This window comes from Mycobacterium farcinogenes, from assembly GCF_019739075.1.
Classification (GTDB): domain Bacteria; phylum Actinomycetota; class Actinomycetes; order Mycobacteriales; family Mycobacteriaceae; genus Mycobacterium; species Mycobacterium senegalense.
This window is the reverse complement of sequence record NZ_CP081673.1, coordinates 1,831,220-1,886,895: the sequence shown is the minus strand read 5'-3', so window position 1 is coordinate 1,886,895 and position 55,676 is coordinate 1,831,220. Positions and strand designations below refer to the sequence as shown.

Annotated in this window: 58 protein-coding genes and 1 pseudogene (2 of these 59 running past the window's edge); 25 read left to right on the top strand and 34 right to left on the bottom strand. The window is 65.7% G+C overall.

Features of this window, described 5'->3' with window-relative positions; translation table 11 throughout:
• The 5 genes from K6L26_RS08935 to K6L26_RS08915 form a co-directional block, all read right to left on the bottom strand.
• Positions 1-633, bottom strand: the 5' end (the start) of a protein-coding gene (locus K6L26_RS08935; RefSeq protein ID WP_019344896.1) for a glycine hydroxymethyltransferase. Its footprint begins 831 nt before the window's first position; 633 of the gene's 1,464 nt are visible here — the first part of the coding sequence; the start codon lies at positions 631-633; the stop codon falls past the left edge of the window.
• A gap of 10 nt (positions 634-643) precedes the next feature.
• Positions 644-1,141 carry a hypothetical protein gene (locus tag K6L26_RS08930; RefSeq protein WP_019344895.1) on the bottom strand — a complete coding sequence of 166 codons (498 nt, stop codon included), beginning with the start codon at positions 1,139-1,141 and terminating at the stop codon, positions 644-646.
• Positions 1,142-1,184: 43 nt separating this feature from the next.
• Complete coding sequence (locus tag K6L26_RS08925) at positions 1,185-1,502, bottom strand: hypothetical protein (RefSeq protein ID WP_221852973.1); 318 nt, start codon at positions 1,500-1,502, stop codon at positions 1,185-1,187.
• Between the two features lie 272 nt (positions 1,503-1,774).
• Positions 1,775-2,206: a hypothetical protein gene (locus K6L26_RS08920; protein ID WP_019344893.1), complete on the bottom strand. Its 432-nt coding sequence runs from the start codon at positions 2,204-2,206 to the stop codon at positions 1,775-1,777.
• Between the two features lie 236 nt (positions 2,207-2,442).
• Positions 2,443-3,669 (bottom strand): hypothetical protein, encoded by a 1,227-nt coding sequence (locus tag K6L26_RS08915; RefSeq protein ID WP_064894171.1) that lies wholly within the window; start codon positions 3,667-3,669, stop codon positions 2,443-2,445.
• Positions 3,670-3,699: 30 nt separating this feature from the next.
• Here K6L26_RS08915 and coaA point away from each other — a divergent pair, with 30 nt between their 5' ends.
• Positions 3,700-4,638, top strand: coding sequence for a type I pantothenate kinase (coaA, locus tag K6L26_RS08910; RefSeq protein ID WP_036394600.1), 939 nt, complete (start codon positions 3,700-3,702; stop codon positions 4,636-4,638).
• Here coaA and K6L26_RS08905 read toward each other — a convergent pair.
• The 6 genes from K6L26_RS08905 to K6L26_RS08880 all read right to left on the bottom strand — a co-directional run bounded on the left by K6L26_RS08905 (position 4,635) and on the right by K6L26_RS08880 (position 10,081).
• The gene (locus K6L26_RS08905; RefSeq protein ID WP_221852972.1) at positions 4,635-6,092 is read right to left on the bottom strand and encodes an FAD-dependent oxidoreductase; all 1,458 of its coding nucleotides are present in this window, start codon (positions 6,090-6,092) and stop codon (positions 4,635-4,637) included. The two genes, coaA and K6L26_RS08905, sit on opposite strands and share 4 nt — an antisense overlap.
• Before the next feature lie 98 nt (positions 6,093-6,190).
• Positions 6,191-6,760, bottom strand: coding sequence for a hypothetical protein (locus tag K6L26_RS08900; RefSeq protein WP_221852971.1), 570 nt, complete (start codon positions 6,758-6,760; stop codon positions 6,191-6,193).
• A 65-nt stretch (positions 6,761-6,825) separates the two neighbouring features.
• Complete coding sequence (locus K6L26_RS08895) at positions 6,826-7,233, bottom strand: hypothetical protein (RefSeq protein WP_019344888.1); 408 nt, start codon at positions 7,231-7,233, stop codon at positions 6,826-6,828.
• Positions 7,234-7,353: 120 nt separating this feature from the next.
• A complete protein-coding gene (locus K6L26_RS08890; RefSeq protein WP_221853358.1) occupies positions 7,354-7,779 on the bottom strand; it encodes a hypothetical protein in 426 nt (141 codons plus the stop codon).
• A 125-nt stretch (positions 7,780-7,904) separates the two neighbouring features.
• Positions 7,905-9,266, bottom strand: a complete 1,362-nt coding sequence (locus tag K6L26_RS08885; protein ID WP_221852970.1) for a hypothetical protein — start codon at positions 9,264-9,266, stop codon at positions 7,905-7,907.
• 20 nt (positions 9,267-9,286) lie between these two features.
• Positions 9,287-10,081 (bottom strand): (2Z,6E)-farnesyl diphosphate synthase, encoded by a 795-nt coding sequence (locus K6L26_RS08880; RefSeq protein ID WP_019344884.1) that lies wholly within the window; start codon positions 10,079-10,081, stop codon positions 9,287-9,289.
• Between the two features lie 56 nt (positions 10,082-10,137).
• Here K6L26_RS08880 and trhA point away from each other — a divergent pair, with 56 nt between their 5' ends.
• Positions 10,138-10,881 (top strand): PAQR family membrane homeostasis protein TrhA, encoded by a 744-nt coding sequence (gene trhA / locus K6L26_RS08875; RefSeq protein ID WP_064894175.1) that lies wholly within the window; start codon positions 10,138-10,140, stop codon positions 10,879-10,881.
• A gap of 10 nt (positions 10,882-10,891) precedes the next feature.
• Here the strand turns inward: trhA and K6L26_RS08870 are convergent, their stop codons facing one another.
• From K6L26_RS08870 to mca, 5 genes are all read right to left on the bottom strand, one after another.
• Positions 10,892-11,947 (bottom strand): ESX-1 system-associated protein, encoded by a 1,056-nt coding sequence (locus K6L26_RS08870; RefSeq protein WP_221852969.1) that lies wholly within the window; start codon positions 11,945-11,947, stop codon positions 10,892-10,894.
• Between the two features lie 168 nt (positions 11,948-12,115).
• Positions 12,116-12,490: a nuclear transport factor 2 family protein gene (locus tag K6L26_RS08865; protein WP_036394587.1), complete on the bottom strand. Its 375-nt coding sequence runs from the start codon at positions 12,488-12,490 to the stop codon at positions 12,116-12,118.
• A 10-nt stretch (positions 12,491-12,500) separates the two neighbouring features.
• Positions 12,501-14,537: a thioredoxin domain-containing protein gene (locus tag K6L26_RS08860; RefSeq protein WP_221852968.1), complete on the bottom strand. Its 2,037-nt coding sequence runs from the start codon at positions 14,535-14,537 to the stop codon at positions 12,501-12,503.
• On the bottom strand, positions 14,500-14,796 hold the full coding sequence (locus tag K6L26_RS08855) for a hypothetical protein (protein ID WP_019344879.1): 297 nt from the start codon (positions 14,794-14,796) through the stop codon (positions 14,500-14,502). The genes K6L26_RS08860 and K6L26_RS08855 overlap by 38 nt, the downstream gene beginning before the upstream one ends.
• Positions 14,793-15,659, bottom strand: a complete 867-nt coding sequence (mca, locus tag K6L26_RS08850; protein WP_036394583.1) for a mycothiol conjugate amidase Mca — start codon at positions 15,657-15,659, stop codon at positions 14,793-14,795. Before mca ends, K6L26_RS08855 begins: the two co-directional genes overlap by 4 nt.
• Positions 15,660-15,770: 111 nt before the next feature.
• Here mca and K6L26_RS08845 point away from each other — a divergent pair, with 111 nt between their 5' ends.
• From K6L26_RS08845 to K6L26_RS08835, 3 genes are all read left to right on the top strand, one after another.
• The gene (locus K6L26_RS08845) at positions 15,771-16,193 is read left to right on the top strand and encodes a DUF4307 domain-containing protein (RefSeq protein WP_019346395.1); all 423 of its coding nucleotides are present in this window, start codon (positions 15,771-15,773) and stop codon (positions 16,191-16,193) included.
• 234 nt (positions 16,194-16,427) lie between these two features.
• Positions 16,428-16,922 carry a transcription elongation factor GreA gene (gene greA, locus K6L26_RS08840; RefSeq protein ID WP_019346394.1) on the top strand — a complete coding sequence of 165 codons (495 nt, stop codon included), beginning with the start codon at positions 16,428-16,430 and terminating at the stop codon, positions 16,920-16,922.
• Between the two features lie 36 nt (positions 16,923-16,958).
• Entirely contained in the window at positions 16,959-17,630 is a 672-nt protein-coding gene (locus tag K6L26_RS08835; RefSeq protein WP_221852967.1) for a GOLPH3/VPS74 family protein, read from the top strand.
• A gap of 73 nt (positions 17,631-17,703) precedes the next feature.
• Here K6L26_RS08835 and K6L26_RS08830 read toward each other — a convergent pair whose 3' ends face one another.
• The 5 genes from K6L26_RS08830 to K6L26_RS08810 form a co-directional block, all read right to left on the bottom strand.
• The gene (locus tag K6L26_RS08830) at positions 17,704-18,861 is read right to left on the bottom strand and encodes a cystathionine gamma-synthase (RefSeq protein ID WP_221852966.1); all 1,158 of its coding nucleotides are present in this window, start codon (positions 18,859-18,861) and stop codon (positions 17,704-17,706) included.
• 12 nt (positions 18,862-18,873) lie between these two features.
• Positions 18,874-19,617, bottom strand: a complete 744-nt coding sequence (locus K6L26_RS08825; RefSeq protein WP_245008708.1) for an RDD family protein — start codon at positions 19,615-19,617, stop codon at positions 18,874-18,876.
• A gap of 80 nt (positions 19,618-19,697) precedes the next feature.
• Complete coding sequence (locus K6L26_RS08820) at positions 19,698-20,783, bottom strand: DUF2189 domain-containing protein (protein ID WP_221852965.1); 1,086 nt, start codon at positions 20,781-20,783, stop codon at positions 19,698-19,700.
• Positions 20,784-21,050: 267 nt separating this feature from the next.
• Positions 21,051-22,445 carry a cystathionine beta-synthase gene (locus K6L26_RS08815; RefSeq protein WP_019348543.1) on the bottom strand — a complete coding sequence of 465 codons (1,395 nt, stop codon included), beginning with the start codon at positions 22,443-22,445 and terminating at the stop codon, positions 21,051-21,053.
• Positions 22,446-22,474: 29 nt separating this feature from the next.
• The gene (locus K6L26_RS08810) at positions 22,475-23,512 is read right to left on the bottom strand and encodes an alpha/beta hydrolase (protein ID WP_064894831.1); all 1,038 of its coding nucleotides are present in this window, start codon (positions 23,510-23,512) and stop codon (positions 22,475-22,477) included.
• Between the two features lie 192 nt (positions 23,513-23,704).
• On the opposite strand from K6L26_RS08810, the gene K6L26_RS08805 reads away from it, so the two are divergent.
• Both K6L26_RS08805 and K6L26_RS08800 read left to right on the top strand, forming a co-directional pair.
• On the top strand, positions 23,705-24,652 hold the full coding sequence (locus K6L26_RS08805; protein ID WP_019348545.1) for an SGNH/GDSL hydrolase family protein: 948 nt from the start codon (positions 23,705-23,707) through the stop codon (positions 24,650-24,652).
• Positions 24,653-24,696: 44 nt separating this feature from the next.
• Positions 24,697-25,914, top strand: coding sequence for an acetyl-CoA C-acetyltransferase (locus K6L26_RS08800; RefSeq protein ID WP_221852964.1), 1,218 nt, complete (start codon positions 24,697-24,699; stop codon positions 25,912-25,914).
• Positions 25,915-25,988: 74 nt separating this feature from the next.
• Here the strand turns inward: K6L26_RS08800 and K6L26_RS08795 are convergent.
• Together K6L26_RS08795 and K6L26_RS08790 are read right to left on the bottom strand one after the other, a co-directional pair.
• Positions 25,989-26,845: pseudogene (locus tag K6L26_RS08795) on the bottom strand (hypothetical protein).
• Positions 26,846-27,094: 249 nt separating this feature from the next.
• Positions 27,095-27,931, bottom strand: a complete 837-nt coding sequence (locus tag K6L26_RS08790; RefSeq protein ID WP_019348548.1) for a Bax inhibitor-1/YccA family protein — start codon at positions 27,929-27,931, stop codon at positions 27,095-27,097.
• A 174-nt stretch (positions 27,932-28,105) separates the two neighbouring features.
• Here K6L26_RS08790 and K6L26_RS08785 point away from each other — a divergent pair, with 174 nt between their 5' ends.
• The 3 genes from K6L26_RS08785 to K6L26_RS08775 are packed head-to-tail and all read left to right on the top strand — an operon-like array spanning position 28,106 to position 31,635.
• Positions 28,106-29,155, top strand: a complete 1,050-nt coding sequence (locus K6L26_RS08785) for an enoyl-CoA hydratase/isomerase family protein (protein ID WP_019348549.1) — start codon at positions 28,106-28,108, stop codon at positions 29,153-29,155.
• On the top strand, positions 29,152-29,928 hold the full coding sequence (locus tag K6L26_RS08780) for an enoyl-CoA hydratase (RefSeq protein WP_036394559.1): 777 nt from the start codon (positions 29,152-29,154) through the stop codon (positions 29,926-29,928). The genes K6L26_RS08785 and K6L26_RS08780 overlap by 4 nt, the downstream gene beginning before the upstream one ends.
• Positions 29,929-29,937: 9 nt before the next feature.
• Entirely contained in the window at positions 29,938-31,635 is a 1,698-nt protein-coding gene (locus K6L26_RS08775) for an alpha/beta hydrolase (RefSeq protein ID WP_076210869.1), read from the top strand.
• Between the two features lie 9 nt (positions 31,636-31,644).
• On the opposite strand, the gene K6L26_RS08770 is transcribed toward K6L26_RS08775, so the two are convergent.
• Together K6L26_RS08770 and K6L26_RS08765 are read right to left on the bottom strand one after the other, a co-directional pair.
• Positions 31,645-32,013 carry a rhodanese-like domain-containing protein gene (locus tag K6L26_RS08770; protein ID WP_019347219.1) on the bottom strand — a complete coding sequence of 123 codons (369 nt, stop codon included), beginning with the start codon at positions 32,011-32,013 and terminating at the stop codon, positions 31,645-31,647.
• A 2-nt stretch (positions 32,014-32,015) separates the two neighbouring features.
• Positions 32,016-32,540, bottom strand: coding sequence for a cysteine dioxygenase (locus K6L26_RS08765; protein ID WP_065062505.1), 525 nt, complete (start codon positions 32,538-32,540; stop codon positions 32,016-32,018).
• A 740-nt stretch (positions 32,541-33,280) separates the two neighbouring features.
• On the opposite strand from K6L26_RS08765, the gene K6L26_RS31665 reads away from it, so the two are divergent.
• Positions 33,281-33,919, top strand: a complete 639-nt coding sequence (locus K6L26_RS31665; RefSeq protein WP_245008707.1) for a hypothetical protein — start codon at positions 33,281-33,283, stop codon at positions 33,917-33,919.
• Between the two features lie 151 nt (positions 33,920-34,070).
• Here K6L26_RS31665 and K6L26_RS08755 read toward each other — a convergent pair whose 3' ends face one another.
• Together K6L26_RS08755 and K6L26_RS08750 are read right to left on the bottom strand one after the other, a co-directional pair.
• Positions 34,071-34,277, bottom strand: coding sequence for a hypothetical protein (locus tag K6L26_RS08755; protein ID WP_221852963.1), 207 nt, complete (start codon positions 34,275-34,277; stop codon positions 34,071-34,073).
• Between the two features lie 183 nt (positions 34,278-34,460).
• Positions 34,461-35,564: a hypothetical protein gene (locus tag K6L26_RS08750; protein ID WP_221852962.1), complete on the bottom strand. Its 1,104-nt coding sequence runs from the start codon at positions 35,562-35,564 to the stop codon at positions 34,461-34,463.
• A gap of 145 nt (positions 35,565-35,709) precedes the next feature.
• Here K6L26_RS08750 and K6L26_RS08745 point away from each other — a divergent pair, with 145 nt between their 5' ends.
• The 4 genes from K6L26_RS08745 (at position 35,710) to K6L26_RS08730 (ending at position 39,851) form a co-directional block, all read left to right on the top strand.
• Positions 35,710-35,949 carry a hypothetical protein gene (locus K6L26_RS08745; protein ID WP_221852961.1) on the top strand — a complete coding sequence of 80 codons (240 nt, stop codon included), beginning with the start codon at positions 35,710-35,712 and terminating at the stop codon, positions 35,947-35,949.
• Positions 35,946-36,728: a hypothetical protein gene (locus K6L26_RS08740; protein WP_221852960.1), complete on the top strand. Its 783-nt coding sequence runs from the start codon at positions 35,946-35,948 to the stop codon at positions 36,726-36,728. The genes K6L26_RS08745 and K6L26_RS08740 overlap by 4 nt, the downstream gene beginning before the upstream one ends.
• A gap of 77 nt (positions 36,729-36,805) precedes the next feature.
• Complete coding sequence (locus K6L26_RS08735; RefSeq protein WP_221852959.1) at positions 36,806-37,030, top strand: hypothetical protein; 225 nt, start codon at positions 36,806-36,808, stop codon at positions 37,028-37,030.
• Positions 37,031-37,532: 502 nt separating this feature from the next.
• Positions 37,533-39,851, top strand: a complete 2,319-nt coding sequence (locus K6L26_RS08730; RefSeq protein WP_221852958.1) for an AAA family ATPase — start codon at positions 37,533-37,535, stop codon at positions 39,849-39,851.
• A 148-nt stretch (positions 39,852-39,999) separates the two neighbouring features.
• Here the strand turns inward: K6L26_RS08730 and K6L26_RS08725 are convergent, their stop codons facing one another.
• A complete protein-coding gene (locus K6L26_RS08725) occupies positions 40,000-40,563 on the bottom strand; it encodes a hypothetical protein (protein WP_221852957.1) in 564 nt (187 codons plus the stop codon).
• A gap of 139 nt (positions 40,564-40,702) precedes the next feature.
• Here K6L26_RS08725 and K6L26_RS08720 point away from each other — a divergent pair, with 139 nt between their 5' ends.
• The 5 genes from K6L26_RS08720 (at position 40,703) to K6L26_RS08700 (ending at position 44,033) form a co-directional block, all read left to right on the top strand.
• Positions 40,703-41,317 (top strand): hypothetical protein, encoded by a 615-nt coding sequence (locus tag K6L26_RS08720; protein WP_221852956.1) that lies wholly within the window; start codon positions 40,703-40,705, stop codon positions 41,315-41,317.
• A gap of 131 nt (positions 41,318-41,448) precedes the next feature.
• Entirely contained in the window at positions 41,449-41,646 is a 198-nt protein-coding gene (locus K6L26_RS08715; protein ID WP_221852955.1) for a hypothetical protein, read from the top strand.
• 132 nt (positions 41,647-41,778) lie between these two features.
• A complete protein-coding gene (locus K6L26_RS08710; RefSeq protein WP_221852954.1) occupies positions 41,779-42,447 on the top strand; it encodes a recombinase family protein in 669 nt (222 codons plus the stop codon).
• Positions 42,444-42,719 (top strand): hypothetical protein, encoded by a 276-nt coding sequence (locus K6L26_RS08705; protein ID WP_221853500.1) that lies wholly within the window; start codon positions 42,444-42,446, stop codon positions 42,717-42,719. The genes K6L26_RS08710 and K6L26_RS08705 overlap by 4 nt, the downstream gene beginning before the upstream one ends.
• Positions 42,720-42,725: 6 nt before the next feature.
• Positions 42,726-44,033 carry a tyrosine-type recombinase/integrase gene (locus tag K6L26_RS08700; protein ID WP_221852953.1) on the top strand — a complete coding sequence of 436 codons (1,308 nt, stop codon included), beginning with the start codon at positions 42,726-42,728 and terminating at the stop codon, positions 44,031-44,033.
• Positions 44,034-44,042: 9 nt separating this feature from the next.
• Here the strand turns inward: K6L26_RS08700 and K6L26_RS08695 are convergent, their stop codons facing one another.
• Both K6L26_RS08695 and K6L26_RS08690 read right to left on the bottom strand, forming a co-directional pair.
• The gene (locus K6L26_RS08695; RefSeq protein WP_221852952.1) at positions 44,043-45,002 is read right to left on the bottom strand and encodes a hypothetical protein; all 960 of its coding nucleotides are present in this window, start codon (positions 45,000-45,002) and stop codon (positions 44,043-44,045) included.
• A gap of 96 nt (positions 45,003-45,098) precedes the next feature.
• Positions 45,099-45,470, bottom strand: a complete 372-nt coding sequence (locus K6L26_RS08690) for a hypothetical protein (protein ID WP_221852951.1) — start codon at positions 45,468-45,470, stop codon at positions 45,099-45,101.
• 185 nt (positions 45,471-45,655) lie between these two features.
• Here K6L26_RS08690 and lpqV point away from each other — a divergent pair, with 185 nt between their 5' ends.
• Positions 45,656-46,114 (top strand): lipoprotein LpqV, encoded by a 459-nt coding sequence (gene lpqV / locus K6L26_RS08685; RefSeq protein WP_019348687.1) that lies wholly within the window; start codon positions 45,656-45,658, stop codon positions 46,112-46,114.
• Here lpqV and K6L26_RS08680 read toward each other — a convergent pair.
• A complete protein-coding gene (locus tag K6L26_RS08680; RefSeq protein WP_080989689.1) occupies positions 46,111-47,820 on the bottom strand; it encodes a SulP family inorganic anion transporter in 1,710 nt (569 codons plus the stop codon). The genes lpqV and K6L26_RS08680 overlap by 4 nt on opposite strands.
• 30 nt (positions 47,821-47,850) lie before the next feature.
• Between K6L26_RS08680 and K6L26_RS08675 the strand changes: the two genes are divergently transcribed.
• Positions 47,851-49,428: a SulP family inorganic anion transporter gene (locus K6L26_RS08675; RefSeq protein ID WP_234788519.1), complete on the top strand. Its 1,578-nt coding sequence runs from the start codon at positions 47,851-47,853 to the stop codon at positions 49,426-49,428.
• Between the two features lie 14 nt (positions 49,429-49,442).
• Complete coding sequence (locus K6L26_RS08670) at positions 49,443-50,462, top strand: patatin-like phospholipase family protein (RefSeq protein ID WP_064894817.1); 1,020 nt, start codon at positions 49,443-49,445, stop codon at positions 50,460-50,462.
• Between the two features lie 15 nt (positions 50,463-50,477).
• On the opposite strand, the gene K6L26_RS08665 is transcribed toward K6L26_RS08670, so the two are convergent.
• Positions 50,478-51,335 (bottom strand): patatin-like phospholipase family protein, encoded by an 858-nt coding sequence (locus K6L26_RS08665; protein WP_221852950.1) that lies wholly within the window; start codon positions 51,333-51,335, stop codon positions 50,478-50,480.
• Between the two features lie 20 nt (positions 51,336-51,355).
• The gene (locus K6L26_RS08660) at positions 51,356-52,210 is read right to left on the bottom strand and encodes a class II glutamine amidotransferase (protein ID WP_221852949.1); all 855 of its coding nucleotides are present in this window, start codon (positions 52,208-52,210) and stop codon (positions 51,356-51,358) included.
• Positions 52,211-52,274: 64 nt separating this feature from the next.
• Here K6L26_RS08660 and K6L26_RS08655 point away from each other — a divergent pair, with 64 nt between their 5' ends.
• On the top strand, positions 52,275-53,318 hold the full coding sequence (locus K6L26_RS08655; protein ID WP_076210875.1) for a zinc-binding dehydrogenase: 1,044 nt from the start codon (positions 52,275-52,277) through the stop codon (positions 53,316-53,318).
• Positions 53,319-53,321: 3 nt separating this feature from the next.
• Here K6L26_RS08655 and K6L26_RS08650 read toward each other — a convergent pair whose 3' ends face one another.
• Complete coding sequence (locus K6L26_RS08650) at positions 53,322-54,377, bottom strand: NAD(P)H-dependent amine dehydrogenase family protein (RefSeq protein WP_064894809.1); 1,056 nt, start codon at positions 54,375-54,377, stop codon at positions 53,322-53,324.
• A gap of 131 nt (positions 54,378-54,508) precedes the next feature.
• Here K6L26_RS08650 and K6L26_RS08645 point away from each other — a divergent pair, with 131 nt between their 5' ends.
• Positions 54,509-55,676, top strand: the 5' portion of a protein-coding gene (locus K6L26_RS08645) for a lipid-transfer protein (RefSeq protein ID WP_019343066.1). It continues 23 nt past the right edge of the window; the window shows 1,168 of its 1,191 coding nt (coding positions 1-1,168); the start codon lies at positions 54,509-54,511; the stop codon falls past the right edge of the window.

Genomic DNA, 55,676 nt, shown 5'->3' with positions numbered 1-55,676 from the left:
GTAGTCCAAAAAGCCCGTCTCGGGATTGGTGCCGTAGCTGCGCTGGTGGAACATCTTGCCGGAGATGTTGGGCCGGAAGCCGTGGGTCAGGTGACCGCCGGCGTCCAGGGACATACCGAGCAGTCGCTGGTTGCCGAGCTTGTTGCGTAGGGTCTCCCAATCGGCCTCGGATAGGTCGTTGACGTGCTTGGCGCCGAAGTTGGCCAGCTCGGGCGCCTCCACCTTGGTGGCCAGGATGGCCCAGAAGGCAACGAGATTGGCGTCGATACCCGAGTGCGGCTGCACGTAGGCGTAGGGCGCGCCGAACAGTTCGCGCGCATGCTCGGCAGCCAGGGCCTCGACGGTGTCGACGTTCTGGCAGCCCGCGTAGAAGCGGTGCCCGACGGTGCCCTCGGCGTACTTGTCGGAGAACCAGGTGCCCATGGTGAGCAGCACGGCGGGCGAGGCGTAATTCTCGCTGGCGATCAGCTTGAGTGAATCACGTTGATCGGCAAGCTCTTTGCGGGTGGCTGCCGCGACCCGGGGCTCGACGGATTCGATGACCTGCAATGCGGCCTGATAGGCGGCGCTTGAGGTCTCGGCGTAATCAGCGCCGGAAGCCGCGGGCAAAGTGGATGACGAGTCTGCTGCCATGGCTTTTAGCCTAGTCGGGCCTGTTCTGGTCAATGACCGGACCCGGCCCTGGATAGCCCGGCGCGTGCGGTGGCGGCGTGGTGGCCAGGCTGCGGGACAGCCGTGACTGCAGCACGAACCATGCGACCGGTCCGGCGATGATCGAGCAAGTCCACAGCACACTGTTGGCCGTTTCGGCACCGGGCGCCCGGCCGAGCACCTTCATCAGCACCGAATAGGTGGGACCGGAGTCGCCGCCGTCAACGCAGGTCAGCCCGAACAGGAACATCGCCGACCACAGCACGACGTGCGCCCGGGCCGCTCCGGAGGTGAGCTCCCGATCAGGCAGCCGGTGCATCTGTCTGGTCGTGATCACCAGGCAGATGACGAGCAGGGGCGAGACGAGCACAACGAACACCGTCATCCAGCCGAGCGGCACGAATAGCCCCCGCCCGATCGCCATCCACAGCAGCAACCCAATGTTGATTGGGGTGGCCAGGTCCGGGATGGCTTGCCGAAGCTCAGACACCCTGCGAGCCTAAGCCCGCCGTGTCGAGGCAATCAGCGCCGAATCAGTCGTCCGGGTGGCTCCAAGCGCCGCCGCCCTTGCCGTTGGCATAGCCGCCGCCGGGCCACCCCTTGCTCCAATCGTGACCGGCCCAGGCACCGCCGGGCCAGCCCTTGCTCCAGTCCCAGCCCGCCCAGTCACCACCGGGCCACGGGCTGACCAGACTCGGCGGATCGACCTCTTCGCCGTTCAAAATGACGACGGGATCGGCAGTGGCCACCCCCGCGGGGCCGACGAGTGCGGCCAGCCCGAGCGAGCCCGCCGCAATGACAACGCCGGCCATCAACTTGGTTCGGTTCGATTTCGTCCCTGTTGTAGCCATGTCGGCTCCTTGCTGGGCATCCGATTCCACCACCGTGATGTTCAGCCAACACTTTACGCTCCAGCAAAGGCGCTGATCAAGCATGCCGAGCCGGGCAGCCCTTGGATCCGCAGCGCCGATCAAGGTCAGTAGTTGCACTATCAACTGCTATTTTCGCGAATTAGTTGGCGAGCCAGACATGCGCCCAACTGGTAGCCGCGATGAATTCCAGCGCCCGCAGCAAACAAAAACGGGCGGACCATCGGGTCCGCCCGTTTTCTCGTGCGCTCAGATCAGTCGCGGTGCGCCCACGCGCCGCCGGCCTTGCCGTGGATGGCGGCACCGCCGCCCTTGCCGTTGGCGAATCCGCCGCCGGGGTATCCCTTGCTCCAGTCGTGGCCGGCCCACGCGCCGCCGGGCCACGGGCTGACCAGCGGCGGGATCTCGACACCAGAGCCAGCGGAGGTGGCAGCATCGACGATGCCCGAGACGGCGGACGAGATCGGATCGCTACCGACCTTGGAGAACGGCGCCTTGCTGCCGCCGGCCTTGTTGCCACCGGCGGTATTGGCACCGGCCGTGTTGGCGCCGGCCTTGCTGCCCCCGGGACTGGCCGGTGCCACCGGATCACTCCCGACTTTGCTGACGGGCTCAGCGTTAGCCACGGCAGAGCCGAGGACCCCGACGACCGCCATGGCGCCCGCAGCCGCGAAAGCGGCAGCCATGCGCTTGACCTTGTTCAGACTTTCCCTTGATACCGCCATGGTCATTTCCTTTGCTCGACCCGGTACGGACACCGAGGCTTACGCAATAATGTTACTGACTGGTAGCTAATTGCCTCAAGCGCTTGAGACCGAGGTCATAGTGGCAGGTAAAGCAGAAGTGAACGCCGCGTGGCAAGTGCGTTACCCGCCGGGGAAGCACCGCCAAAGCCGGGGCAAGTGATTTGCTGGCGAACGCTTCAGCGCAACGTCGACGGGATCAGCGGCTCATCGAGCAGCCGGCCGAACCGCTGGGTCAGCGTCACACCCTCGGGCCGCTCGTCCAACCAGGCCCGCAGCAACCGGTATCCCTCGACGTAGGTGCTGGTGTAGGCCCGCCACAGCGGCGAGGACAGAAAGCGCAGGGTCTGGCGGGCCCGATCGTCGGCGACCAGCAACCAGCGTTTGAGGAAGTCCACGACCTCGTCGACGTCGCGATGCTCGTCGTGCAGCATCAGCGCCGCGTCCTGACGCACGTCGGCCAACCCGGCCATCGCCTCGGAGATCGCTTCGGCCCGCTCCCCGTCGAACCGCAGCCCCAGATCGGCGTAGATGTCGGCGGCCCAGGTGCCCCAACCCGGCCCGATGATGGCGTGGAGCGCCAGGTCGGCCAGGCCCTCGGCCATCAGGCACTGCGGGGTGTTGACCAGGAAGATCGTCTGCTCCAATTCGCCGTCGCGGGCCACCAGACCGGCCTCCTTCCGGCAATGCTCGGTGTGATGGCCGGGGTAGGACTCGTGGGCCACCAGCCGGGGCAGATTGGCCATCTGTTGCTTGAGGTCGGCGTTGACCGCGACGGTGGACTTGTAGTCACCCAGGTAGTAGTTGAACCCGGACCACGGCTTGTCGGTGACCACCTCGTAGGTGATGGTCTCGGTCTCCGGCAGCGGATAGGCCGCGCGCACCTTGTCGCGCAGTGCCGACGAGAACGCGTGGATGCACTCCTCAAGCCGGGCCGGCGGGATCTCGTCCGCGCTGCGGTGTGCCTGGATTCGCTCGGCCAGTGAGCCGGTGCCGCCGAGCGCCTCGTCGAGCTTGGCGTGTGCCTGACGGTATTTTTCGGGGTCGCCCTTGCCGATCCGCACGTCGAAATAGGCCTGCACCTCGTCGACGAAGCCGACCTGCTCACCGGCGAACTTGCGGCCCGCGCAATTGAGCGCGCGCAGGTGCGCGGCGATGTATTCGGCGCGGTCGCGGTCGAGGTCATCGGGAATCTGGGTGAGCAACCGGTCAGCCTGCCGGGCCAGCTCGGCCGGGTCCGGCGCGGGCTCGTTGTCGACCGTGCGACGCAGTTGTGGGTCGCCGGTGAAGGAGTCGACGTAGCCGTCCTCGACGCGGTCGAAGCGCAGGCCGAGTAGCAGATACTCGCGGACGAAGGTGTCCGAACCAGCCCCTGAGCCCGCCCGTATGTCCATCCCGTTAGTCATGCCCACAACCGTAAGTGCAAGACTGGCCGAATGCCGCGGCCGAGCGAGCCGAGCCCCTATGTGGAGTTCGACCGAAGTCAATGGCGTGCACTGCGCATGTCGACACCGCTGAAACTCACCGAGGACGAGCTGCTGCGCCTGCGGGGTATGGGCGAAAAACTCGACATCCTCGAAGTCGAAGAGGTCTATCTGCCGCTGGCCCGGTTGATCCACCTTCAGGTGGCCGCGCGGCAGCGGCTGTTCGCCGCGACGGCCGAGTTCCTCGGTGAGCCGCAGCAGAATCCGGACCGGCCGGTGCCGTTCGTCATCGGCGTCGCGGGCAGCGTGGCGGTCGGTAAGTCCACCACCGCCCGTGTGCTGCAGGCGCTATTGGCCCGCTGGGGTCACCATCCCCGGGTCGATCTCGTCACGACGGACGGTTTTCTGTACCCCAACAAGGAGCTGCACCGCCGGAACCTCATGCACCGCAAGGGGTTCCCGGAGAGCTACGACCGGCGGGCGCTGATGCGGTTCGTCACCGCGGTCAAATCCGGTGCTGACGAAGTCTGTGCGCCGGTGTACTCACACCTGCTCTACGACATCGTGCCGGGCGAGAAGCAGGTGGTGCGGCATCCCGACATCCTGATCCTGGAAGGGCTCAACGTCCTGCAAACCGGGCCGGCACTGATGGTCTCGGACCTGTTCGACTTCTCGGTCTACGTCGATGCGCGCATCGAGGACATCGAGCAGTGGTACATCTCGCGCTTCCTGACGATGCGCTCGACGGCCTTCGCCGATCCGGCCTCGCACTTCCACCACTACTCGACGCTGACCGATGAGCAAGCGGTGTTCGCCGCGCGCGACATCTGGCATTCGATCAACCGGCCCAACCTGATCGAGAACATTCTGCCGACGCGGCCGCGCGCCACTCTGGTGCTCCGCAAGGATTCCGACCATTCGATCAACCGGCTGCGTCTGCGCAAGCTCTAGCCCGCTCCCGCTGCCGCGGTGACCAGCGGGCCGCAGCGCACGTCGAAGCGCTCTCCCACGGTGTCGAGGGTGCGCCGCAGATGTTCGCGGTCGCGGTGATGGGTCGCCATGAACCGGGCGGTGGCCGCCAGTTGGCGCGGCATGGGATACCAGCGATTGAAGTCCAGGCCACAGTCACGGAACACCTTGACCGGCATCGCATCCGAGATGAGGCTGAGGTTGTACTGAGCCAGGGAGAACATCGCGTACACCAGCGCCTTCTTGGACTTGTGCGCCAGGTCCTGCAGGTCGAGTTCATAGAGTGGGACCGTGTTCAGTTTGCCCGAAAACAACAGGTGCGCCGCGAAGTAGGCTGCAAATGATGTCAGATGCAAAGTGGCCGAACGCATTTGAACCGAGAGAATGGACCCGTCGCCGGAAACATACGGCTCGTAGGGATACTCGCCTTTGGTGAGGTACCCGGTGCAGTTCACGATCCAGCTGCCCGGCGTGACGGCTTTCCTGGCACCGCTGCGCAGCACCAGATCGGCTGCGCCGTTGCTGTCGACGACGTCGACGAGGTGGTCCATCACCACATCGTTCAGACCCGCCACGATGGCGGCGTTCTCGGCTTCCGACAGGACGCCGGCGACGTAGTGCTCGGCCTGTTGCGTGGGGCAGGTGCCGTAGGCCGACCGAAACCACCGAGCAACCTCATCCTCGTTGGTGCCGTCGAAGAGCCGGGTCATCTCGATGGACAATTTGGTCAGCGAGGTACCGCCCGCCCAGCGCCGGGCGCCGGCGGGGAAAAACCGATCCCGGCTGGTGAAGAAGGTGCCCGAGCCGGCCACCATGTTCACCTCGCGCCCCGGATGCGACGTGATCAGCGCGTGCGCGGTGTCCATGGCGGTCTTGCCGCTGCCGATTACCCATACCGGGGCGTCGCTGTCGCGGATCTCCCCGAAGCGGACGTCACACGAGTCCGGTGACACCGACCGCACCCGATCGCTGGACAGCTCGAGCGCGTCGTTGGGCGTCACCCGTACCCCGTATGCCTTGATCAATTTGCCGGCCCGGATGGTGTGCGGTTGCCCATCCGCGTCATGACAGATGACGTGTACCGCACCGCCGTCGGCATCGGCGGACCGGAAATCCCAGCCGTAGCGTTCCTCGACCCGCACCCGCTGCTTGATTTGCTGCAGGCAGTAGCCGAAATGATCGAGCACCTCGGATTTGGTGGCCAGATACGAGGGCTCACGGCCGAGGGTCCACTTGATGTTGCCTGCGGTGAACATGGGGTGGGGCTGATGCAGCCGCACATACGGATATGTGTCGACCCACATACCACCGACTCGAGCGCGACGGTCGACCAAGATGATCTTCTGATCGGGTCTGAGGTAGGTGGCGGCCACGAACAGCGCGTTCATGCCGCACAGGCCGGCACCGACAATGCAAACGTCACAGTCTTCTGGCATCGCGAACCTCCCGGGTAGCGCCGTTTGAGCCCAGTGTGGGCGCGTGCGGTCGTCCCGCCATGAGTAGTGCGCTACCCGAATTTCGACAGCCACGCCGCTCAGGCGCGTTCCCAACCGCCCCACTCATTGCCCACGAACCGTTGCCCGTCGGGAATCACGAAGTGGTGCAGGAACACCTGGAGTGCGGGCTGCATCCGCTGGTGCAGGTCTGTCATCGCGGTGACCAGCTCCGGCGTCATCGGGTCCTCCCCCTCCGGCTTCTTCGGCGGGATCAGCCCCAGGTGCAATGCCATCTCCAGTTGGTAGAACGTGAAGTCGCCGTACGGCCGCTTGGGGTCGCAGCCCGGCACCTCGTCATCGAAGGGATCGGTCAGTTCCCAACTCATCTGAGCCAGCAGGGTTCGGTGCTGACTGCTGAAACCGAACGTGCTGGATTCAGGCAGGTCTTGGACGAAGAACGAGTATTCGTGGTCGGCAGGTGGACGCCGATACCGGTATTCGCCTGCCGCACAGACACCGAACCGGGTGGCGATGCGCAGCAGGTCGAGATCGCCTGGCTCGGTCTCCCAGTCCGGTGGGAAACACGGAGCGCCCACTTCCGTTCCATCCCAACCGACCCGTACCGTCCGCAGCCGCTCGGTGTGCTCTGGCGCCCACTGCAATTCCACCCGGCCATTATCGCCTCTCCAGGCGCCCAGAGCCGTGGGCTCTGGGCGCCGGAGGGGCCTGACGATCAGGCCGGAATCCGCCGAACCCCCACATACTGCAGCTCGGCCATCGCCAGGGTGTAGATGCCGGTGCCGATGACGGCTACCACTCCCGCGGTGGTCAGTGCCATGGTGAACACGGCGACCAGGGCGATCACCGTGCAGGCCGCATTGGCGATCACGGTGCCGATGCCCGCCGGGCGTACCCGTTCGATCCCGGCCAGGGCGAACACCACGAGGCCGTAGACGACCGAGAAGACGCCGACGCCGTACTCGACGGATTTCGGTAGGCCGGTCAGGTCGGCGAACCACCCGGCGGCGGCCAGCAGCGCGACGCCGCTGATGCCGACGAGAACGGCGTCCAGTCGCATGGCCAGGCGCAGCAGCGAATCGGTCGACTTCCTGGTGCCCGCGGTGGCGGTGATGGCGGTCATGATTCTCCTTCTCTCGGTTGGTGATTACCTGTCGTACTTCGACTTCGTGCGGTGGAGCACGGTGCGGGGATACGCGCCGTAACCTCTTCCGGCGGCACCCCGCACCGGCTCGGAAAGGAGTCACGCCAGACGGCGCACTCCGCGGTATTGCAGCCAGGCCAGTACTGCGGTGGCACTGGCGAATCCGAGTACCAACTCGTTTCCGGTCCAGGTCAGCGCCGACCAGCCGGCTGTGATCACGACGACCGTGACGATCGCGAAGACCACGTTGCCGGCGAGGACGGCGATGCCGACGCGCCGCACCCTCGGCACTGCGGCCAGGGCGTACAGCAGGACGCCGTAGCCGACCAGGACAGCGCCGACGATCCAGCCGGTGGTGGCCGACAGCCCCGCGATACGCGCCAGCTGGTCGGCGGTCATGGCCACCAGCAAGCCGACGCCGGCACAGACGGTGGCATCGGCGCGCAGCGCGAACCGGAGCAGGCAACCGTGGGCGGATGCCCGGGTCGTGGAGTCGGTGGATGGGTGGTGCAGTGTCGCGGTCATGTCGGGCTCCTCGGCGATGAGGGGGTCGATCGGTGGAACACCTCCGACCCTGCTCATCACGAGCTGCCAGATCGACGCCAAACACTGCCAAGCGCTGCCAAGCCCAGGTCAGCGAGCTGCAGGCGTCAGTCGTTGGCAGTGACCAGGGAGCCGCGCAGATCCGCGGCGATCACCCGCGCGGCGGCGTTCTGCCAGTTGTGCAACGAGCGTTGCGGCACCTCGGTGACGAACCACTGCCAGGCCTGCCGGGCGATCGGGTCGAGGCCGGCCGCGGTGGCGTTCTGCGCGTAGGCACGGACCCCGACGACGTAGGGGAAATACAGCGAGTTGTAGTGGCGCCATTGCTCGGTGGTGCCGAAGTCGCCGCCATCGCGCGGTTTGAGCGCGGCGATCCGGTCGGCCAGCAGGGCTTTGAGTTCGTTGGCGCGTTCCAGCGGCTGGTCCGGCACCCCGCGCTGCGCCAATCGGGTGTCGATGGCGGGCAGCGCGGTGAGCGGACTGGCGACCAGTTTCGACAGGTCGCCGTAGTGGCCGAGCGCGCGCCGGGTGAGCCGGGCGAAGGCTTCGTCGTCGATGCCGCTCAGCGGATGGTCCGATCGCAGCGGCAGGGCGGCCTCGGTCTGGCGTAGTGCCTCGCGGTCGGCGCGCAGGCCCGGTGATCGGGAGAAGGCCAACCGGTCCAACAGCCCGGCCAGCGGATCGGCGAGCACTTCCACCGCGACAGCGACCGCCAAACTGGTGAACAACAGGATCGTCATGACGGTGCGGCCGGTGCCGGCGTCGAGCACGGTCATGCCGATCAGTGCCTGGGCCGCGAACGGAACCGCGATCACCAGTGTCCCGATGATCGAGCGGCGCATGTCGGCGCGCAACGCCTGTCCCTCGTCGAAGGCGTCCCAGATCGCCACCGCCACACCGAGCAGCGCCACGTCGAATCCGGTGGACGCCAAAGCCAGCCAGCTCGGCACCAGCCCGAGCGGGATGACCAGGATCGCGTTGCCGAGTGCGAAGAACAGGGTCGCGACGATGATGAATCCGACGACGGAACCAGGTTTCGCGCCGCCGACCACAGCCTTGATCATGGCGCCCAGCGAGGACAGCGAGATCACGGCGAACATCAACCAATGACCGGTCCGCAGCGGTCCGTCGACGCTGCCCGCGAGCCCCGCGCCGGCGAACGCCCCCACCGCGACGGCGAAGATCGCGGTGACCTCACCGGCTCGGGACCGGAAGGTGTCGGCCGGGCGGGCGAGTTCGACCATGACCGCGAACCAGGCGATGCCGGGCAGCGCCACCAGGTAGATCTCGATGCGGCTGAGCACTTCGGAGCCGGAGACCAGCCGGACCGCGTCGAGCGCGACGACGGCCGCGAAGCTGGTCAGCCCGATCGCGGCGAGGACGAGGACGGGCTTACGCGGGTCGCGGGCAAGCAGGTAGAGACCCAGCCACCAGCTGAGTGTGAAGACCACTGCCGACAGCGCAGCCATGGTTCAAGTTTGGCATGTCCCTACTTGCCGTAGCGACGATGCCGGGCGGTGTAATCGCGCAGCGCGCGCAGGAAGTCGACGCGACGGAAGGCGGGCCAGTACGCCTCGGTGAACCACATCTCCGAATATGCGCTCTGCCATAACAGGAATCCGGACAGCCGCTGCTCGCCCGAGGTGCGGATGACGAGGTCCGGGTCGGGTTGCCCTGAGGTGTAGAGGTTCTCCGAGATCCCGTCGACGGTGACCGCTTCGACGAGTTGCTCGGCGGTGGCACCGTTGGCCAGTTCCTTGGACAGCAGCGACCGGACCGCGTCGACGATCTCCTGACGGCCGCCGTAGGCCACCGCGACGTTCACATGAAACGACCCGGGCGGGGTCGATGCTGTGCGCTCTACGGCCTCGCGCAGGCGCCGGGCCGGCTCCTCCCCCAACAGCTCCAGGTCACCGACGGTGCGCACGCTCCACGTGTTCGACGGGGCGCAGATCTCCTCGACCACGTCGGTGATGATTTCGATCAGCGCGGACAGTTCTTCGGGATCGCGTTGCAGGTTCTCGGTGGAGAGCAGGTAGACCGTGGTCATCTCGATGCCTGCGGCCTGACACCATCGCAGCATCTCGGCGATCTTGGCCGCGCCCATCCGGTAGCCGATGCTGACGTCGTCGTAACCTGCGTCACGCGCCCAGCGGCGATTTCCGTCACACAACACCGCGATGTGCCGGGGCAGTTCGGATCTGGACTGCGCCAGTTCCTGACGCAACCGCATCTCGTAGAGCCGATAGGCCGGTTCCTTGAGCCGCGGGGGAATGATGTCCACGAGAGTCCAGACTACTGTGAACGTCGGGGTACCCCGTGGTTCTCAATGGAGGTGACATGACCGCGCCGACCGGTAGCACCAAGCCCTACCGTTCGGCGGCCGCACTTGGCCGGCCCGCCGAAGACCTGCCCGAGGCCGTCGCCGACGGCGTCGCCCAGTTCCTCGGAAAGCCGCGGGCGCGAGGCTGGATCCACGTGTACTCGGCCGTCGTGGCATTCATCGCCGGGGCAGCCCTGGTGTCGGTGTCGTGGTCGGTGGAGTCGACCCGGGCCGGGCTGGCGACGCTGCTCTACACCTTCACGATCGTGGCGATGTTCACCGTCAGCGGCACCTATCACCGGGTGAACTGGAAATCCGCCAACGCCCGCAAATGGATGAAGCGCCTCGATCACTCGATGATCTTCATCTTCATCGCCGGCAGTTACACCCCGTTCGCGCTACTGGCCCTACCCGAATCCAAAGGCATGGTGCTGTTCTGGATCGTCTGGGGCGGGGCGATCGCGGGTGTGCTGCTCAAGATGTTCTGGCCGTCGGCACCACGCTGGCTCGGTGTGCCGCTCTACATCCTGCTGGGCTGGGTGGCGGCCTGGTTCATCGGTCCGATCATGCACGGCGCCGGGGTGGCCGCGGTGGTGCTGCTGATCGTCGGTGGCGCGCTCTACAGCATCGGCGGCGTGCTGTACGCGCTCAAGTGGCCCAACCCGTGGCCCACCACCTTCGGTCATCACGAGTTCTTCCACGCTTGCACGGCGGTCGCGGCGATCTGCCACTACATCGCCATGTGGTTCGCCGTCTTCTGAGCTTCCTACCTCACACCACGGCGGCGCAGGCGTTGTCGACGGCCTTCGTGAGGTAGGCCGCCGTGTCGGCGAGCGCCCGGTCCGCCGGCACGTAGGTGGGCAGGGCCTGAACATATGCCCGCAGATATTGCGCCGACAGCACAGCGAGATCCTCGGCAGCCGGATTGTTGCTGCGCCGGCTCAACTGTTCTGACTCGTCGGCGAATTGGTTGATCAGCGGCACCGCGGTCTCGGTGAGGTAGTGCTGGTCGTAAGTCCACTCGGCGGCGGGCGACTGCCAGTCCGCAGCGTTGAAAGCGGCGACGCCGGACTGGTAATTCGCCGACATCGGCACCCACTCGGCACAGATCGAGGAGTTGTCGGCCATCAGGATCCGGCGGCTGATCTCGTCGGCATCCTTGATCGAGGTCGGCGGCGAGACGGCCGGTGTCAGCGGCGCCCGAGCCTGCGCCGAACCCGACATGGCCGCCGCGCACATGCTGGTCACCGCACCGACCAGGGAGTCGGTGGCCCTGGCCACCGAGATGTCGGCGGCCTGATAGTGCGGGATGCGGTTGATCTGCTCCTGCGCATAGGCGATCACCTGCTCGTATGCCTCGCGCATGACGCGATGCGGCGTGGCACGCGAAAGGCTTCTCGCCTGTACCGCAACGCTGCCGAGAGCCGTGGCGACCGTGCTGTACATCTTGGCCTGTTCCGGCGTCCACTCGACGGCGGGTATCGCCCCGTCGCGGTCGAACCACATCACTCGGTGCTGCACCTCGGTCAGGGCGGCACTGATACGGGTCCATTCCGGACACGTCGGATCCTCGACGACGATGGACGCCGGGCCGACGTCCCCGGCACTGGCGGGCCGGGCGCCGGTGCCGGCCGACGAGGCCTCCTGAACTGGGTCGCCGGCCGCGGCGTCGCCCGACCGGCCGGCCAGAATGCTCGCCACCACGACCAAGGCGGTCGCCAGGATCACCGAGGTGGCGCCGAGGACCCAGGTCAACCAGCGCCGCCGATCCGGCAAAGCGCCCTCTGCAGCGTCGTCATCTCCGGCCGCGTCACCAGGCAAACTCATCGGCACACCTTCAAGTCGTAAACACGGCGGGTTACAAGACAAGACGAACACTTCGGCAAAACCGCGCAGCGCGCTGCGTTTTCCGCAAGATGCTAACCCAGCCAATTCGGAAGCGAAAGAACAAGGCCCCCGCCGAGCAACGGCGAGGGCCTTGGGAAGAACCGGAACCTAAAGCTGCGTGATGTCGGCCGCCGACCAGTAGGCCTTCATCGAGGTGATCTTGCCGTCGGCGTCGAAGGTCATGACCTCCATCGGCTCGATGCGCATCGCGCCGCCGACCACGATGGCGAACAGGAACGCCGCCTCGTGCCCGCCGGGGCGGAACTTGAGGAGCTCGGTCGTGATCTCGGCGCCTGCGGCGGTGAGGTTCTTGTAGAAGCCTTCGATCGCCTGCCTGCCGATGTGGACCTCACCGCTGCCCACCGGATCTTCCAGCGTCGCATCGTCGGCGTACAGGGCGGCGACCTCGGCGGCGGAACCCCCCGCCACAGTGTCGAGATAGCGCTTGACGAATGACTCCAGGGCTGCGGCATCGTGGCTCATGGCCGCGAGGCTACACGGCCCCACTTCCGCCGTCCGGCGGTTGACCGCCCAGCGAGACGGCAAGCTCCTCGACCGCGGTGACAGGCAGATCGCACACCGTGCCGCGGCACACGTAAGCCGCGTCGGAGCCATCCACCCGGTCGCGTCCCCGAAGCAAGGGCGACGAGTCCGCGGCACCAGAGAGACCGCCGATCACCAGCGCCCCACCGGGTGCCAGCCGGCGCGCGGCCGCCAACAGCGGAGACGACGAGTCGCCGGCCACCGCAATTTGGATCGGTCCACCGACCTGGGCTTCGGCCACCGCCAGCCAGTGCCCGCCGGACCGTGCCGCACGAGCCAGGATGGGAGTCGCCGACGACAAAGTCGCCTGTGCCGCATTCACATAACGCTCGTCACCCGTCAGATAGCCCGCGGCCTGCAGTGCCTCGGCGATCAAGGCGGCACCTGAGGGCGTCGCGCCGTCGATCGGATCGGCCGGCCGCACCATGAGCTGCTCGGCATCGTCGGCGGTGTCGAACCAGCGGCCCGGCTGCTCGGGATCGGCGAAATGTTCGAGCGCGACATCCAACAATGCGGTCGCCTCATCCAGCCCGAACCCGATGAGCTGGTGCAGCGTCAGTAGCCCGGTGGCCAGCGCCGCGTGATCCTCCAGGATCGCCGCACTCTCCCCGACCCGGCCACCGAGACTGGCCCGGCGCAAGCGGCCGCCGACCAGGTGCAGATCGAGCAGCCGCTGCGCGCAATCGGCTGCCGCAGAAAGCAATTCGGGATCCTCGAGTGCCACCGAGGCTTCCGCGAGCGCGGTGATGGCCAGCCCGTTCCAGGCGGTCACCACCTTGTCGTCGCGGGCCGGCTGGGGACGCGACGCACGTGCCGCCGACAACGCCGCACGTACCGCTTCGAAGCGGGCGCCGTCGTCGGGATCACGGTGCAGTTGCAGCACCGAGGCGCCGTGTTCGAACGTCCCGCCGGCGGTTACCCCGAAAAGTGAGGTCGCCCAGGCGCCGTCGTCATCCCCCAGAACGGAGCGAAGTTCAGCCGGCGTCCACACGTAGGTCAGGCCTTCGTGCCCGCCGGCATCGGCGTCCAGCGATGAGGTGAACATGGAATCGGCGCCCAGATCTGACCGGATGAACGCGGCTGTCTCGGCAGTTACCCTGCGCGCCAACGGATCCCCGGTGCGACGCGCCAAATGCGCGTAAGCCCGCAGCAGCAGAGCGTTGTCGTACAGCATCTTCTCGAAGTGCGGTACCACCCAGTGCGGGTCGACGCTGTACCGGGCGAAACCACCGGCCAGCTGGTCGTAGATGCCACCCCGGGCCATTGCCGCGCACGTGCGCTGCACGGCCGTCAACGCCGGCACCGACCCGGTGCGCTCGTGGTGGCGCAGCAGGCCTTCCAACAACGCCGAGGGCGGGAACTTGGGTGCACCACCAAACCCGCCGTAGGTCTCGTCCTCGTCATGCAGTACCGCGGCCACTGCGTGGTCGCACAGCTCCGGGCCCACCGGTGCCCCACCGCCCGGCAGCCCCGCCGACACAGACCGCAGCTCGGTGGCGATCTGATCCGAGGCGCGCTCGACCTCGTCGCGCCGGTCCCGCCAGGTTTCGGCGACCGCGTCCAGCAGTTGCAGGAAACCGAGCTTCGGGTAGTACGTCCCACAGAAGAACGGCCGGCCGTCGGGGGTCAGGAAGCAGGTCATGGGCCAACCGCCCTGCCCCGTCAACGCCACGGTGGCGTTCATGTAGACCGCATCCAGGTCCGGCCGCTCCTCGCGATCGACCTTGATGCAGACGAAGCCGTCGTTGAGCACGGCGGCGACGTCGGCGTCCTCGAACGACTCGTGCGCCATCACATGGCACCAGTGACATGCCGCGTAGCCGATGGACAGCAGGATCGGGACGTCCCGCGAGGCGGCCTCAGCGAGCGCCTCGGGCGTCCACTCTCGCCAGTGCACCGGGTTGTCGGCGTGCTGGCGGAGATACGGGCTGGTGGACCCGCCGAGCGTGTTACCCGCCACCCGGCTCACGTGACTGGCCCTGGTCATCAGGAGTGCTGTTCACCGCGTTCTCGTCACCTTCGGCGGTACCCTCGTCAGCCGCCTGATCAGGCTCGGGGTGCTCTCGGTCGAAGGACTCGGGCAGCTTGCGCAGGTGGCGGTTCATCGACCAGACCAACGCGAAGGTTCCGACCAGCAGAGCCACCGTGACGAGCAAACCGAGCGGGGTCGCCTTACCGAACTCGGGTCCGGTATTGCGCGGCTCGTCTGCGAGCAGTGTGACCACTGCGGTCAATGTGTCGATCATTTCTCAATCCCGGTGAACAGGTCGTCTTCCGGCAGATTCACCGGCACGCGCGACCGCGCCAACTCGAACTCCTCAGTCGGCCACAGCCGCTGCTGCCACTCGATCGGCGCATGGAAGAAATCGCCTTTCGGATCGATCTGGGTCGCGTGAGCGCGCAGCGCATCGTCGCGCTGACTGAAGTACTTCGAGCATTCAACACGGGTGGTGACCCGCTTGGCGAATATGTCGTGATCGGGATCCCAGTGCTCGAGCCATTTCTGGAAAGGCCCGGTACGGCCATTTTTGGCGAACTCGTCCTGGAGCAGCTGCATCCGCTGCCGCAGGAAGCCGTGGTTGTAATACAGCTTCGACACGGCCCACGGAGTTCCCGCCTCCGGGTACAGCCGGTAGTCGGCGGCCGCCTCGTACGCCGCCACAGACACCTCGTGGCAGCGGATGTGGTCGGGATGCGGATACCCGCCGTTCTCGTCGTAAGTGGTCAGGACGTGCGGCTGGAACTCCCGGATTACCCGGACCAGGCGGCTGACCGGCTCGGCGAGCGGCACCAGCGCGAAACAGCCTTCGGGCAGCGGGGGCAGCGGATCGCCCTCGGGCAGACCCGAGTCGACGAATCCCAGCCAGTGATGCTCGACGCCCAGGATCTCGGCTGCCTTGGCCATCTCGTCGCGGCGCACCTCACTGATCCGTCCGTGGACCTCGGGGAGATCCATCGCCGGATTCAGAATGTCGCCGCGCTCGCCACCGGTCAGCGTCACAACCATGACGCGGACACCTTCGGCCGCATAGCGCGCGGTGGTGGCCGCACCCTTGCTGGACTCGTCGTCCGGGTGGGCATGCACCGCCATCAACCGCAGTTCACTCATGTCGCTTTCATCTAACTACGGCGTCCTCTTACCTAATCCCTATACCCAACCCGACAGCTCACTGCCTGGGCTGCGGTGACACATCTGTCTGGCCCTATAGTTCCAGTTCTGATGATCGAACGCCCCGCCGCCCGCTACGGATCCCGCCAATTGTCCCGCCGGACCCGACGATGGATCACGTTTGCGCTGGTCGGCTTGGTGGTGGCGGCCGGTGTGGCCCTCGCCATCGTGGCGTTCCAGCGGTTGGGCACGGGCGAGGTCAAGGGCGAGCTGTCGGCCTACGAACTGATCGACAGCCAGACCGTCTCGGTGACCATCGGGGTGACCCGCCCCGACCCGTCCAAGCCCGTGGTGTGCATTGTCCGGGCCCGCTCGATCGACGGCAGCGAGACGGGCCGGCGGGAGATCCTGGTCGCCCCGTCCGATCAGAACGTGGTGCAGGTGACCGCGGAAGTGAAATCCAGCCGACCCCCCGTGATCGGCGACGTTTACGGGTGCGGGACCGATGTTCCGTCGTACCTGGTAGCACCCTGATTCTGACGAGCGCAACCGCCTGCGGCCAGCGATTAAATGAAGATTCGCCCGCCGCTCGGTGGTACGATTGTGCGATACACGGTTCCGCGCTGGGGCCGTGTATTGCTGCATTAGCACGCAATTAGGTGCTGACGCTTGCGGCAATACACGCGCCTGCCCCCGGCCGGAACCACGAACTTCGCACGAGGGGGCGGCGCGACAGCGCCGTAAGCAAATAGACAGGAGCGCGAGAACATGACCGACACACAGGTCACCTGGCTCACTCAGGAAGCATTCGACCGGTTGAAGGCGGAGCTGGATCAGCTGATCGCCAACCGGCCGGTGATCGCCGCCGAGATCAACGACCGCCGCGAAGAGGGCGATCTGCGCGAGAACGGTGGCTATCACGCCGCCCGCGAGGAGCAGGGCCAGCAGGAAGCCCGCATCCGCCAGCTGCAGGAGCTGCTCAACAACGCCAAGGTCGGCGAAGCACCCAAGCAGTCCGGTGTCGCGCTGCCCGGCTCGGTCGTCAAGGTGTACTACGACGACGACAAGAAGGACACCGAGACGTTCCTGATCGCCACCCGCCAGGAGGGCATCAGCGACGGCAAGCTCGAGGTGTACTCCCCCAACTCACCGCTGGGCAGCGCCCTCATCGACGCCAAGGTCGGCGAGTCCCGCACCTACACCGTGCCCAACGGCAACACCGTGAAGGTCACGCTGGTCAGCGCTGAGCCGTACCACGCCTGACGCGTCAACCTGGGGCAAAGCACTACAGTCGGGGAAATGGCGCAAATCGCCGAAGATCTGTTCCTGCTGTTGCTGGACAACGCAGCCGCGCAGCCCGGGCTCGACCGCCATCGCAGGCAAAAGGTGCTCAGCGCCGCGGTACTGCTGGATCTGGCATACGCCTGCCGGATCCGCCCGGCCATGGCGGGCGAACCGATCGAGGCCGGACGGCTGATCGCGCTGGCCGGCAGTTGGCCCGCCGATCCGGTCGGCGACCCCGCGTTCGAACTACTGCAACGCCGCCCGCTTCGGGCCGGCACCGCGGTGGCCAAGCTGAGCAAATACGTCCAGCCCACCTTGGAGACCCACCTCGAACGCCTCGGGCAGATCCGTCGGGTGCCGATGCCCGGCAAAGGCTTCCCGGGCAAGACGGTCTACTGCTGGCCGCTGACCAATCGCGAGCGGGTCAGCCAGGTTCGGGCGGCTCTGCTGGCCACCTTGTTCGACGGTCACAACCCCGTACCGGCCATCGCCGCGATCATCTGCCTGCTGCACGCCGTCGACGGGCTCGGCGCGGTGCTGAGTCTCAATGACCGCGGCTGGCGCTGGGTGCATGCCCGGTCCACCGAAATCGCCACGGGCATTTGGGTGGACGAGTCCGCGGCGGCGCTGCCGGACATGAACCTGGCAGTGACGACATCCGCGCTACGCCCGGCGCTCATGGGCTGACTTCCCCTCCGCGACCAGACGCAGAACTGCCCCTTTTCGTCGGGAAAAGGGGCAGTTCTATGTCTGCTGGGCGTCAGCTGGTGAGGGCCTGCTCCAGATCGGCCAGCAGGTCGGCGGCATGCTCGATGCCCACCGACAAGCGCACCAGGTCGTCGGGCACCTCCAGTTGCGAACCCGCGGTCGACGCATGCGTCATCGCTCCCGGGTACTCGATCAACGACTCCACCCCACCGAGCGACTCGGCGAGAATGAAAAGCTCCGTACGCGAGCACAATTCACGTGCCGCACGGGGCCCACCACGCAGGCGCACGCTCACCATGCCGCCGAAACCGGACATCTGCCGCGCTGCGACATCATGGTTGGGGTGGCTGGCCAGGCCCGGATAGAGCACGGTCTCCACGGCGGGGTGCCCATCGAGGAATTCGGCGATCAACGCGGCGTTCTCGCTGTGCTGACGCATCCGTAGCACCAGGGTCTTGAGACCGCGCATCGTCAGGTACGCGTCGAAGGGGCCCGGCACCGCGCCGGCACCGTTCTGCAGGAAGGCGAATGCCGCGTCGAGTTCCTCGTCGTTGGTCAGCAACGCACCGCCCACCACATCCGAGTGCCCACCGATGTACTTGGTGGTCGAATGCAACACGATGTCGGCGCCGAGCAGCAGCGGCTGCTGCAGCGCCGGCGACGCAAAGGTGTTGTCCACCAACACCTTGACGCCCGACGACGACGCGATCTGCACGATCGCGGCGATGTCCGCCACGCTCAGCAGCGGGTTGGTCGGAGTTTCCACCCAGATCATCCGAGTGCGTGGGGTCAGCGCCGCCCGCACCGCGTCCAGATCGCTCAGCCGAACCGGGGTGTGGGTGATGTTCCATTGCGAGAACACCTTGTCGATCAGCCGGAAGGTGCCGCCGTAGGCGTCATCGGGGATCACCACGTGATCGCCGGGCCGCAACACCGCGCGTAGGGCACAGTCCGTTGCGGCCATGCCCGATGCGAAAGCCCGCCCGTACGTGGCTTCCTCGACGGCAGCCAGCGCCGCTTCCAGCGCCTGCCGCGTCGGGTTGCCGGTGCGGGCGTACTCGAATCCGCCGCGCAACCCGCCGACGCCGTCCTGGGCGAAGGTCGAACTGGCATAGATCGGGGTGTTGACGGCTCCGGTGCCCGGATCGGGCCGGTAACCGGCGTGGATGGCTTTTGTGGCCAGACCGTGCCACCTGCGCTGTTCACTCATAACGGGTCGAGCCTATCGGGGCGGGCCCGGGTACGGGTTGAGACCGCCCTGCGGGCCCGGATAACCCGGGTAGGCGGGCGGCGCGGGTGTGGCCGCGGGGGCGGGAACGCAGACCGTGGTCATTATCTTGTCGGCGATCGTCTGACGCTTGCCGTCCCACAGCGGCATCAGATATCCGATGTAGAAGAAGCCGTCGACGATATGGACGATCTGGCGTAACAGCGACAGGCCGAAACCGATTGGCTGGCCGGTCTTCTCGCTGATCACCTTGAACTTCATCACTTGCTTGCCGATGCTCTGCCCGGTCTTGCCCTGGCGGTATCCGAAGTTCCACACCGGGAAGGCGAACGTCACCGCCATGAGCACCAAGAACGCCAGGACGATAACCGCGACGGCACCGCCGGACGGTTCGTCGCCGCTCGAGCTTCCCGACGTGGCGGCAATCGCGATACCCGCGATGACGCCGTAGCCGACGAGGAAGATCACGAACATCGGAATTTGGTCGATCACCGAGGCCAGCACCCGGGTCAGCCACGGGGTGTAGGCGTGCGGGTTCGGCGCCGGCAAGCCGTAGTTCCACTGCGTCGACGGTCCCGGCGCCGGGTAGGGCGACGGCCCGGGTGCCGGGTATCCGGTGGGCCCGGGACCGTACGGACTGCCCTGCCCCACAGGGGGATAAGGGCTGGGATACGGATTCATCGCGGGGCTGTTGGGGCCGGCGATGTAACCGGGGCCGGGCGGCGGCTGAAATGTCATGGGCAAATGATGGCACGGACCACAACGCCCGCGGCGCGGGCATTTCTGCTCCGACGCCGCGGGCGTTGAGTTCGGTTCTGCTACTGCGACAGCGGTGCCACCGGGGCGCCGTTGAGGCGACGCCAGGCGTAGACCGTGATCAGCGAGAGCAACGGGTAGGCCACCAGCAGGCCGACGCCACACACCAGGGCGCCCGCGAACGCCAGGACGACGGTCACCAGCCAGGTCAATGCCACCGGGCCGAAGTTGGCCTTGGCGAGCTCGAAGCTGGTCGTGACGCCGTCGATGCCGGACAGGTTGCGATCCAGCACGGCAACCGTGGTGAACATCAACATGATCGCCGCGATGATGCCCGGGATGATGCACAGGATCGTGCCGATGCCGATGATGATCGACGACACCACCGAGGCGATGATGACGTTGCCGACCAGGCGCGGCCGGAAGAACGATCCGATCGTCACCGGGGCACCGTTGGCGACGTCGAGCATGCCGCCGATGTAGGCCGACTGGATCACCGCACCGATCACCACGCCCACGAGCGCGACAAGCGCGGAGACGAGAATGCCGGCGCCACCCATCGAGAAGCTGAAGCTGCCCGGCTCGGAGGTGTCCACCGTGGTGAACTCGCCCTGGATCAACCGGTAGACGAACTGCAGCACAACGTAGACGAGCCCGTACACCAGCGTGGGCACGATCAACTCGAGCGGATGCTTCGTGAACTTGTTCCAGGCCCAGGAGAAGGCGTCGCCGACGCTGTACGGCGCGCCGCCGAAGCCCTGGCCACCGGCGGGCGGGTAGCCCGGGGCCGGGTACCCGGGCGGTGGGTAACCCCCCGGGGGCGGATAGCCACCGGACGGCGGGTAACCACCGGCGTCACCGGGAGGCGGCGGAGGCGGATAGCCGCCACCTTGAGGCGGGGGCGGGGGCGGATAACCGCCCTGCTGCGGCGGTGGCGGCGGAGGAAAGCCACCCGGCTGCGGCGGGGGGTAACTGCCGGGAGGCGGCGGAGGATAGCCGCCGCCACCACCGGGCGGTGGCGGCGGGTAGCCGCCCTGCTGCGGCGCAGGCGGCGGCGGGTAGCCGCCCTGCTGCGGCGCAGGCGGCGGCGGATATCCACCCTCTGGCGGCGGCGGGTAATTCCCGGGCGGGGGCGGTTGATCAGTCACGTCGAAAGCTCTCCTCATCTGCCGATAGCGCTCCGCGGACGGACGCTACTTTCTGCCAGCACCTAGATGTACAGACTGCTCCACAGGCAGATTACGCACCGTCAACCCGGTTTGACAGGTCAACACGAGCGCATTCGCTGCGGACAGAAGGACGTTCGGCGTCGCGGGCGTGGGTGGTGGCGGAGTTTGCCAGCCCGAGGCCAGCTCACCCTAACTGAGAAGTTGCTGGAGGCAAGGTATTCCACGCGTGCGGCGCCTCCGACGTGTCTAGTGCCGCGAGCCGCCCTCGGACAGGAACCCGAGCAGGTCGTGGCGGGTGAGCACGCCGACGGGCTTGCCTTCCTCTACGACCATGACCGCGTCGCAGTCCCGCAGAGATTTCGCCGCCGTGGAAACCAACTCCCCCGCGCCGATCAGCGGCAACGGCGGGCTCATGTGTTCGGCTACCGCGTCGGCCAGCTTTGCCCGGCCCTCGAACACCGCGGACAGCAATTCCCGCTCGGACACGCTGCCTGCCACCTCGCCCGCCATCACCGGAGGCTCGGCGCCGACCACCGGCATCTGCGAGACGCCGTATTCGCGCAGGATGCCGATCGCGTCGCGCACGGTCTCCGACGGGTGGGTGTGCACCAGATCGGGCAATGCGCCGGACTTGCCGCGCAGGACGTCGCCGACGGTCGACTGCTCGATCGATCCGTCGAGCCGGTTACGGAGGAACCCGTAGGACGACATCCATGCGTCGTTGAAAATCTTTGAGAGATAACCGCGTCCGCCGTCGGGCAGCAGCACCACGACCACCGAGTCCGGGCCGGCCTTGCGGGCCACCTCGAGCGCGGCCACCACCGCCATGCCGCAGGATCCACCGACCAGCAACGCTTCTTCTCGAGCCAACCGCCGGGTCATGTCGAACGAATCGGCGTCGGAGACGGCGATGATCTCGTCGGGAACCTCGGGGTCGTAGGCCGACGGCCAGAAGTCCTCACCGACGCCTTCCACCAGGTATGGACGGCCGGTTCCGCCGGAGTACACCGAGCCTTCGGGATCGGCGCCGATGATCTTCACCTTCCCGTCCGACACCTCTTTGAGGTAGCGGCCGGTACCGGTGATGGTGCCGCCGGTGCCCACGCCGGCGACGAAGTGCGTGACGGTGCCGTCGGTGTCGGCCCAGATCTCCGGACCGGTCGTCTCGTAGTGGCTCTCCGGCCCCATCGGGTTGGAGTACTGGTCAGGCTTCCAGGCGCCGTCGATCTCCTCGACGAGGCGGTTGGAGACGCTGTAGTAGCTGTCCGGGTGGTCCGGCGGTACGGCCGTCGGGCACACCACTACTTCAGCGCCGTAGGCGCGCAACACATTCTGCTTGTCCTCGCTGACCTTGTCGGGGCAGACGAAGATGCACTTGTAGCCGCGGGTCTGGGCCACCAGGGCCAGGCCGACGCCGGTGTTGCCGGACGTGGGTTCGACGATGGTGCCGCCGGGCTTGAGCTCCCCGCTGGCCTCGGCGGCCTCGATCATCTTGGCCGCGATGCGGTCCTTGGAGCTGCCGCCGGGGTTCAGGTACTCGATCTTGGCCAGGACCTTGCCCGAGCCTTCGGGGACAACCGAGTTCAGCTGAACCAGTGGGGTGTTGCCGATGAGCTCACTGATGTGCCTGGCGATGCGCATACGTCAATGGTCTCAGGCCCGCGAATCGCTTACCAGGTGGCCTCGCGAATGTACTCGCCGATCTGACGCAAAGAGCGCTTCGCTTCGGACACCAGCGGCGAGGCGAGCTGGAAAACATGCATCTGACCGGGCCAGATGCGGAGTTCGACGGGAACCCCCGCCGCGGCCAGCATGTGCGCGGCTTTCCGTGCATCGCTGAGCAGAGCCTCCGAGCCCGATGCGTGGATCAACGTGCGCGGCAGGCCGGGCTCGATGTGGTCGAGGGGCTCGTAGACCTGTTCACCCTTGCGGGCGGCCGCACGCTCGATGAGCTCCACGAGGGCGTCGAAGGCCTTGGCCGGGAACATCGCGTCGGTGTGGATGTTGGGGTGGTTCGCCCGCGACTCGTTGTCGATCTCGAACAGCGGCGACATCGTCACCAGCGCCGCAGGCATCTCGCCTTCGTCGACCAGGCGCTCGGCCAGTGCCAACGACAGGTAGCCGCCCGCCGAGTCACCGGCCAGCACGATCTGGTCCGGCTGGTAGCCGGTCAGCCGCAGCCAGCGGTAGGCGTCGTAACAGTCGTCGATCGCGGTGCCCACCGAGTGCTTGGGCACCATCCGGTAGTCGACGACCAGGACCGGGCTGTCGGCATATCCCGACAGGGCCGTGACGATCCCCGAGTGCGTGTTGGCGCCGCAGGCCAAAAACGCTCCGCCGTGCAGATAGAGGATGACGCTGCGCTTCCCATCGGCGGGCAGGACGCCGTCGGCCCGCACCAGCTGTGCGGTGCAGTTCGGCAGCGCGATGGTGGCCTTGATGGTTCCGGGCACCGGCCGGATCAGCCGGGCGGCGAAATTGACGAGCCCGAACGGCCACGGCAGATGCGGTACGTGGCTACCAATCGCCAAGGTGGGCTTGATTGTCAGCGTCGCCGCCAGCGAAGCCAATCGGCCCGCGAGGCTCGGCCCGTCCTCGACCACCTCGACGGGTGCGCCGTCACTGATCGGAAACCTACGCCCGCGATAGGCCCTAGCTGGGCTTATGCCAGCGTGATGCGACCTGGATACCTTGCTCGGTGCGGTCATCGTCACCACTTCCTACGTCTTTGTAGTGCTAGGTGAGCTTCGTCACTCAGACAACCCGGGTAACTTAGCTTGACATCCGTAAACAGTTCAACAGTCAAATAAACTGAATTGATACCGGACTTGATACAGCACTGTGATCGCCACGCTGCGCCGCCACGCGGACAACCCGCCGGCTCCCCCTAGACTGATCATGTGGGCACATCGCGTCGGGCGACCATCGCCCTCGCCGCTGCGGCAACACTGGCCTCCACGGGGTCGGCCTATATCGGAGCACGCAACCTGCTGACCGGGCAGGCCACCAAGGCCCGGCAGGTCATCCCCAAATCGTGGGACATCCCGCCGCGGGCCGACGGTGTCTACCACCCGGGTGGCGGTCCGGTGCAGAAGTGGGAGCGCGGCGTCCCGTTCGATCTGCACCTGATGATCTTCGGCGATTCGACGGCGACCGGCTACGGCTGCCGGACGGCCGACGAGGTACCCGGTGTATTGATCGCGCGCGGGGTGGCCGAGCAGTTCGACCAGCGAATCCGCTTGAGCACCAAGGCGATTGTCGGCGCGACCTCCAAAGGTCTGTCCGGCCAGATCGACGCCATGTTCGTGGCAGGGCCGCCGCCGGACGCCGCCGTGATCATGATCGGCGCGAATGACATCACCAAACCCAACGGCATCGGGCCGTCGGCACGCCGGCTCGGCGACGCGGTGCGTCGCCTGCGCGCGGCCGGGGCCGTCGTGGTGGTCGGCACCTGCCCGGACTTCGGGGTGGTCACCGCCATCCCGCAACCGTTGCGCGCCTTCACCCGCGCTCGCGGCCTGCGGCTGGCCCGCGCCCAGGCCACTGCCGTGCGCGCGGCAGGCGGGGTACCGGTGCCGTTCTCAGATCTGCTGGCCCCGGAGTTCTACAAGGCCCCTGAGCTGCTGTTCTCCGAAGACATGTTCCATCCGTCGGCGGCAGGCTATGCACTCGCGGCCAAGCAGCTGTTACCCGCGTTGTGCGGGGTGCTCGGCGAATGGGACGGCGACGAGGCCCTCGAAACTGGGTCTGCGGACGACAGCTCGTTGCTGAGCCGGTTGGGCGGCGTGAGCAGGCTGTGGCATCGCTCTACCGGGGTCCCCGCTCCCGTTGTGGTGACCGCGGGCTAGTTTCAACTGAGTTTTCTAAGCCATTCGATCTCCCAGGAGCCGTCATGCCTGAAGCCGTCATCGTTGCCACTGCCCGTTCGCCGATCGGCCGCGCCGGCAAGGGTTCCCTCGTCACCATGCGCCCCGACGACCTCGCCGCGCAGATGGTCAAGGCCGTCCTGGACAAGGTGCCTGCGCTGGATCCGCGCGAGATCGACGACCTGATCATGGGCTGTGGCCAGCCGGGCGGAAAGTCCGGCTTCAACATCGGCCGCACCGTCGCAGTCCAGTTGGGCTACGACTTCCTGCCCGGCACCACCGTCAACCGCTACTGCTCGTCTTCGCTGCAGAGCACCCGGATGGCCTTCCACGCCATCAAGGCCGGCGAGGGCCACGCGTTCATCTCCGCCGGCGTGGAGACCGTGTCGCAGTTCGCCAGCGGCAACGCCGACGGCTGGCCGGACACCAAGAACCCGCTGTACGCCGATGCCATGGCCCGCAGCGAGCAGGCCGCCACCGGCGCCGAGGAATGGCACGACCCGCGCGAGGACGGCTTGCTGCCCGACGTCTACCTCGCCATGGGCCAGACCGCCGAGAACGTCGCGCTGCACACCGGTGTCAGCCGCGAGGACCAGGACCACTGGGCGGTGCGTTCGCAGAACCGCGCCGAGGAGGCCATCAACAACGGCTTCTCCGCCCGTGAGATCACCCCGGTGACGCTGGCCGACGGCACCGTCGTCTCCACCGATGACGGCCCCCGCGCCGGCACGACCTACGAGAAGATCAGCCAGCTCAAGCCGGTCTTCCGTCCCAACGGCACCGTGACCGCCGGCAACGCCTGCCCGCTGAACGACGGCGCCGCCGCACTGGTCGTGATGAGCGATGTGCGGGCCAAGGAGCTGGGCCTGACCCCGCTGGCCCGCGTGGTGTCCACCGGCGTGTCCGGCCTGTCGCCCGAGATCATGGGCCTGGGCCCGATCGAGGCCGTCAAGAAGGCTCTGGCCAACGCCAAGATGACGATTGACGACATCGACCTCTACGAGATCAACGAGGCGTTCGCGGTGCAGGTGCTCGGCTCGGCCCGCGCGCTCGGCATGGACGAGGACAAGCTGAACGTTTCCGGTGGCGCCATCGCCCTGGGTCACCCGTTCGGCATGACCGGCGCCCGCATCACCGCCACGCTGCTGAACAACCTGCAGACCCATGACAAGACCTTCGGCATCGAGACCATGTGTGTCGGTGGCGGCCAGGGTATGGCGATGGTTGTGGAGCGCCTGAGCTAGTTCGCTTTTCGCCGAGTCTGCGTACAGATCGCGATTTCACCCGATTTCGCGATCTGTACGCAGACTCGTTGCTCTCAGCCCAGCGTCGATTGCCTGCCGGCGATTGCTGTGTGAACTCTTCGCAGGATCTCGGGCGGCCGGTCCTCGGCCACCACCCTGACGATGATCCAACCTATCCGCTCCAGCTCAGCCGTACGGCGGATGTCCTTCACGTATTGCGTTCGGTCACTTCGGTGTTGATCCCCGTCGTACTCCACCGCGACCATCCATTCGGACCACCCCCATGTCGAGGTAGGCGAACGGAAAGCCATTCGCGCCGAGTACGGGGATCTGAGTCTGCGGACGCGGCAGACCATCATCGATAAGGAGCAGGCGCAACCACGTCTCCTTCGGAGACTGAGCCCCTGCGTCGACCATCGGCAGCACTCTCTTCGAGCTGGCGCAGGCCGCGGGCTCCGCGATGCCGCGCTGCCAGTTCTTCGACATCGCGAGCCTTCAATCCCGTTGCCCGGGCCAGAGAATCGAGCCGAGCCACCGCCCGGCCGAAGCCCCGGGTGCGGCCGACGTCGAAGGCAGTCCGCTCGGGCGTCGTCACGGGCAGACCCCGGATTTGCCCGACCTCGTTCGGCTGCAACCGCATCGCGGATGTCCGCACGCCACGCGGGCTCCTGGCATTGACCCAGATCAACTCGATCGGCGCGGATTCATCGACCCATCTGGCCCCGTGCAACGCCGCCGCGGTGACACCGGCCAGGACTCCGTTGCGGTGCGACCACAGCCATGCCGCCATGGCCCGATCAGCCAGTGTGGGGTGGAAGTCCCGCGCCACATAGACATCGGGCAATATCGCGCGAAAGTTGGCTCGCAGCTGGTGTTTGCGGATCAGGCCTGCCCGCACCGCTTCCGAGCCTATGAAGGGGCTGTCGAAGATGCTCACGACGTTGACGTTGCGACGCAGGCCCGACTCCGGCCGGTCAGCGAAAGTGTCGACACGCCACGGCTGTGGATGAAAACCGACTCTGTGGACAGCCCTTCGAGTCTGCGTGCAGAGCGAGATTTAGTGCGATTTCACGCTCTGAGCGCAGACTCGCCACTCTCACCGCAGACTCGGCGCCGGCCCACCAAAACGCAAAAGAAAAAGGCGCCCGCAATCGCAGACGCCTTTCTCGGGGCAGGGTTGCTAGTCGTTGTTGAAGTACGACAGCAACCGCAGGATCTCGATGTACAGCCAGACCAGGGTGACGGTCAGGCCCAGGGCGATGCCCCATGCGGCCTTCTCCGGCGCACCGGCGCGGATCATCTGGTCGGCGGCGTCGAAGTCGATCAAGAAGCTGAACGCGGCCAGGGCGATGCACAGCAGCGAGAAGCCGATGGCCAGCGGGCCACCGTCGGTCAGCGGGGCATTGCCGGTGAAGATCGCGAACAGGATGTTCACGATGGCCAGCGCGACGACACCGAAGATGCCGGCGACGATCATGCGGGTCAGCTTGGGCGTCACGCGGATGGCGCCGGTCTTGTACACCACGAGCATGCCGAAGAAGACACCGAACGTGGCCACCACGGCCTGGAAGATCATCGCCGGTCCGCCGGTGGAGACGAGGTTGGCGAACAGGAACGATGCCGAGCCGACGAACAGGCCCTCGAACGCCGCATAGGACAGCACGATGGCCGGGTTGTCCTGCTTACGGCCGAAGGTGGCGATCAGGACGAGCACCAGACCACCGATGGAGCCGATGAAGAACGTCGGCATCATCAGCGCGGTGTTGGCCGAGACCAGGAAGTACGAGACGATGCCGACCAACGACACGATGGCCAGCGAGACGCCCGTCTTGGTGACGACGTCGTCGATGGTCAGCGGCCGGGAAACGCCGGTCTGCGGCTGCTGGAGGTACTCCTGCGCGTAGGGCTGCGCATGCACCTGCTGTGCACCGAAGCCGGCGGCTCCGGTACCGAATTGTGCGTATCCGCCCTGCGTCTTGGGCAGGCTGCGGAATACCGGGTTGCTGGTTTCGCGCACCGTCGGGTTCCTCTCCTATGAGATGTTCGGTAACGAACTACTGGCTCAACGATCGATGTTCCGGGCAGGTTCCCGTGGAGGCGAAGTAACTCCCAGGAAACTGACAGGTTCGATCTTGAGGCAAACCCTACCCGTAGCGCACGCTCCCTGGGGGCCCGAACTAGATTGCAAGTCGTGACAGAAAACGAGGACGTCCTAGTAAGTGTCCGCAACGGCGTCGGAATCCTCACGCTGAACCGGCCCAAGGCGATCAATTCGCTCAACGATGCGATGGTCGCGGGCATCTCCGAGGCCCTTCACGCTTGGGAGAACGACGCCTCCGTCCACACCGTGCTCCTGACCGGTTCTGGCGAACGCGGCCTGTGCGCAGGCGGCGACGTCGTGGCGCTCTACCACAGCGCCCGTGCGGGCGGCGCCGACGCGCGCCGGTTCTGGTACGACGAGTACCTGCTCAACGCCTATATCGGCAGCTACGCGAAGCCGTATGTGGCGTTGATGGACGGCATCGTGATGGGCGGCGGCGTCGGCGTCGCGGCCCACGGCAACATCCGCATCGCCACCGACACAACCAAGATGGCCATGCCCGAGGTCGGTATCGGGTTCATCCCCGACGTCGGCGGCACCTATCTGTTGTCGCGCGCCCCGGGAGCGCTCGGCCTGCATGCCGCGCTCACCGGTGCGCCGTTCTCGGGCGCCGACGCGATCGCGATGGGCTTCGCCGATCACTACGTGCCGCACGACAAGTTGGCCGACTTCACCGAGTCCGTCGTCGTCGCCGGTGTCCAGAACGCCTTGGCGACCTACGCCATCGAGCCGCCTGCCAGCCCGCTGCTGGAGCAGCGCTCCTGGATCGACGAGTGCTACTCCGGCGACACCGTGGCCGACATCCTCGCCGCGCTGGCCGGCCACGACGCCACCGCCGCCCAAGATGCCGCGAAGCTCATCGCCACCCGCTCCCCCATCGCCCTGTCGGTGACGCTGGAAGCGGTGCGCCGGGCAGCCAAGCTGGAGACACTGGAAGACGTGCTGCGCCAGGAATACCGGACCTCGTGCACGTCGGTGAAATCCCACGATTTCGTCGAGGGCATCCGGGCCCAGCTCGTCGACAAGGACCGCAACCCACAGTGGTCGCCCACCTCGATCGAAGCGGTCACCGCCGCCGACATCGAGGCCTACTTCGTTCCGGCAGACCCCGACCTGACCTTCCAGGAGGACAACAAATGAGTGAGTTCGAAACGATCCTGGTGACCCGCACCGGCCGGGTCGCCACCATCACACTGAACCGGCCCAAGGCGCTCAACGCGCTCAACAGCCAGGTGATGACCGAAGTGACCACGGCCGCAGCAGAACTCGACCGTGATTCCGGCGTGGGCGCCATCATCGTCACCGGTAACGAGAAGGCGTTCGCGGCCGGTGCCGACATCAAGGAGATGGCCGAGCTCTCCTTCGCGGACGTGTACGAGGCCGACTTCTTCGAGCTGTGGTCGAAGTTCGCGGCCACCCGCACCCCGACCATCGCCGCGGTCGCCGGATACGCCCTGGGCGGCGGCTGCGAGCTCGCGATGATGTGCGACATCCTGATCGCCGCGGATTCGGCGAAGTTCGGTCAGCCCGAGATCAAGCTGGGCGTGCTGCCCGGCATGGGTGGCAGCCAGCGGCTGACGCGGGCGATCGGCAAGGCCAAGGCGATGGACCTGATCCTGACCGGTCGGACCATCGATGCGGTCGAGGCCGAGCGCGCCGGCCTGGTTTCCCGCTTGGTGCCTGCGGATTCGCTGATCGACGAGGCCCTGGCAGTGGCCGAGACCATCGCCGGGATGTCGCTGTCGGCCTCGCGGATGGCCAAGGAAGCGGTCAACCGCGCTTTCGAGTCCAGCCTGGCCGAGGGACTGCTCTACGAGCGCAGGCTGTTCCACTCGGCCTTCGCCACGGCCGACCAGAAGGAAGGCATGGCGGCGTTCTCGGAGAAGCGCGCCGCCAACTTCACCCATCGCTAAAGTCGACGGGTGACCGACGCCGCCGTAGCCGACGAAACCGCACCACCGCCGGTCGCCCCGGTGGCCAGACCCGACTGGTGGGTCCGGCACTACACGTTCTTCGGGACTGCGGTGGGCCTGGTGTTCATCTGGTTCTCGCTGACCCCGTCGCTGCTGCCACGCGGCCCGTTGTTCCAGGGGCTGGTCAGCGGCGGGGCCGGCGCGATCGGTTATGGGCTCGGCGTTTTCGGGGTGTGGCTGGTGCGCTACATGCGTTCCGCTCAGACCAGCCCGAAGGCCCCGAAGTGGGCCTGGGTGACGCTGGTCATCGTCGGGATCATCGGCCAGGTCCTGATGATCATCTACTTCCATGTCTGGCAGGACGAGGTCCGCGACTTCATGGGCGTGCCCCGGCTGACGTTCTGGGATCACCCGCTTACCGCGGTGCTGTCCATCGTGGTGCTGTTCGTGTTCGTCGAGATCGGGCAGTTGGTGGGCAAGCTGGTCCGGTTCCTGGTGCGCCAGCTCAATCGGTTTGCGCCGCCGCGGGTTTCGGCGGTTGTCGTGGTGATCCTGCTGTTGGCATTGACCATCGCACTGCTCAACGGCGTGGTGGCCCGGGTCGCGATGGACAAGATCAACCGCACGTTCTCCGCGGTCAACGACGAGACCAGCCCTGACTTCGCCGCTCCCACCTCCCGGTTGCGATCGGGGGGCCCGGAGTCTTTGGACAGCTGGGAGTCCCTGGGTCATCAGGGCCGGGTGTTCGTGTCGGCCGGCCCTACCGTGCAACAACTTTCACAGTTCAACGGCAAGCCGGCGGTCGAGCCGATCCGCGCCTATGCGGGCCTGCATTCGGCTGACGGCATCAAGGCCACTGCGGCCGTGGCCGCCAGGGAGCTGGAGCGCACCGGCGGCCTCGACCGGGCCGTGGTCGCGGTGGCCACCACCACCGGGACCGGGTGGATCAACGAGGCGGAGGCCTCGGCGCTGGAGTACATGTACAACGGCAACACCGCGATCGTGAGCATGCAGTACTCGTTCCTGCCGAGCTGGCTGTCGTTCCTGGTGGACAAGGAGAACGCGCGTCAGGCCGGGCAGGCCTTGTTCGAGGCCGTCGACGCGCTGGTGAAGCAACGGCCGGAGGGCAAGCGGCCCAAGCTGGTGGTTTTCGGTGAGAGCCTGGGATCGTTCGGCGGCGAGGCCCCGTTCCTGGCGCTCAACAACCTCGTCGCCCGCACCGACGGCGCGTTGTTCTCCGGGCCGACGTTCCAGAACACCATCTGGACGACGCTCACCCGGGAGCGCGACGCCGGTTCGCCGGAGTGGCTGCCGATCTACGACAAGGGCGAGAACGTGCGGTTCGCCGCCGAGGCCCGCAACTTGGAGCGGCCCGCCGATCCATGGGGCCATCCGCGCGCGGTGTACCTACAGCACGCCTCCGATCCGATCGCCTGGTGGAACACGGATCTGCTGTTCGCCGAACCTGATTGGCTCAAAGAGCCGCGTGGCTACGACGTATCCGGGCGGATGCAGTGGATCCCGATCGTGACGTTCCTGCAGGTGTCGGCGGACATGGCGGTGGCGGTCGACGTGCCCGACGGGCACGGCCATGTCTACGTCAAGGACGTCGCCGATGCCTGGGCGGCGGTGATGCAGCCGCCGGGCTGGACGCCGGAGAAGACCGAGAAGCTGCGGCCGCTGCTGAGCAGCAACGAGAACGCCTGAGCGCAGGGGTCACACGTGGCCGGCGGCCACCAATGCGTGGTAGCCGCCGACGACGTCGGTGGACCGGTGCAGACCGAGGTCGATCAGCGAGGCGGCAGCCAGGCTCGAGGTGTAGCCCTCCGAGCACAGGATCACCCAGTAGACGTCGTCGTCGACGGCCTGCGGGATTCGCGCGTCGCTGGTCGGATCGCACCGCCACTCCAGCACGTTGCGCTCGATGACCAGCGCCCCCGGTACCGAGCCCTCGGCGGCACGTTGGGCGGCCGGCCGGATGTCGACCAGCACGGCGCCGTCGTCCAGGGCGGCGGGCAGGTCTGAGGCGGGCAGCCGGTGCAGCCGGGCGCGGGCCTGTTCCAGCACGGTGTCGATGCGGCTCATGGTTATCCCTCCGGCGCGTCGGTGAGTTCGGTTCGATTGCGGCGCAAGGTGTTCTGCGGCGTCACCTCGTAGTAGGACATCGCGGTCAGCGGCGGCGAATAGGCGTGCACGCTCAGCGTCGGGCCGGTCACCGTGACCGGAGCGGGCGCATGCACAACGTCGTGTACCCAGCCGAGGGGAAACGCGGCCTGATCGCCTGCGGTGAGCCGGCGCTGCCGCAACAGCGCACCGTCCCAACGGGTTTCACGTAAAGCTCCGGATACCACGGTGAGGGCACCCAGGGATCCGCCGTGGTCGTGCAGTTCGGTCGATTTGTCGGGCACCCAGCTGATCAGCCAGACCTCGACCTCGTCGTCGCCGGACAACCGGGTGTACCACCGATCGTCTTTCGGCAGCCCTCTCAGCAGCCGGTCGTAGCGGCCGGACAGCACGTCGTCGGCGGCGCGGTCGGTGGTGTGCAGCAGGTCGGGAAGGCGCAGCCGGGTGGGCGCGGAGACGGCAGGAACGGGTGCAAGCGTGGACAGCATGAGTGAAGCTCCAGGAATGACGGCGGATCAGGGCAGACGGGCGCGCTAGCGAGCCCGACAACACTCCTGGAATCCGGTTCGTTCCGTCACGGCCGCCAGTGTTGCATAGATTGGCGGGATGCGTTTTCGACCCGTTCGCGACCTGCGCCGACCTGCGGTTCAAGCAACCTCACAGAGTGCCCATTGACCCTGATAGGGCTGGTTTCTGGGCCGGTTTGGGCAACCCGTACACCCCTTACGCTCACGTTGCGCCTAACACCGCCTGAAACCTACTGGCCCTGATAGGGCTGCCGGGGTGACGCCGGGGTGAACGTGTTTGCTGGCCGGTGTTCGTACACCCGTTCGGGTACTCGGCAAACCTCCCGCCCTGGCACGCCAAGTGCCGCCGTGCGGCCTGCCAGCCGCCCACCTCGGCCCACGGCACCGGTAGCCGATACGACGGAACCGGACACCGCTGAGCGCGGCCGGAGCGGTGATGGATGAGCCTGGTATCCACCGACCGGCATGGGTACGCTGTGAGGCAGATAAACTGAACACGCTTTACGGCTAGCGCCGCGAAAGGCTGCTGGGACGGGCTGCGACCCGAACTGGTACCAGTAGACCGACGCCGAGGCTGCCAGATCAATGTATCGGTGCTTCGGAAACAAACCGCAATTCACACGTTGTGCGGAGTGTTTCCGAGGCACCGTTTTCCATGTCTCGACAACACTCCCGGCAGCACTACCGAAGGGAGAAACACCATGTCAGACAACACCGCGATCCTCGAAGAGCTGAGACAGATCGAAGAGCGCGTCAACGCGGGAGAAAGCCAGAGCATCGTGGCGCGTTGGGAGTTCGGTCGCGCACTGCTCGCGCAGCGTATCGGCAAGCAGCTTCCGAACGGACTGCGGAGACTCATCGCGGATAAGTTCAATCTGGGCTATACCGAAATATCGCAACGCATGCGGTTCGCGGACAAGTACGCCACCGAGGACAAAGTGGTCGCGTGCGCGAACACTTACGGCACCTGGAACCGGATCAAGCGGGACGATCTGCCGGAACAGCGTAAGGAGCGAGCTGCCCAAGACTCCAACGCTGGCCTGGGAATTGACGAACCGGCGCGAGGCGAAGATGACGACACCATCGCCGGACTAATCCGCGAGGTTGACGAAGTGTGTAGGCGTGCCGCGCTGTACGGCAGCAGAATCTCTGTTCTGACCGACGAGCACCGGGACGTGGTTATCGTGACTGACCGCGACATTGCTTCGGTCGATCAAGACGACGACGAGCCGAGTGTGTACAAGTTCACAGACAGCGACGGCGAGACAATCGTTGGGATGATCGTTGAAGGCGGAACGGTCGAACGGCATCTTGACGGAACCTATATCGTGCAGCTTTAGGTGTCGCCCAGATACCAACGGGATAAAGGCGACACCCGGCAGCAGACCCCATAGAGACCAAGTTCTTTCAAGGCTTGTCTGGCTGCCGGGTGCCGGTTTAGGTGAGCCAGGGCGATAAGGACCAAGGCGAGCGGCATCGCCCTGGCCCAGGTTATGTGACCTCGAAACCGCTTGTGCCGCTCAGCACTTTGAGCTGCTCAGCGGTGAAGTCCGACGCGGGTAGGGCATAGCCGTTGGCCACAGACCACACGTGCGGTCCTGACTTGATACCGAGTAACGCCCAGTCCTGGCGCGACATTTCACGCTGTGACTTCACACCTGGCAATGCGCCGGTGTAGCGAACAACCTTGTCAGTCATGGGCGGACCTGCTTTCCTGGGTGGCCGTAGCGTGTCTTGCGTTCCGGCACGGTGCTCGGAGAGCGCCCGCCGTACATGCCGCCCTCGTCGGGCGGTTTGCGCTCAATCCCTTTAGGCCGCAGCCCTCTTCCCCACGAGAACTCGCCAGGCTTGTCGTCGCCGCTTGCGTTCGGGTCCATTGCCTCACCCGCCGATGATTGTCGGTACCGCGTACGAACCTGCGGTGACTTGTAGAACGGCAGCAGCTCCGCGATGCCGAACGCCGACACCGAGTGTCCGATGGTAGAAGCTCTCCACGATCGGGTAGTTCTGGAAGTGGCCGGGTATGAGTTTCAGCCCTTGCCAGGCCGGATCTGGGTGCGTCCGGCGCCCAATCACATTGCCGGGGTTATCGACACCGGCTGTCGCCACGCACGCCACGTAGCCGAGCGGCACCAAGAATGACTCCAGAACATATGCACGGTAGTAACTTCCGAGCACCGGGATACCGTTCACGTCCTCTGGAGGCAGCGAACCGACAATCTGAAGGTCGGTGAGGTAGCTGGGGGCTGACTTCGCGGGGATGAAGTCGTAGTTGGCCTTCTTGCCGTTGTTGTTCTCCACACCTGCCCTGAACCTCGAGATGATCCTTCCCTCAGCGGGATTGACCAGAAGAAGCAACTGACCCGTACCACCGGGTCCGCCGTATCCGTGTTCCAAAACATGGTCCTGCAATAGCTCAATGTCTTCAGAATCGAGCGTTGCCGATCCCGACGCCAATACGTGCACGTGATCGCTCGCAAAGGATTTCCCCATGAAGGTAGGTGGGGTGATGCTATCGGCACCGGTATATAAGCCGTAGCACTGATACCCTTCACCGTTCGTTTCGGGTGCAGGGTTGAACAGGCGATTGAGCACCATCTCCGTCACGGTGCGACTGTCTGCGTTGAACGCTTGTCGAATGTCGGAGACGTATTGCTCGCTTGTGGCCTCTCGGACGTACTTCCACGTAAAGCGCGTAGCGGCACCCTTATCCAGCATCGTGTATCCGACGAGCAGCGGCTTCGGGCCAGGGCCGATAGACCTTGGTACGCCGAACTCCGATTCGTCCTCGAGAACACCAGCCTGCAACGATTGCGGCACGTAGTCACCAGGAACAGTCGTCTCGTAGCTCAAAAGTTGAACAATAGAGCGCTTTTCGCGGTTGTACGCTTCGACCGCTCGCAATGCCTCGTCCCAAACTGCGTCGACTGGTACTTTGTCCGCCGTCTTGAGAACGTCGCCATAAGTGTTGAATCCACCGGCCATTTCGCCGCCTCCTAATGCGCCTACAAGCATGTGTCCAACAGGCTACGGCGGAAATACACTGTGCGCCCGGCGATTAGGTGACCTCGGCTGCCAATGACCCGGGAGCGGACCGGACTTCAACCCGAAACGGGCGTAGCCTGAATGTATGTCTCACACAACGGCTCTTGAGCTTTCGCGCGTGCCTACGATCAAAGGCAGACGTGCCGCGTGGCACTGGATAAACAATGTTCTCGGCGTTCCAGTGACCATGAATTATGTTGACGTGAATACCAATAACAGACGCATTCGCCGAACCATGATCGCCGGTGCGATCTATTTCTCGACTCAAGACCTCTACGACTTCGTGATGAGCCACGTTGTCGAGCGGAACGGACAAGTCTCATGACTCACCCAGGCTCAGACCAAATCGTCGCGGCCATCATTGATTACGAACACGCCTTGGCCGTACCACATGGCAGCGCATTCGATCCACTCTGGCGGCAACGACTGCGCGTTGACGACGACAGCGTAACGATGCTGTTCGACCCGAACCTGAACCCCGACCTATACGACCGGTCCCGGCACACAACGCATCTAGTTCATATGCACGAGGCTGCGGAACAGGTTACGTACCACTACCCATTCAAACCGTGTGAGGGCAGCTCGTGCGTAGACCTCTCACAGGACGGCGACGTGAAGGTGGTCTTCGTCAACGACGTGACTCCAGACGGCGCACATGTTTACGTGCTCTCCGATACCCCCCAGCAGGACACCGAGAACGTAATCCCGACGGTGTGGCCGCACGAAGTGTTGATTGGTCGCGACGGCAGGCCGATTGTACGACTGAGCGACATTTTCAACCATGCCCTGCTACTTCGTTCGGACGGTGGCACGACCTATGTAGAAGGCTCCGAGGACTGCCCAGCGCTAGAACGATCACCGGCTCAAGAGTTTGTGCAGCGTCTGGCTTTTGGAACGTTGACTTCCGACACATGCGATCTGCGCCTAGCCGAGAACTGCGGCGGGCCGACAATCTTGCTGGTCGAGCACAAAGGTGGGTACGTGCTGTTATGGGAGGTCTGCGAGGGTTGTTACGACAAGGCCCGACACACGGCGCGAGCTGCCTTGCAAGCCGAATGCGAGGCCAGGGCCAGTGTGCAACGACGGGACGGTGAGCCCGAATGAAACACCAGCGAATGAGGCATTGGGCGAGCATCAAGCGATCTCCCGTTGGCCCAAATCCCAGCGAGGCCAGCAAGGCGATGGCAGCCGCGATAGAGGCACGCAGGCAGACGCAGCGCGTCATGGCCGAGCAGTACGAGGCACGGCGCAAAGGAGCCGCAGCTTGGGCGCGTAACCGCCGTGACGCCCTGGCCGCAGCCGAGCGAGCCAAGCTGGCCGACCAAGGCGTGACCTTCGACGCCAACGGCGAGCCTGTGCTGACTGTCCGTCAGGACGCCGAACCAGACAAAGGCAGCCTGGGTTAAGTCCATGATGCGCCCGGGATCTGTCCCAGCCGGCCTCGACAGGGTTGCACCCACGATCAGTGCGCCAGGTTGCAGGAGGTGACGCAGGGCGGTGTTAGCGAGTCACTAGGTCTACTGACCCTCACAGGGCTAACTCTCTTGTAGTGCAATACGTTTCAGATGCAGCTCGGTGTATACCGGAGGTACCGCGAGGGAAACGGAGGCAAGAGCATGCAACAACAGCAAGGGTTGATGCGTCGGGGCGAGGTGCGGCAGTGGCTCATAGACGAACGTGGGATCGACGTCGCGGAATGGCACATCATCAGGGCTGATCAGCGTGGGGAAATTCCATGCATCGTCTTGGGACAGCGCCGGTACTTTTCGCCGGAGGATATAGATGCCTGGCTGGCGGCTAACCGCCACACGCCCAAGTCCCACTCGGTACCGGCCCAATAGACGAGAGTGCCCCGGCTGCTGGAACACAACAACCGGGGCGGTAGCACCGAGACGCAGGAAGGATGCTATGGCAAGTCTACAGCCGCCCGTAGGTAGCGACAGCGCGGCAGATGACGAGCAGCCCAACATGTTTGAGGTTGAGTTCGACGGCATTGACGTTGACGAGTTCAGACACCACGCGAAGCGACTCCACGAAAACGGGCTGCCGCCTTTAGCGATTGGGAACGAGACGAGCAAACGGCCTTGGCATCGTGGGGTGACAGGACGCGGTGGTGTGGACGCCGAGCTGGACGAGATTGAGTCCTGGCCCGAGGACGTTGTGCGACGGATCGACAGCGGGGTCAACGGTGTCTTGAACCTCGGCATACGAATGCCCGTTGGGGGCATTGGTATCGACATAGACGACTATGTGACCGCCAACGGTCAGGCCAAGCATGGCCTACGCACAATCGCCGAACGCTCCACCCGCCTTGGCTCACTGCCGCTGACCTACCGACTGTCAGCGCGATCCTTTGAGAGCGGCAGCGGTATACGGCTGTATCGAGTTAACGCACCGGACGGATGGGAGGCACGCGGCGAACTGAAAGCGGCAGACGGCAGTCCCGGTCACGTTGAGTTCATCCAGAGGCACCACCGGCTGGCCGTCGTTCCCCCAAGCATCCGACCGGACTTGGGCGATGGTGTTCGGGTCCGGCTGTACGATGAACGCACCGGCGAAGAGGTACCGGACGGCATTGTGCCCCCGATCAGCGAGTGGGCCGCGTTGCCCGATGCCTGGCGAGACGCCATCACGAAGCAGGCCAGGGCCGGAGGTGGACGAGGCGAGGCGACAGCCGAAGAGGTCGAACAGTTCCGTGCCGACTGCACCGAAGACTACTGGCCGAACCTGCTACCACGAATCGTCAAGCGGGTCAGCGACGAACGCGACAGCACTCGGAACACTGCCCGCGACGAACTGTGTCGGGCCGCGAGGCACGCCCGTATCGGCTGCTTTCCGTGGAAGCGGGCACGTGACGAGCTTGAGGCCGCAGCACGCGAGTCTTACGCGGCTCGCGGTGAAGCTGACAGGTTCGACCTGGCAGAGATAGACCGCCTGGAGCAGTTCGCAATTGGTGAAGCGCTGGCCGACGACATAGAAGAGCTACAGCGTCGGGCTGCGGCAGACCTCAGCTGGAAACCGGGCGGAACTGCACCCGAGCACGTCACGCCGTGGGAGAACTGGATGCGGATACGCCGCGCCCTAGATCGGAACGGCGGACGTATCCCCATGAAGCCTATGGATTCCGATACCAACGGTGAGCTGCCGGATGGGCGCGGCGACGACAAACACCAAACCCCATCCGGCCAGCGTGTTATCAGGTGGCGCACCGGTAGCGAGGTACGCGACGACGTGCCCGAGTGGGGATTCGAGCACAACGGCAAAGGCTGCATACAGCGCGCCACACTCGCATTGTTCGCAGGACGGCCCGGAGCCGGGAAGTCGACGGGTGCACGGTGGTTCGCTTCAGAGTTCACACGCGGCACACTTGGTGGCTGCTTTTACGGCGAGCCACAGAACGTCGCCTACATTGCCTCCGAGGAATCAATCGAGTACATGGTAAAGCCGAGCCTGCGGGCACACGGTGCCGATATGAGCCGGATTCACTTCCCTCATGTGGAAATTGATGGTCAAGAGGTACGGCTGAACTCTAGGGACGATGAGGCCAGATTGATCAAAGACCTTACTGACCGTGGGATTTCGGTCGTATTCGTGGACCCTGTGATGAGTGCCATCGGGTCGAAGGTGAACATCAACAACAACAACGAAGTACGCGAGTGCATTGAACCTTGGTCCAGGATCGCAAGGGCCATCAACGGTTTGGTCATCTGCATTGTTCACCTGACGAAAGCACCCGGCGGCGATGTTGTCGCAGCGATCAACGGGTCGAGCGCGTTCGGTGAGGTAGCGCGAGCAGTCATCGCGTTCGCCAAAGACCAACAGTCAACCGAGGGCATCCGCGTTTTGTCGCAAGAGAAGAACAACGCCGGAACCGAAGACCTGGCCTTGGAGTATGTAATTGAGAGTCACAGAGTCGAGACGGACGCCGGTAAAGCTGCGGACGTAGGGAAATTTGTCATCAAGGGACCGTCCGACCGACGAGTGAGTGACGTATTGCAGGTTGACCCCAAGGACCGCAACGTCGCCAAGGCGGGTACGAAGATGTGCGAAGTGCTCGAATGCGTACGCACCGCTGGACACCCGACGGCAGCCGCGACGGTCGCTCAGGCGCTTGGACTTTCGTCCGATATGGCGGGTAAATACCTGCGTCGACTGGCCGACACAGGCTTTATCTCGAAAACTGGCCGTGGGCAGTTTGAGTACCGCGAACGTGGGGCGGAGGCTTAGACATGAGAGTCCGATTGTCCGTTTCGTGTCCGAATGTCCCTTTTGTCCGTTTGTCCGTTTTGCCTGACCTGCGAAAAGGACAACGGACAAACGGACAAACGCACAATGCACCTTCCCGCGCGCGAGAGCTGTCCGAATTCGCCGTTTGCTACCCCTCCGCACTGTCGAGATGCTTCAGGTATTCCCGCCCAATCGCGGTGATGCGGAACATGATCTTCACATCGCCGCTGCCACCATCGGCTAACAGCTTGGGCGCGGTCTCCCGCGTCAGCGAAGGGTTCTGTTCGAGTAAGCCAGCGATCTGCAGATGGCCGAGCGCGTTCAAAACCTCGCCAGGCTCGCTTTCCGTGGTGAAATCGTATGGGCCGTCGGTTGCCAACCTCCGGAGAACGCGTTTTTGTTCTGCTGGAAGGAAGTTCGCGACGAGAAATTTCAGGGCTCGAATCTCGTCTTCCTGCTTATCTTGTTTGGCTTCCAACTGTCGATACTTCAACGAAGCACCCCCAGGAAAAGCGATGCTCTCGAAGATCGGCCGCAGCCACGGCAAGAACCCGACGATAAGCAGAGTGACAGTCCAAGCGTCGATGCGCCCCGCTGGATCGACTACATGCCAGATCAGAAAACCCGCCGCCGTCACTGACAGCACGACCGACGGGATGACATAAGACTTCGGCCACTCCCCTTTACCAGCCACGACACCAAAGTAACTCACGGAGGTACCTATGAACCCGACAACCTCTGAACCACGCCGAGGCGGCGCGGCGCTAGATCACCCGAGGCGCTGCACTGCTCGCAGGCATGATGGTGAGCCGTGCCGCCGATACGCAGCACGAGGCGCGACGGTATGCCGGGTGCACGGTGGCGCTGCACCGCAGGTACAGGCCGCAGCACGCCGCCGATTGCAGCAGGCGACCGATTCCCTGGCGGCTCGGCTGCTCGGCATCGCCCTAGACGAAGGCACGTCCGAGACGGTGCGACTGGCCGCGATCCGCGATGCCCTTGATCGGGGCGGTGTGACCGCGAAGGCCGAACTTGAGCTGTCCGCCAAGCCCGCCGAACCGTGGCGCGAAGTGCTCGGCAACGTCGCAGGCGTGGCCCGCGTGAGCCAGACCGACAGCCGCCGTGCACGTGGCCTGCCGGTTGAAGACCAAAACCCAATGCCCGCCCTGGAACCTGTAGGCGCGGATACCGTGATCGACGCGGAGGTTGTGGACGAGAACCCAGATGCTCCAAGCGCATACCCCACGCCGGCGCCCAGTGGCACCCACAAACCACCCTGGCGTAGACCGCCGTACGGCCCTGGCGCGGATGAACCGATCATTCCGCCGACTGGCTCACCGGCAAGCAAGGCGCTCGTGACCATCGAAGAGGCCGAAGCTGCCGAACGGCAGCGGCAGTACGCCGAAGCGGCCCGCCGTGAACGCGAGCGAGCCAGCACCGGACGGATAGCCCGCCGTGCCCGCTGAGCGCCCAGCACAGCCCACGGCAGCGCTGAGCTGTCCGCGAGTACCGGAGAGCAGCCTGGCAGGCCGGAATGCCTAGCCACGGCCCACAGGGTGCACGAGCTGGCGCGTGTGTCCTTGGACCTGGCTGCGCGGTGCGGGTGCTGCGGCTGTACGGGCTACCCCGAGCCGGTGAGCAGGGCACCGTGCGCCGGGTGTGGCTTGACGGCGGCGAGCTGGCCGTGAGCGTGACCTTTGGCGACGGCACCGAAGAGACCTACAACGAGCGCGAGCTAGAAGACCTGCGTAACCCTAAGTGGAGCACCAGAAACCAGGCTGCGCATGGGGACTGACAACGAATAGCCCAGTGGGACAGCATGTTTCGATCTTCGTTGCTTGATACGCCCAGGTCAGCGGGCGTACGTTCTGAAGCGGGGCGTAAAGCGGAACGGTTCCGTTTCGCCCCGCCGAACGGGAGCGATGACATGAAAACCGCAGGTCAACCGGCGTTCATCGGCTACAGCCGCGTGAGCACCGAAGAACAGGCAGACCGGCGCAACGGCCTTGAGGCGCAGCACGCCGTGATCAGCGCCGAGGCGGACCGCCGAGGCTGGCAGATCGAGCACGTCACCGACGCTGGCGTGAGCGGCAAGAACATCGGCCCGCAGTTGCGTATGGCATTGGACCTATTGGCATCTGGTCAGGCTGACGGCCTTGTCGTTGCCAAGCTTGATCGCCTGTCGCGGTCAATCATCAACGCTTCCAACATTCTTGAAGCCGCACAGTCGCAGCGCTGGTCACTCGTCGTGCTCGATATGAGCCTTGACCTGACGACAGCAGCGGGCCGGATGATGGCGAACCAGTTCATCGTGTTCGCCCAGTATGAGCGCGAGCTGATCGGCGAACGGACAAAGGCAGGGCTGGCAGCCAAGCGCAGACGCGGCGAGCGGATCGGCAGACCGCGTGAGGCCACTACCGCCCTCGTGCGGCGGATACTCGCAGACCGCGATGCAGGCCAGAGCTTCGATGCAATCGCGAAAGCACTTGAGCAAGAGGGCATTAGATCACCGCGTGGCGGTAGCAAGTGGTACAGCTCGACAGCCCGCCGTATCTACCAAAGTGCCAGTGCCGCAGCGGAAGAAGCCGCCTCATGACTCGCGTACAGGTGACCGTGACGGTCTCCCCCACACGGCCCGGTATCGCCGCGCTCGTGTACCTCGCCCTGGCCAACGCATGCACTGAAGCGGTCTATGCGTTCCGCATGTGGCGGCTCGACCGCGCAAACCGCCGTCTCGCTGCACGTCTGGCAGCTCTCGCCCTGGCGAAGCGCGCCGACTATGAGCACCGGCTCTACCTCGCCGGTGATCCTCGCGGCACCTATGGCCGCTATATGCCCTACCAAATCCCAAGCAAGAAACCGGAGTAACCCATCATGGCCTACATCAGAACCCATGAGACAACAGCCAAGCGCGGCGGTAAGCCGGTCAAGCGCTATGAGGTGGTTTGGCGCGAGCCAGCTCGCGACAGTCTCGGTATCCCCATATCCCGCAAGACCAAGAGCCGCCAGGAAAGCTACCCGTCGCGAGCACTGGCTGAAGCCCGCCGCGATGAACTGAACAACGCGAAGCACTCCCCCGGTGGCACAGCCGCCCTGGCCGATGCCCGCAAGCTGGCGATGCTGCCGCTCTCGCACTTCGTGGGGAGCTGGCTGGCCGCACAGCAGGTGAAGGTGACGACGGGCGCGCTGAAGGACGGCACCCACGAGAACTACGGGACCATTCTCAAAACCCATGTGCTCCCCCGCTTCGGTGACCGGGCTATCGGGTCAATCACGGTGGCCGACTGCCGAGAGTTCCGCGCTGAGCTGGCAGGCCGGTTGGCTCGCGGCACTCTTGGGAACGTGTGGCGGTTGTTCCGTGCCGTCCTGCGCGATGCCTACGCGCAGCAGGCGATACCGTCGCTGCCGACAGACGGCGTTGACATTGGCCAGAAGCCAGCCAACCCGAGCGCCGTCGCGGTCAGACCTCGCCGCGCACTGACCGGTCAGCAGGTTGCCACGCTGGCTGCCAAGGCTGCCGAGCGTCACGAGGTCTACGGGCTGCTCGTGCTGTTTCTCTGCTACTCGGGTCTGCGCCGTTCCGAAGCCCAAGGGCTAGAAGTGCGTGACCTCATTTTCACCACCGGCCCAGATGACACAACCCGCTGCACGGTGCGCGTCGAACGTGCGAAGGCACGGCGCAAAGGTGAGTGGGTGACCGGCACGCTGAAGACCGGTGCCAGCCGCCGCACTGTGCCGTTACCGCCCTGGCTCGCGGTCAGGCTGGCTGACTACCTGGCCAACGTGCACGGTCGCCCCGACAACCCGCAGGCACCGTTGTGGCCACGGCGCGCAATGGGCGGTGCGCGGCGCAAGGGTGAGCCGGTGACGCCACGGCTTGAGTGGTCCGAGGACAGGCCGTGCGACCTGAAGGGACTGCACGAGGACATCATCGCCCCCGCTGCCGAGGCTGCCGGTTTGCCCAAAGGCGTACGCCTGCACGATTTCCGGCACACGTTCACGGCGCTGCAACTGACGCACGGCGTGCACTACTTGCAGGTCAGCAAGTGGCTAGGCCACGCGAGTCCCCAGGTGACAATGGCGATTTACGCTGACTGGATTCCCGACGAGGCTATCCCGAACACGCTGCCGGAACCGGTTGCCGGTGCGCCAACACCCAAGGTTGTCAATCTGTTTGGTTAGTTGGGTTAGTCACTCGTCATTCTCGTGCTCTGACCCATCATCGTCGGCATTCGCCACTGGCTCGCCCCGCCTATCGTCAATTGAGATCGTATCGGCGGCGGAATCCTTTTCGATCGCGCTCTGGATTCTTTCATAATCTCGCTGAGCCATAATGATATTGGGCCGAACTTTGAGCCTTTCAACCAGATCACGAGGTAGAGAGACCGTCGTCCCGTCTCGGAGTTCCACGGTGACAGTCTTTCTGTTCGAACCTGTAATTTGCCCAACTCCGCTGGGCGTCGCAACATAGCCACCGAACTGCGCGCTCATCTTGAGGTCGAGGCCGAGGCTTTGTGCTATGAGCTCGACATGGTTATCTAAACGTGCGATTCGCGCCGGAAGCGCGCGTTGCCGTAGCTCCATCGACCGAACGCGTTCGAGGACCTCCTCCATGACCTGACTCGGACTGCGAGGCTCTGCACCGTCAGCCCCTAGCGGCAATTGGGATTGACTCTCCCGGACCTCTTCCAAAGTCGTAACGAGGTCGGGCCAAAATTTCTCAAAGTAGATGGATAGCTGTCTTTCTGGGAGCTTTTGATCGGATGCCTCGTTGACCGACTTCACTAGCTTGAAAACATCTTCTTGTTCATTAAGGCTGGTGTGTTGAAAGTCCGAGAGCGGCCCGACCACATCGGCGGACTTCAGATCAAAGAGCACCGTACGAACACGCGGCTCCGAGGTGTGGTTGGACAGTGCACCAGCCTCGAAGTTGAGCCATGGTTCGCGAACATTCTGCCGAGTCAGGCAGATTACGCCCTGTCCCGTACCCGCCAATTCCTTGACAATAGCGTCACGCCCACGCGTCCCTTTCGCAATGTCTTCGCTCGAAACCCATGGCTCTGCGGACGGCACAACAAGCGGCAGCCACTCGCGCAATGCCAGGGCGACGGCGTGGCTCGTTTCCTTCGACCAACTGATGAACAGCTTCACTCGCCCATTCTCCCCTTGGCGTCAGCCCCATTTCCACACTTTCGCGGCGTGTCGCGCCAAACCGCACCCAAACGGTTGCACCGTGCAACGGCACGGCTAGCGGTGTCCCCTACCCAAACCCGGTAGTCCACCGCTCACGGTCCATACGCTGGTGCCGCCGCTCTTCTCGATCTTCTGCTTTGGCTTCTTACGCCTCTTACCCTGCTTCTTCTGGGACTTTGGGCTGGCAGCGTCTTTGTACCTCGCCTGTCTCAGTTTCCGAAGCTCGGTGTATTCCTTGGGGTTTCGGCGCTGATCATCTACAAGAACGTCCAGCAATGTCCCCCGTGAGACTCCATAGAGCTCTTGATACTTGGCGTATACGGCGCCGAGCGCACTCTTGTCGATAGATGCGTAAGCCTCGCGGAATGCCTTCCGAAATCTCGCTCGTTGACTGGCGGACAGCGGTGCGGGTACCGGTGCCGTCATCGCCCCATACTAAAGCTCAGCCATCCTCGACAGGCGCAATATTGGTTGTTTGCTGCACGACTTTGCCGCACCCGCACGCCGGGGTGAGGCCGGGGTGAGCCAGCCAGCCGAGCAGACAAATCGCGCTGAGCTGCATAAATGCGCCCAGCACCTAACAAACCGACCGTGTTGCATAGATTGGCGGCATGCGCTGTTACACGTGGACCACACGCCTGACCGCCGGAGCCCTCACCGCCGCCGGCTTGAGCCTGCTGATCGGATGCTCGACAGACGCCGGCAAGGACCAGTCCGGGGCATCCACGTCACCGTCCCCGCAGGCGACGACGACCACGGAGGCGCCGACCCCGACGGCCAAGCCCGGTGAGGTCGCGACGTCGCCCGGCGGGGTCACGACCGCCGTCGGCGCCGATGCACAGTCCACCGAAGAGGAGTATTTCCAGGCCTGTCATGCCGCCAAGCTGTGGATGCAGGCCAAGGGCGGTGACCTCAAGGCGCAGATCGAGCCGTACCTGGCGAGTGTGCAGGCGCCCGACGCGGCTCCCGGGCCGGGTACCTATAACGTGCCGTGGGCGCAGCTGGAGCCGGGCCGTCAGGCCGCCGTCATCGTGGCTGCGCGGGCCGCCGCCGACGACCTCTGCAGCTAGTTCGAATCACGCTGCGGCGAATCCCCCGGTTGGCCGTCCTGGGCGGCCACCCAGGCGCGGCCCCGCTCTACGGCGACGTCGAGCGCGCCGAAGACCCGGTCGGAGGCCGCCACGACGCTGTCGTCGCCGAGTAGGTCGTCGAGGCCACCGCGCCGCAGCACCTCTGCGGTGCCGGGGTTGACCCCGGCGATGATCAGCCGCCCGTTGTTGGCGGTCAGTTGGCCGGCCCATCGGCGCAGCGCCTTGATGGTCACCGATGACGGCACGTCAGGCAGTGATCGCAGGCTGAGCACCACGACGGCGTTCGTGGTGCCTTCGGCTCGCGGCCAGGTCTCGTCGATTCGGGCCACCTCGGCGAACAGGCCGACTCCGGCGTAGTGCAGCACGGTGACGTCGTTGCTGGCACACCGTTCCGGAACGGCCGCCTCCTGCCAGCCCCCGCCGGGCGCCGGGGTCAGCGCCATCAGTTGCGCGGCCTCGGCGGCCTTGGCGCAGTAGAGCACCAGTGAGGTGATCACGCCGATGAGGATCGCGGTGTGCAGTGGCAGCTGCGTGGTGGCGGCGAAGGTGACCAGCATCGCCACCGCCGACAGCGGCGCGACCCGCAGCACCAGTTTGATGTCGGGCAGCCGGCCGACAACGAGCTCGGCACCGATCACCAGGATCAGCCCGCCGATCACCGGCATCGGGATGATCTCGGCGGCCGAGCCGGCGACCAATACGAGCACGGCCAGCCACAGCCCGGCGAAGATGCCGGCCCACCGGGTCTGGGCGCCGGCCGAGGTGGCCACCCCGGTGCGGGACAGCGAGCCGCCGGCCGGCAGGGCGCCGAACATGCCACCCGCCACGTTCGCCGCACCCTGGGCCAGGAAATCTCCGTTCATATTGGTGCGGCTGCCGTCCGGGTTGGGCACGGCGGCAGAGATACCCGCGGCCTGGGCCAGCGCGACGAGTGCCACCGCCACGCCGCCGACGAGCAGCTCGGGCATCGCGGCGAAGTTCGGAACCGTAACCGGGGGAAGCGCATTCGCGATAGACGCGATGTCGCCCACGGTTTCGACGTCGATATGGGCCACGGCCACCACAGCGGTGACCACGACGAGGGCCAGCAGCGTCGCGAACGATTCGAGCGGCTTGATGAAGTGAAACACCGCCCATACCGCGACGGTGCCCAGCGCTACGGCGACGGCAGGCGTGTGCCATAGACCGATGTGCGCCAGCGAGTCGATGAATTTGCCAATGGTGTTGCCGCTCTGCGGTTTGTAGCCGGTGGCGTCACCGAGCACACCGGCCACGATCTGCAGGGCGATGCCGGTGGAAAAGCCGGTCATCACCGCGTTGGAGACGAAGTTCATGATCGAGCCGAACCGCAGCAGGCCGAAGAGCAGCATGACCGCACCGACCACGACGGCCAGGGCCGCGACGTTGGCGGGGTCGGCCGGATCGAGCCCGGCCTCCTTGAGCACGCTGCGCGACGTCAGGGCGATGGCGCTGGTCAGCGTGGTCACCATGAGCACGGTGCGGGCGAACAGCGACCCGATGATGCCCGGCACGATGCCGGCATAGATGCCGGTGACGGGATTGAAGCCGCCGATACTGGCGTAGGCCATACCTTCGGGGATGGAGAACAGGCCCGTGACCAGTCCGGAGATGACGTCACGAGGCTTGGGCCGGCCCAGTTTACGAGCGAATGTTGGCGTACCCACGGAATCAACCCTCGCACGAATGTGACCGCCGTGGGCGATACTGCGAATGTGCGCGCGCCGGGAATTCTTCCGTATCAGCGGGAGTGGCTACGCGCCGACGTAGTCGCCGGCCTGGCCGCCGGTGCCGTGATCATCCCACAGGCCATGGCGTACGCGACCGTGGCTCACATGCCGGTCCAGTTCGGCCTGTACACCTGCATGCTGCCGTTGGTGGTCTACGCGTTCCTCGGCGGCTCGCGCACCACCAGCGTCACCACCACGTCCACCATCGCGACACTGAGCGCTTCGACCATGGTCGGGGCGGGGATCGCGGCGGGATCACCCGATGCGCAGGCACATCTGGTCACCTTGACGCTGCTGGTCGGCGCCTTCCTGCTGGCGGCACGGCTGCTGCGACTCGGCGCGATCATCGAGAACATCAACGAGGCGACGCTGCTCGGGCTCAAGGCCGGTGTCGGGCTGACGGTCGCCGCAGCGCAGATACCCAAACTCTTTGGCGTGGAGGATAATCCGCACGCCACCGGGTTCTTCCACATTCTGTGGTCGGCGCTGCGTCAACTCGGCCAGGCGAACATCGCCACCGTGCTGCTGTCCGTCGTCACCATCACCCTGCTCCTGCTGATCGGCAAGTTCGCCCCGTTGGTTCCGGGCCCGCTGGTCGTGGTGGCGCTGGGAATCGGGCTGGCGGCCTTCGGCGGGTTGCCGTCGATGGGTGTCGCGTTGATCCCCGAGGTCCCGCAGGGCATTCCGCTGCCCGCGTTGCCTGCGCTCGACCATGTCGGGCACCTCGTTCCCGGCGCGCTGGCCATCGCGATGATGGCGTTTCTGGAGACCGTCGCTGTCGCCCGTGGGGTGCGCAGGCCCGAGGAGCCTCAGATCGACGCCGACCGCGAGCTGTCCGCCAACGGCATTGCCGCATTGGTGAGTTCGTTCTTCCACGCGCTGCCGCCGGCCGGTGGGTTCTCGCAGACCGGGATGAACCTGCGTACCGGGGCCCGCTCGCAGGTCTGCGGCCTGGTCACGGCGGCCCTGGCGGTGCTGGTCGCGATGTTCCTGGCGCCGGTGCTCTCCGAACTGCCGCAGGCCACGCTCGGCGCCATGGTATTGGTTGCCGTTCTGGGACTCATCGACATCAGGGCGTTGCAGCGTTTGTACCGGTTCGACAAGCTGGAGTTCAGCCTGGCCGCGATCGTCGGCGTCTTCGGTCTGACGGTCGGCCTGCTTCCCGCGGTGGCGGCCGGGGTGCTGCTCACGCTGTATTTCGTGCTGCGAGAAGCCAACCGCGCCCATGTCGTGCAGGTCGGCGCCCAACCGTTGACGCTTCGCTTCGAACTCGGCCTGTACACCGCGAACCTGCGGGCCAACCTCGACGCGGTGCTCACGAAGGTCGCCGCCTGCGAGCCCCGGCCGGACCTGGTGATCCTCGACCTCTCCCGGCTGCCCTGGCTGACCTCGACGATCCTGGACGGCCTGCGGGATCTGGAAATCCAACTCGGCGGCATCGAGGTGCGTTACACCGGTCTGCGTGACGACCTGCACCGGATGGCACGACGATGGCCGTGGTGGCAGGAGGTGGAGGCACAGGGCCGGTACGTCGATCCGGTGTGATTCAAAATGGAGGTATGCGTGTTGCTCTGGCCCTCGGCAGTGGTGGGGCTCGCGGCTACGCGCACATCGGGGTGATCGACGAGCTGCATGACCGCGGTTACGAGGTCGTCGGTGTCTCCGGGTCATCGATGGGCGCGCTGGTCGGCGGGTTGCACGCGGCCGGCAAGCTCGACGAGTTCGCCGATTGGGCACGGACTTTGACTCAGCGGGCGGTATTGCGACTGCTGGACCCGTCGATCACCGCAGCCGGGATCCTGCGTGCCGAGAAGATTCTCGATGCGGTCCGCGACATCATCGGAGAAGCCACGATCGAACAGCTGCCGATCCCCTACACCGCGGTGGCGACGGATCTGATCACCGGGAAATCGGTGTGGTTGCAACGCGGCCCGCTCGACGCGGCGATCCGGGCGTCGATCGCCATTCCCGGCGTGATCGCCCCCCACGTGCTCGACGGCCGGTTACTCGGCGACGGCGGCATCCTCGACCCGCTGCCAATGGCGCCGATCGCCGCGGTCAACGCCGATCTCACCATCGCGGTCAGCTTGGCCGGCGGTGATCCGGGGACTGCGGCCGCCCCGGGCGACCCGGAGCGGCGGCCCACCAGCGAATGGCTCAACCGCATGATGCGCAGCACCTCGGCGGTGCTGGACACGGCGTCGGTGCGGGCCGTGCTGGACCGCCCGACCGCCCGCGCGGTGTTGAGCCGGTTCGGGGCGGCGCTCCCGCCCGAGGACAGTTCCGAACTCGACGAGGCCGGGCAGGCCGATCAGGTCGACGTGCCCGCCGACCCCGTGGGTGGGGCGGATCCCGAAGTGCCGGAGCCGGCCGATGTACCGAAGCTGGGCAGCTTCGAGGTGATGAACCGCACCATCGACATCGCCCAGGCCGCACTGGCCCGGCACACCTTGGCGGCGTATCCGCCCGACCTGCTGATCGAGGTGCCGCGCACGGTGTGCCGGAGCCTGGAATTTCACCGCGCCGCCGAGGTCATCGACATCGGCCGAGAGCTGACTGCCCGCGCGCTCGACGGCTGAGTTTCAGCCCACGTTTCAGCCCAACAGGAACGCGGCGACCTCGGCCGCCACCCGACGACCTTGAGCCCGCCCGGCCAGCGCCGAGGGCACCCGGCACGCCGGGTCGAGCGGATTCTTGCCGAACGCGACGAGAGCGTCGTCGTCGGCGAAGATCCCGAACGAGCGTCCGTCGAAGCCGTCGACCTCCTCGGCCGCACCGGTGCCGAACGGCGACGGTGTCGAGCGGCCCTGTGGCACCAGGGCGACGGCGGTGTCGCAGTCGGCGGCCAGCGCCATGTTGACCGCGCTGCCGATACCGCCGTCCATGAACCGTCGACCGCCGATGTTCACGACCGGCCATACCGCGGGCACCGCGCAGCTGGCGGCGACGGCATCGACCAGCGACACCCCGGAATCGCGGTCCAGCGTCACCAGCTCGCCCATGTCGATGTCGATTGCCGAGATCCGCAGCGCCCGGTCGGGCCAGTCGTGCGACGGCAGCCGCGCCTCGATCACCTTGCGCCGCACAGAGGGGTCGACGGTGGCGGTGCACGCGGCCACCGCGCCGATGCCTTGCAGCTTCTGGGCTTTGGTGGTGTTGGGCTTGAGCATGGCTTTGACGAACAGGTCGGTGACGTTGTCGATGCTGACACCCGGGTCGAGTTCGGCCGATACGGCGCCGACTTGGCGCTCGAACAGTTCCGCCAACCGCAGGCCACTGCCGAGCTGCGCGGACACTGTCGATCCCGCCGACGTACCCACCAGCACGTCGGAACCGAGCAGCGCGTCGGCAGTCTCAGGAGATTCGTCGGCGATGCCTTGCAGGATCCCGGTCTCCCAGGCGATGCCTGCGATACCTCCCCCGGCGAGCACCAGTGCACGTTTGGATGTCACGAAGGTCGAGTGTGCCAGGGCTACCCGTGCTGCGACGCCGCAGCCTTGGCGCTCAGATCCTCTCGGTGCAGCAGGTGGCGCGGTGGCTTCGGGAACGCGACCCGGGTGTCGATCCGCAGGTCCGAGTCGACGTGCACCAACTCGCCGGGTGCGATGGGTCGCCAATCCTCATCGTCCATGGGCTCGCTGGCGAACACCACCGACGGCTGCGTGGTCAGCTGGTCCGACTCGGCACGGATTCGCGGGCTGCGCAGCCGCAGGCGCCGCTGCGACGGGCGTCGGCGGTCGAGCATGTAGAGGTCATGAGTGTCGGGGTAGCGCAGGGCCCACATGTCGGTGGCGGTGCTGAGCAGCAGGTTGACGGCATAGATCGGTACGTTGTCGGCCAGCCAGCCGACGGCTTCGACGATGCCCGCACCGATGTCGCCGCCGCGCGCCCGCGCGGATGCGGTGATGAGCGCGAACACTCGCTCGGAGTCGGTCTGTCCCTTCACCAGGTCTGCCACTGCCAGTTCACGGATCCGGTCGTCGAGGACATCGAGCCCCTCGACCACACCGTTGTGCGCGAAGATCCGGCCGTCTTGGAGAAAGGGATGGGTGTTCACCGGGTCCAGCGATCCCGTCGACGCGTAGCGGACGTGTGCGATGAACGTCGTCGCGGTGACATCGTGTGCTTCCGTGGCGAATTCGGAATCCTGCCAGGCCGCTACGGGCTCTTTGTGTATCACCGGCAGACCGTCGGGCCCGAATACGCCGAGGCCGGTGCCGTCGGGGTTACGCCGGCTCTGCTCGGCCAGGTTGTCGGGCGCATCGAGCAGCCAGAAGGTCGCCGGCACCAGTTGGCGGCCGGCGTGTAGGCCGAACAATCGGCACATGACCTCAACGCACCCGATGAAGTGCCATGATGCGGATAGTAACCGGTGAGACGAGGAGAATGCGATGACGGGCACCATGCGGGCACAACGCTTCTACGCCGACACCAAAAGAGTTGTGGTGGAAGATGTTCCGATCCCCGAGCCGGGTCCGGGTGAGGTGCTGGTCAAGGTCGCGTTCTGCGGCATCTGTCATTCCGACCTGAGCCTGATCAACGGGACGTTCCCGGCGCAGGCACCGGTGGTGACGCAGGGCCATGAGGCCTCGGGCACCATCGCCGAGCTCGGCCCGGGCGTAACCGGCTGGGCCGAGGGCGACCGCGTCATCGTCGCGGCGGGTCGGCCGTGCCTGGAGTGCCCCAACTGCCGGCGCGGCGACATCGCCAACTGCATGCGAATCCGGTTGATGGCCTTCGCCTACGACGGCGCGTGGGCGGAGTACACCCTCGCCCAGGCGGTCGGGCTGACCCGGGTTCCCGACAACGTCCCGCTGGAGCAGGCCGCGATCCTCGCCGATGCGGTGTCGACGCCGTACGGCGCGGTGGTGCGCACCGGCAAGGTCGGCATCGGTGAGTCGGTCGGGGTGTGGGGTCTCGGTGGCGTCGGCACGCACATCGTGCAGCTCGCCCGGCTGGTCGGCGCCGTGCCGGTGGTCGCCGTCGACATCAAACCCGAGGTGCTGGAGCGGGCATTGGAGATCGGCGCCGATTACGCGTTCGACGCCGGTGACGCGCAATTGGGCGAAAAGATCGCCGAGGTCACCGGGGGTCGCGGACTGGATGTGGCGTTCGACGCGGTCGGGCTCAAGTCGACGTTCGAGCAGGCCCTGGGCCAGCTGACGGTCGGCGGCCGGTTGGTCGCGGTCGGGATGAGCGCTCAGGAGCCGACCATCGGCCCGACGTCGATGTTCGGCCTGACCCAGAAGCAGGTGCTCGGCCACCTGGGTTATCAGAACGTCGACATCTCCACACTGGCGACGCTGGTCTCATTGGGCAGGCTCGACCTGTCCCGCTCGATCAGCGAGATCGTCTCGCTGGAGGATATCGCCCTGGGGATCGACAAGCTGGAGCGCCAGGAGGGCAACCCGATCCGGATCCTGGTGCGCCCCTGAGGCTTACGCGCCGGCGAGTTTGGGCGCGGCCTTCCCGCTGATGAGTGGCAGATCCGGGTAGGTGACCACGCCGGGCGCGGCGGCACATACGGCGGGCACCGAGTTGACGCAGTGCGCGGCGGTGGCGACGACGCCCGACTCGGGACCGTCCTCGCCGGCCTCGGACTGGAATCCCTTGATGATGACGGTGAAGTCCGGGTTGCCGCGGACCTCCATCTCGTACCGCTGCCCGGCCGGACCGAAAGTCCATGCGGGATCAAGGTTTTCCTCACCCATCAGCCAGTTCACCGTGACCCGGACGACGGGTTCGCCGTCGACGAGGGCCTCCCAGTGGAACTTGCGGCCGGCCACTTGGCCGGGTTCGATGACGCCGATGGGCGAGTCGATGGGCGCGGTGGCCACCGCGATCTCCTGCGTGGCCCGGATCCGCGGGTCGATCTTGAAGCCGACGTGGTCGACGACCATCTTGACGGCCTGGATGAAGCCACCGTCGAGCATCTTCTGCATCGGCCCACTCAGTGCGGTGTCGGGTGTTCCGCCGAAACCCATCACGTGGCGCACCACGTCCGGTGCGTCGTAGGTGCGCAGGTCGGAAAACTCCTCGGCGCGAACGAATGTCACTCCGGTGGCCATCGCCGAGAACACCAGCGGGAACTTCTCGCTGATCCCGCCGGGGGCGATGCCGGTGCCGTGCAGCGTCGCGTTGCCCTCCAGTGCGGCTTCCCGCATCGGCGCGGCCTGCTTTTCGCTGGGGTACAGCCAGCCGACGGGGGTGATGACGTTCTTGCCCGAGCGCAGCAGCGCCGCGACCTCGTCGGGGTTGGGGATCAGCGGCGAGTAGATCACCGCATCGGCGTCGAGCGCCAGGATCTCCTCGGTGCTGCTGGTGGCGGTGACGCCGATGGGTTCGGTGCCGATGATCTCACCGACGTCCTTGCCGTTCTTGGCGTCGGAGTACACCCGGCAGCCGGCGAGTTCGAGGTCAGGGTGCTCGAGGACGCCCTTGATGGCGGCGACGCCGACTCCGCCGGTTGCCCACTGCACCACTTTGAGTGTCAAGACCCCTCCTCGGCGAAACTAGAACACGTTCTACTGGTCTACACCACCGACCTCGTCAGCGGAAGTACGTGCGCACACAACTCCAGCTGAAGACGGTTGACGCGATTTCGCCATGAAGTATGTTCCGTTGCATGGCTAACAAAGTGTTCGTCGTCGGTGTGGGGATGACGAAGTTCGAGAAACCGGGACGTCGCGAGGGTTGGGACTACCCGGACATGGCACGCGAGTCGGGTACCAAGGCGCTCGAGGATGCGGGCATCTCCTACGACCAGGTGCAGCAGGGCTACGTCGGGTACTGCTCGGGTGATTCCACCTCGGGTCAGCGGGCGCTCTACGAGCTGGGCATGACAGGCATCCCGATCGTCAACGTCAACAACAACTGTTCCACCGGTTCGACCGCGCTTTACCTTGCCGCGCAAGCGATTCGCGGCGGCCTGGCCGATTGCACCATCGCGCTGGGCTTCGAGAAGATGCAGCCCGGCTCGCTTCAGGCGGGTGCGCAGGACCGCGAATCCCCGCTGGGCCGCCACGTCAAGGCCCTGGCCGAGATCGACGAGTTCGCCTTCCCCGTCGCGCCGTGGATGTTCGGCGCCGCCGGCCGCGAGCACATGAAGAAGTACGGCACCACCGCCGAGCATTTCGCGAAGATCGGCTACAAGAACCACAAGCACTCGGTGAACAACCCGTATGCGCAGTTCCAGGACGAGTACACCCTCGACGACATCCTGGCCGCCAAGATGATCTCCGATCCGCTGACCAAGCTGCAGTGCTCCCCCACCTCGGACGGGTCGGGTGCGGCGATCGTGGCCAGCGAGGCGTTCGTCGACAAGCACGGCCTGGCCGGCCAGGCGGTTGAGATCGTCGGGCAGGCGATGACCACCGACTTCGCCTCGACCTTCGACGGCAGCGCCGCCAACATCATCGGCTACGACATGAATGTCCAAGCCGCACAGCAGGTCTACGCACAGTCCGGGCTGGGTCCCGAGGACTTCCAGGTGATCGAGCTGCACGACTGCTTCTCCGCCAACGAGCTGCTGCTGTACGAAGCCCTCGGCCTGTGCGGCGAGGGTGAGGCGCCGCGGCTGATCGACGACAACGACACCACCTACGGCGGTCGCTGGGTGGTCAACCCGTCCGGCGGGCTGATCTCCAAGGGTCACCCGCTGGGCGCGACGGGCCTGGCCCAGTGCTCCGAGCTGACCTGGCAGTTGCGCGGCACCGCCGACAAGCGCCAGGTCGACGGAGTCACCGCCGCCCTGCAGCACAACATCGGCCTCGGCGGCGCCGCCGTCGTGACGG

Coding starts and splice junctions, on each gene's coding strand:
- K6L26_RS08700 (WP_221852953.1), top strand. CDS start 42,726: ATGGCCTACATCAGAACCCATGAGACAACAGCCAAGCGCGGCGGTAAG.
- K6L26_RS08825 (WP_245008708.1), bottom strand. CDS start 19,617: ATGACATTTCAGCCGCCGCCCGGCCCCGGTTACATCGCCGGCCCCAAC.
- K6L26_RS08915 (WP_064894171.1), bottom strand. CDS start 3,669: ATGACTAACGGGATGGACATACGGGCGGGCTCAGGGGCTGGTTCGGAC.
- K6L26_RS08890 (WP_221853358.1), bottom strand. CDS start 7,779: ATGACCGCGACACTGCACCACCCATCCACCGACTCCACGACCCGGGCA.
- K6L26_RS08865 (WP_036394587.1), bottom strand. CDS start 12,490: ATGAGCCACGATGCCGCAGCCCTGGAGTCATTCGTCAAGCGCTATCTC.
- K6L26_RS08920 (WP_019344893.1), bottom strand. CDS start 2,206: ATGGCTGCCGCTTTCGCGGCTGCGGGCGCCATGGCGGTCGTCGGGGTC.
- K6L26_RS08670 (WP_064894817.1), top strand. CDS start 49,443: ATGCGTGTTGCTCTGGCCCTCGGCAGTGGTGGGGCTCGCGGCTACGCG.
- greA (WP_019346394.1), top strand. CDS start 16,428: ATGACCGACACACAGGTCACCTGGCTCACTCAGGAAGCATTCGACCGG.
- K6L26_RS08885 (WP_221852970.1), bottom strand. CDS start 9,266: ATGGCTGCGCTGTCGGCAGTGGTCTTCACACTCAGCTGGTGGCTGGGT.
- trhA (WP_064894175.1), top strand. CDS start 10,138: ATGACCGCGCCGACCGGTAGCACCAAGCCCTACCGTTCGGCGGCCGCA.
- K6L26_RS08870 (WP_221852969.1), bottom strand. CDS start 11,947: ATGAGTTTGCCTGGTGACGCGGCCGGAGATGACGACGCTGCAGAGGGC.
- mca (WP_036394583.1), bottom strand. CDS start 15,659: ATGAGTGAACTGCGGTTGATGGCGGTGCATGCCCACCCGGACGACGAG.
- K6L26_RS08710 (WP_221852954.1), top strand. CDS start 41,779: ATGAAAACCGCAGGTCAACCGGCGTTCATCGGCTACAGCCGCGTGAGC.
- K6L26_RS08925 (WP_221852973.1), bottom strand. CDS start 1,502: ATGGCTACAACAGGGACGAAATCGAACCGAACCAAGTTGATGGCCGGC.
- K6L26_RS08755 (WP_221852963.1), bottom strand. CDS start 34,277: ATGACTGACAAGGTTGTTCGCTACACCGGCGCATTGCCAGGTGTGAAG.
- K6L26_RS31665 (WP_245008707.1), top strand. CDS start 33,281: ATGTCAGACAACACCGCGATCCTCGAAGAGCTGAGACAGATCGAAGAG.
- K6L26_RS08780 (WP_036394559.1), top strand. CDS start 29,152: ATGAGTGAGTTCGAAACGATCCTGGTGACCCGCACCGGCCGGGTCGCC.
- K6L26_RS08745 (WP_221852961.1), top strand. CDS start 35,710: ATGTCTCACACAACGGCTCTTGAGCTTTCGCGCGTGCCTACGATCAAA.
- K6L26_RS08835 (WP_221852967.1), top strand. CDS start 16,959: ATGGCGCAAATCGCCGAAGATCTGTTCCTGCTGTTGCTGGACAACGCA.
- K6L26_RS08770 (WP_019347219.1), bottom strand. CDS start 32,013: ATGAGCCGCATCGACACCGTGCTGGAACAGGCCCGCGCCCGGCTGCAC.
- K6L26_RS08750 (WP_221852962.1), bottom strand. CDS start 35,564: ATGGCCGGTGGATTCAACACTTATGGCGACGTTCTCAAGACGGCGGAC.
- K6L26_RS08705 (WP_221853500.1), top strand. CDS start 42,444: ATGACTCGCGTACAGGTGACCGTGACGGTCTCCCCCACACGGCCCGGT.
- K6L26_RS08660 (WP_221852949.1), bottom strand. CDS start 52,210: ATGTGCCGATTGTTCGGCCTACACGCCGGCCGCCAACTGGTGCCGGCG.
- lpqV (WP_019348687.1), top strand. CDS start 45,656: ATGCGCTGTTACACGTGGACCACACGCCTGACCGCCGGAGCCCTCACC.
- K6L26_RS08800 (WP_221852964.1), top strand. CDS start 24,697: ATGCCTGAAGCCGTCATCGTTGCCACTGCCCGTTCGCCGATCGGCCGC.
- K6L26_RS08855 (WP_019344879.1), bottom strand. CDS start 14,796: ATGATCGACACATTGACCGCAGTGGTCACACTGCTCGCAGACGAGCCG.
- K6L26_RS08905 (WP_221852972.1), bottom strand. CDS start 6,092: ATGCCAGAAGACTGTGACGTTTGCATTGTCGGTGCCGGCCTGTGCGGC.
- K6L26_RS08735 (WP_221852959.1), top strand. CDS start 36,806: ATGGCAGCCGCGATAGAGGCACGCAGGCAGACGCAGCGCGTCATGGCC.
- K6L26_RS08830 (WP_221852966.1), bottom strand. CDS start 18,861: ATGAGTGAACAGCGCAGGTGGCACGGTCTGGCCACAAAAGCCATCCAC.
- K6L26_RS08815 (WP_019348543.1), bottom strand. CDS start 22,445: ATGCGCATCGCCAGGCACATCAGTGAGCTCATCGGCAACACCCCACTG.
- K6L26_RS08895 (WP_019344888.1), bottom strand. CDS start 7,233: ATGACCGCCATCACCGCCACCGCGGGCACCAGGAAGTCGACCGATTCG.
- K6L26_RS08690 (WP_221852951.1), bottom strand. CDS start 45,470: ATGACGGCACCGGTACCCGCACCGCTGTCCGCCAGTCAACGAGCGAGA.
- K6L26_RS08810 (WP_064894831.1), bottom strand. CDS start 23,512: ATGACCGCACCGAGCAAGGTATCCAGGTCGCATCACGCTGGCATAAGC.
- K6L26_RS08860 (WP_221852968.1), bottom strand. CDS start 14,537: ATGACCAGGGCCAGTCACGTGAGCCGGGTGGCGGGTAACACGCTCGGC.
- K6L26_RS08740 (WP_221852960.1), top strand. CDS start 35,946: ATGACTCACCCAGGCTCAGACCAAATCGTCGCGGCCATCATTGATTAC.
- K6L26_RS08655 (WP_076210875.1), top strand. CDS start 52,275: ATGACGGGCACCATGCGGGCACAACGCTTCTACGCCGACACCAAAAGA.
- K6L26_RS08845 (WP_019346395.1), top strand. CDS start 15,771: ATGATCGAACGCCCCGCCGCCCGCTACGGATCCCGCCAATTGTCCCGC.
- K6L26_RS08765 (WP_065062505.1), bottom strand. CDS start 32,540: ATGCTGTCCACGCTTGCACCCGTTCCTGCCGTCTCCGCGCCCACCCGG.
- K6L26_RS08730 (WP_221852958.1), top strand. CDS start 37,533: ATGGCAAGTCTACAGCCGCCCGTAGGTAGCGACAGCGCGGCAGATGAC.
- coaA (WP_036394600.1), top strand. CDS start 3,700: ATGCCGCGGCCGAGCGAGCCGAGCCCCTATGTGGAGTTCGACCGAAGT.